Raw genomic sequence first — 50,814 nt, 5'->3', positions numbered from 1 at the left:
TGCGCCCCCCGCCCGCCCGGCGGAACCCACTCTTTCCGCCCTCCGGGAACGATCCCGGAGGGCGGAAAGAGTGTTTTCCGCGCGGGGTCCGGGCGGGGTAGGGCGAGGGGCGGGTGGAGGGCGGGGGGCCGGGTGCGGCACGCTGGTGGGTGTGCCCACGCTCGTCGTCGTCCGCCACGCCAAGGCCGACTCGCCGGTAGGACTGCAGGACATCGCCCGCCCCCTGGCCGACCGCGGCAAGGCCGACGCCGAGGAGGCGGGGCGCTGGCTGTCCGCGCACGTCGGAGGCTGCGACCTCCTGCTGAGCTCACCGGCCCGGCGCACGGAGGAGACGACGGCGCGGCTGCTCGACGGCTGGGGCGCGGCGCCCGTCATCGTCGACGAGGAACGCCTCTACGAGGCCAGCCTGGGTGACCTCCTGCGCATCGTCCGGGGTCTGGACACCGAGACCGCCGACGCCACGGTCACCCTCGTCGCGCACAACCCCGGTGCCAGCGCGCTCGTGGAGGCGCTGACCGGGGAGGTGGTGCAGCTGCGCACGGCCGGCATCGCGGTCCTCGACGTCGAGGGCGACTGGGCCGACGCCGACACGACGAGCTGCTCGCTGCGGCTCCAGCACACGGCCCGGGCGGGGACCGACGGGCGGGAAACCAGCGGCGAGGGCTGAGCCGGGACCGGCAGACTGGCCGCTCACGCGGACAGGGAGCAGGGCAGTGGCTGGAACAACGGGTGGGCACGTCGACGTCGCAGGGCTGAGCCACGAGCTCCCCGACGGGCGACCCCTGCTGGACGAGGTCTCCTTCCGGGTGGCCGACGGGTCGACGACGGCCCTCATCGGGCCGAACGGGACCGGCAAGACGACGCTGCTGCGGCTCATCGCGGGCGACGAGCCCGTGCAGGAGGGCGGCGTCGCGCGCAGTGGCGGCCTCGGCGTCATGCGCCAGTTCGTCGGTTCGGTGCGCGACGGCACGACCGTGGCCGAGCTGCTCGTCTCGGTCGCCCCCGCGCCGCTGCGGGACGCCTTCGCCGCCGTCGAGGCGGCCGAGGCCGCGATGGTCGAGCAGGAGACCGAGAAGTCGCAGCTGCGGTACGCCCAGGCCCTCGCCGACTTCGGCGACGCCGGGGGGTACGAGCAGGAAGTGCTCTGGGACGAGTGCACGCACGCGGCCCTCGGGGTGTCCTTCGACTCCTGCCGCAACCGGCTCGTGCGGACCCTCTCGGGCGGGGAGCAGAAGCGGCTCGTCCTCGAGGCCCTGCTGCGTGGTCCCGAGGGCGTCCTGCTGCTGGACGAACCGGACAACTACCTCGACGTGCCGGGCAAGCGCTGGCTCGAGGAGCAGCTGCGCGCCACACCCAAGTCCGTGCTGCTCGTCAGCCACGACCGCGAACTGCTGGCCGCCGCCGCGGACCGCATCGTCACGCTCGAACCCGGAGCCGTGGGGGCGGTCGCGTGGACCCACGGCGGCTCCTTCGCCGACTACGGGGCCGCGCGCCAGGCTCGGGGGGAGCGGCTGGAGGAGCTGCGCCGCCGCTGGGACGAGGAGCGCGTCAAGCTGCGCACGCTCGTGGTGACCCTGCGCGAGAAGTCGAAGTTCAACGACGGCATGTCCTCGCGGTACGCGGCCGCGCAGACGCGCCTGGCCAAGTTCGAGGAGGCCGGCCCGCCGCAGGCGCCGCCGGTGGCCCAGGACGTCCGGATGCGGCTGCGCGGCGGGCGGACCGGCAAGCGCGCCGTCGTGGTCGAGGGCCTGGAGCTGACCGGCCTCATGAAGCCGTTCGACGCGGAGCTGTGGCTGGGGGACCGGGTGGCGGTGCTCGGCTCCAACGGCTCGGGCAAGTCGCACTTCCTGCGGCTGCTGGCCGCGGGCGGGTCCGACCCCGACGCCGAGCACCGGCCCGTCGACGAGCACGTCCCGGACCCGGTGCAGCACCGGGGCAGCGTCCGGCTCGGTGCGCGCGTGCGGCCGGGCTGGTTCGCGCAGACGCACGAGCAACCCGCCCTCGTCGGCCGCTCGCTGCTCGACGTCCTGCACCGCGGCAACTCCCACCGCGACGGCCTGGACCGCGAGACCGCGTCCCGGGCGCTGGACCGCTACGGCCTCGCCGAGGCCGCCGAGCAGCTCTTCGAGAACCTCTCGGGAGGTCAGCAGGCGCGCCTGCAGATCCTGCTGCTGGAGCTGTCGGGGGCGACGCTGCTGCTGCTGGACGAGCCGACCGACAACCTGGACCTGCACTCGGCGGAGGCGCTGGAGCAGGCGCTGGCGGCCTTCGAGGGCACGGTCGTGGCCGTCACCCACGACCGGTGGTTCGCCCGTGGTTTCGACCGGTTCCTGCTCTTCGGCGACGACGGGCGGGTGAGCGAGACGCCGGAGCCCGTGTGGGACGTCCGGCGCGTCGAACGCGCCCGCTGACCACGGGGCGGCCCCGAGCCGTTTTGACCCGTCCGGTGCACGGCGGGTAACGTCGGTGGTCGTTGTGCCCACGCAGTGCCTGCCGTGGCCCGGGACCCCCCGGTGCCGGAGGACTCGAGCGCGGGCCCAGTCCGCAACAAGTCCGAGGAGATGGGCAACCCCCGTGCGCACGTTCACCCCGAAGCCCGGCGACATCGACCGCCGCTGGCTCGTCATCGACGCGGAGGACGTCGTCCTGGGCCGTCTGGCTGTCCAGGCCGCCACCCTCCTGCGCGGCAAGCACAAGGCGACCTTCGCCCCGCACGTCGACGGCGGTGACTACGTCATCATCGTCAACGCCGCCAAGGTCGCCCTCACGGGTTCCAAGCGCGAGCAGAAGGTCGCCTACCGCCACTCGGGCTACCCGGGCGGCCTCAAGGCCACCAGCTACGTCGACCTGCTCGAGAAGAACCCCGAGAAGGCCGTCGAGAAGGCCATCCGCGGCATGATCCCCCGGAACTCGCTGGGCCGTCAGGTCCTCAGCAAGCTCAAGGTCTACGCGGGCCCCGAGCACCCGCACGCGGCCCAGCAGCCCGAGACCTTCACGATCACCCAGGTCGCGCAGTGAGCCGCGGCACCAACCCGGCCAACTGAGCGAAGCGAGGAGCATCGTGACCGAGATCACCACTGAAGACGTCGTCGAGGACATCACCGAGACCGACGAGTTCGACGGCACCTACACGTCGGAGTCGTCCGCCCCGGCCACCGGCGGCAACAGCATCATCGCTCCCGGCGGGGCCACCGGCCGCCGCAAGGAGGCCGTCGCCCGCGTCCGCATCGTCCCCGGCTCCGGCCAGTGGAAGATCAACGGCCGTGAGCTGGACGACTACTTCCCGAACAAGGTCCACCAGCAGCTCGTCAACGAGCCGTTCCGCGTGACCGCGCTCGAGGGTTCGTTCGACGTCATCGCCCGCATCCACGGCGGCGGCTCGTCCGGCCAGGCCGGCGCCCTGCGCCTCGGCGTGGCCCGCGCCCTGAACGCGATCGACCTCGAGGCGAACCGCCCGGCGCTCAAGAAGGCCGGGTTCCTGACCCGCGACCCGCGCGCCATCGAGCGCAAGAAGGCCGGGCTCAAGAAGGCCCGCAAGGCGCCGCAGTTCAGCAAGCGCTGATCCGGCAGCACGCCGGTCAGCCGCTGCCGCGCAGCGCGTCGAGCAGCGAGTACCGTCACGACGGCCCCGGGATCCTTCCCGGGGCCGTCGTGGTGTCTGGGGCCGGTGACGGCCCGCGAACGCAGGGAGAGGACGACAGGGTGGGGCGGCTCTTCGGGACCGACGGAGTGCGGGGGCTGGCGAACGTCGACCTGACCGCCGGGATGGCGCTCGGGCTGGCGGCGGCCGCGGCCACCGTCCTCGTCGACGAGGGTGGTTCGGCGCACCCCCGTGCGCTCGTCGCCCGCGACCCCCGCGCGTCGGGGGAGTTCCTCTCGGCGGCCGTCGTCGCCGGCCTCGCCAGCTCCGGGGTCGACGTCCTGGACATCGGGGTCGTGCCGACCCCCGCGCTGGCGCACCTCGTCGACACCTCCGGTGCCGACTTCGGCGTCATGCTCTCCGCGTCGCACAACCCCATGCCCGACAACGGGCTGAAGATCTTCGCCCGCGGCGGCACCAAGCTGCCCGACGACGTCGAGGACCGCATCGAGGCGGCGTTCAGCGCGGGGACCGCGCGGCGCCCGACCGGGGGAGGGGTGGGCCGGGCCCACGCCGGCCCCGACGTCGAGCAGGACGCGCAGGACACCTACGTCGCCCACCTGCTGTCCACCCTGCCGCGGGGCCCCGGGTCGCTGGCGGGACTGCACGTCGTCGTGGACTGCGCGAACGGTGCCGCGAGCACGATCGCCCCGCGCGTGCTGCGCGAGGCCGGAGCCCGCGTCACCACCCTCTTCGCCGCCCCCGACGGCCTCAACATCAACGACGGCTGCGGGTCGACCCACCTCGGTCCCGTGACGGCCGCCGTCCTGCAGCACGGCGCCGACCTGGGCCTGGCCCACGACGGTGACGCCGACCGCTGCCTCGCCGTGGACGCCGCCGGGAACACCGTCGACGGCGACCAGATCATGGCCGTCCTCACCCTCGCCCTGCGCGACCGCGGACAGCTCGCGCAGGACACGCTCGTCGCGACCGTCATGAGCAACCTCGGTCTGAAGCTCGCCATGCAGCGCGAGGGCGTCACCGTCGTCGAGACGGGGGTGGGGGACCGCTACGTCCTGGAGGCGCTCGGCGCGGGCCGGTGGAGCATCGGCGGGGAGCAGAGCGGGCACGTCGTGCTGCCCGCCCACGCCACGACGGGCGACGGGGTCCTCACGGGTCTGCAGCTGCTGGCCCGCATGTCCGAGACGGGGCGCAGCCTCGCCGACCTCGCCTCGGTCGTGCAGCGGCTGCCGCAGGTGCTCGTCAACGTCCGCGGCGTCGACAAGTCCCGCGCGGGCGCCGACGCCGAGCTGCTGGCGGCCGTCGCCGAGGCGGAGCGCGAGCTGGGCGAGACCGGCCGGGTGCTGCTGCGCCCCAGCGGCACCGAACCCCTCGTGCGCGTCATGGTCGAGGCCGCGCACACCGAGCACGCGCAGGACGTCGCGGACCGGCTGGCTGCAGTCGTGCGGGCACGCCTCGCCCTGTGATCGTGCGGGCCCGCCTCGCCCTCTGAAACGGGTTGGCGCCGCGGCCGCCCGGTCTGACTGACTGGTGGGCGTGCTGCCCGACGTGACCCTGCGCGCCACCTCCTCGACCGACCCCGGCCGGGGGGTCTGGGCGCGGGACCACTTCGACCGCTGGTACGACGCGCTGGCCGCCGCCGAGGCCGTCGACCGGCCCGACCCCTCGACCTGGCGCCGCGGGGAGCTGCGGGCCCTGCTCGAGCGGGGCACGGCGGACGAGCGCATGGACGTCGTGCTCGCCGAGGTGGGCGGTGACGTCGTGGGGGTGGCCGACGTCCGCTGCGGCCTCACCGACAACCGGCACGTGGCGCTCGTCCACGTCGCCGTCCCGCCCGCGCACCGGGGGCGCGGGGTGGGCACGCGGTTGCTCGCGGCGGCGCTCGAGGTCGCCGCCGCGCAGGGCCGCACCACGGTGCGGGTGCGCGTCGACCGCCCGGCCGACCGGGAGCCGCAGAGCTGGCCGGGGTCCGTCGCCGCGGCTCGCTGGGGGTTCGGTGCCGGTCTGCTCACCGCCCGTCGCCAGCTGCACCTCCCACCGGACGCGGACCTCCTCGCGGCGCTGGCGGCGGGGGCCGCCCCGTACGCCGCGGGCTACGGGGTGCGGGCCTACGCCGGGCCCGTGCCCGAGGCGGACCTGGACGAGATGGCCCGCCTGACGGCCCGGATGAGCACCGACGCCCCGAACGGCGACCTCGCGGTCGAACCGGAGCACTGGGACGCCGAGCGCATCCGCGAGGTGGAGGCGGTCCGGGCGGCGCAGGGCCGGCACCAGTGGGTGGCGGTTGCGCAGGACCCGCAGGGACGCCTCGTCGCGTACACGGTGCTCGTGCGCTCCGACCACGAACCGGAACGGCTCCTCCAGCTCGACACCCTCGTCCTCGCCGAGCACCGCGGCCACCGCCTGGGCACGCTGGTGAAACTGGCGTGCCTGCGTCGGGCGCTCGCCGACAACCCTGCGGCACAACGGGTCTCGACGTGGAACGCGGTGTCGAACGGGCCGATGGTGGCGGTCAACGAGGCCCTGGGGTTCGTCCTGGACGAGTTCCTCGAGGAGCTCGAGGCGCCGCGGGAACGGGTGGTTCAGACCTTGCGCGATCAGACCTTGCGCAACCGCACCTGACGCACCGAGTGGTCGGGTCCCTTCTGCAGCACGCAGGTGGCCCGCCCACGCGTCGGCAGCACGTTCTCGGCGAGGTTCGGGCCGTTGATCTCGTTCCAGATGCCGCGTGCCCGGGCGACGGCCTCGTCGTCGGTGAGCGAGGCGTAGCGGTGGAAGTAGGACTGGGGGTCGGAGAACGCGGTGCGCCGCAGTTCGAGGAACCGGTCGACGTACCAGTTCCGGACGTCCTCGCTGCGGGCGTCGACGTAGAGGGAGAAGTCGAAGTAGTCGCTCACGGCGACGCCCTGCGTCCCGTCGGCGCGCACCCGCGCGGGCTGCAGCACGTTCAGTCCCTCGACGATGAGCACGTCCGGCTGCCGGACGACGATCCCGTCGCCCGGGACGATGTCGTAGACGAGGTGGGAGTACACCGGGGCCCGCACCTCGGGCACCCCGGACTTCACCGCGGCGAGGAACCGCAGCAGCGCCCGTCGGTCGTAGCTCTCCGGGAAACCCTTGCGGTGCAGGATGCCCCGCCGTTCGAGCTCGGCGTTCGGCAGCAGGAACCCGTCCGTCGTGACGAGTTCCACCCGGGGCGTCTCGGGCCAGTGCGAGAGCAGTTCGCGCAGCACGCGGGCCGTCGTCGACTTGCCCACGGCGACCGACCCGGCGATCCCGATGACGAACGGGGTCCGCTGCACGGCCTCGCCGAGGAACGTCGACGTCGCCGCGTGCAGCGAGCCCGCGGACCGGTCGTAGAGCGTCAGCAACCGGGACAGCGGCAGGTAGACCTCCTCGACCTCGCGCAGGTCGACGCGGTCGCCGAGACCGCGCAGCCGGGCCACGTCGTCGGCCGTCAGCGTCATCGGGGTGCTGGCCCGCAGGGCGCTCCAGTGCGCGCGGTCCAGCACCACGTAGGGGGTGGGGGAGCCGGTGTGGTGGGAGGGGGACGTGCCCGGTGGGGTGGTCGTCGGGCCCGTTCTCACCGGCGTGAGGCTACCGGGTGACGGGCCGGGCTCACCTGACCGGGACGGGCCGCCCGGGACCGTACCCTCGTCCCCATGTGCGGAATCGTCGGGTACGTGGGCTCCTCCCAGGGCGCGGCCGGGGCCGGGACGGGTGTCGAGGTGGTCCTCGAGGGGCTGCGCCGGCTGGAGTACCGCGGCTACGACTCGGCGGGCATCGCCGTCGTCACGCCCGACGGGGTGCAGACGCGCAAGAAGGCGGGCAAGCTCGCCAACCTGGTCGAGGAGCTGCAGGCCGACCCGCTGCCCGCCGCGACCGCCGCCATCGGGCACACCCGGTGGGCCACCCACGGCGGCCCCACGGACGCCAACGCGCACCCGCACGTCGGGGTCGGCGGCCGCGTCGCGGTCATCCACAACGGGATCGTCGAGAACTTCGCCACGCTGCGCTCCGAGCTGCTCGAGGCCGGCGTCGAGTTCAGCAGCGAGACCGACACCGAGGTCGTCGCCCACCTGCTCGCCCGCGCGTGCGAGGTGGACCCCGCGGGGGACCTCACGGCGGCCATGCGCGCCGTCTGCGCGCGGCTGGAGGGCGCGTTCACGCTCCTCGCCGTCCACGCCGACGCCCCGGGCACCATCGTCGGCGCCCGCCGGAACTCCCCGCTCGTCGTCGGCCTCGGGGACGGCGCGAACTACCTCGGGTCCGACGTCGCCGCGTTCATCTCCTCCACGCGCGAGGCCCTCGAACTCGGCCAGGACCAGGTCGTCACCATCACCCCGGACAGCGTCGTCGTCACCGGGTTCGACGGGTCGCCCGCGCAGGGCCGCCGGTTCCACGTCGACTGGGACGCCGCGGCCGCGGAGAAGGGCGGGTTCCCGTCGTTCATGGCCAAGGAGATCCACGACCAGCCGCAGGCCATCGCCGACACCCTCCTCGGCCGGGTCGACGCGAACGGCCGCCTGCAGCTGGACGAGATGAAGATCTCCGAGGCGGAACTGCGCACGGTCGACAAGATCGTCGTCATCGCCTGCGGCACCGCGGCGTACGCCGGGCAGGTCGCCAAGTACGCGATCGAGCACTGGTGCCGGATCCCCGTCGAGGTGGAACTCGCCCACGAGTTCCGCTACCGCGACCCCGTCGTCTCCGAGCGGACCCTCGTCGTCGCGATCTCCCAGTCGGGGGAGACGATGGACACGATCATGGCCGTCCGGCACGCCCGCGAGCAGGGCGCCAAGGTCCTGGCGATCTGCAACACCAACGGGTCGACGATCCCGCGCGAGTCCGACGCGGCCCTCTACACCCACGCCGGTCCCGAGATCGCCGTCGCCTCCACCAAGGCGTTCCTCGCCCAGATCACCGCCTGCTACCTGCTCGGGTTGTTCCTGGCCCAGCTGCGCGGCAACAAGTTCGCCGACGAGGTGGCCGAGGTCCTGGCCCAGCTGCACGAGATCCCCGCCCAGGTGCGGCAGGTCCTCGACGGCCTCGAGCAGGTCCGCGAGATCGCCCGGTACATGGCCGACACCCGCTCGGTGCTGTTCCTCGGCCGGCACGTCGGCTACCCCGTCGCGATGGAGGGGGCGCTGAAGCTCAAGGAACTCGCCTACATCCACGCCGAGGGGTTCGCGGCCGGTGAGCTGAAGCACGGGCCCATCGCGCTCGTCGAACCCGGCACGCCGGTGTTCGTCGTCGTGCCGAGCCCGCGGGGCCGGGACTCGTTGCACTCCAAGGTCGTCTCGAACATCCAGGAGGTCCGGGCGCGCGGTGCGCGGACCCTGGTCATCGCCGAGGAGGGCGACACGGCCGTCGAACCGTACGCCGACGTCGTCATCCGCGTCCCCCGCACCTCCACGCTCCTCTCGCCCCTGCTGGCCGTCGTCCCGTTGCAGGTCTTCGCCTGCGAACTGGCGACCGCCAAGGGCCTCGACGTCGACCAGCCCCGCAACCTGGCCAAGTCCGTCACCGTGGAGTGACCCCCGCCGTCCGTCGCCGCGGACCCGCGTGGGAACGTGACGCTCGCGGACGCCGTCGGCGGAGGGACAGCACTGGTGATCATCGGCATCGGGATCGACGTCGTGGACGTCGCCCGCTTCAAACGACAGGTCGAGCGCACACCGCTGCTGCTCGAACGGCTCTTCGGGGACGGTGAGCGCGGGCTGCCGCCGGAGTCGCTCGCGGCGCGGTTCGCGGCCAAGGAGGCCGTCGCCAAGGCCCTCGGCGCCCCCGTCGGGCTCGTGTGGCGCGACGTCGTCGTCGAGCGCGAGGACGGGCACCGGCCCGAGATCGTCGTGCGCGGCAGCGCCAAGAAGATCGCCAAGGAGGCGGGGGTGGCCACCTTCCACCTGTCCCTGTCCCACGACGCGGGCATCGCGACCGCCATGGTGGTCGCCGAGTCGAAGTGAGGGGCGTCCCCGGGGAGCGCCCCGGCGTCCGTCCGGGGAGGGTGGGGCCGTGATCGCCGCGCTCCGCACCGAGGACGTCCGCCGCACCGAGGCCGCCGCGATGGCGGCCCTGCCCCCGAGCACGCTCATGCAGCGCGCCGCCGCCGCCCTCGCCGTCGCCTGCGCCGACGTCCTGCGCGAGAGCGCGGGCGGTGTCGCCGGCCGCAGCGTCGTCGTCCTCGCCGGCGCCGGGGACAACGGGGGCGACGCGCTCTTCGCCGCCGCCCGCCTCGCCCGCCGCGGAGCCGCCGTCACCGCGCTGCTCACCGCCGACCGCGTCCACGAGGAGTCCCTCGCCGACGCCCACCGCGCGGGGGTCCGCAGCCGGTCCTGGCGTCCCGGGGACGAGAGCGTCTGCGCCGCAGCCGACCTGCTGCTCGACGGCATCGCCGGCATCGGGGGTCGCGGCGGCCTGCGGCCGGCCTTCGAAGGACTGTCCGCCCTCGACGGCCCCGTCGTCGTGGCCGTCGACCTGCCCTCGGGCCTGGACGCCGACACCGGCGCCGTGACGGGCGAGGTGCTCGCCGCCGACGTCACCGTCACCTTCGGGACGGCCAAACCCGTGCACCTGCTGGGGCCCGCCGCGGCCTGGTGCGGACGGCTCGTCGTCGCCGACATCGGCCTCACCGACCTGCCCGCGCCGGCGGTCGAGCGCGTCGAACCCGCCGACGTCGCGGCCCGCTGGCGACGGCCTCGCCCCCACGACGACAAGTACTCCCGCGGGGTCGTCGGCGTCGTCGCGGGCGGACCGGACTACACGGGGGCCGCCGTCCTCGCCGTGGAGGCGGCCGTGCGGGCCGGGGCCGGGATGGTCCGCTACCTCGGCCCGGCCCACCCGACCGAACTCGTCCGGCACGCCCGGCCCGAGGTCGTCGCCGGCCCCGGACGCGTGCAGGCCTGGGTCCTCGGCCCCGGGGTCTCCCCGGACGACCCCGAGCAGCAGGCCCGCGTCCGGGAGGCCCTGGCGAGCGGCGAACCCGCCGTCGTCGATGCGGGGGCCCTGGCCGACCTGCCCGCCCTGGGGCCGCAGCACGTCCTGACCCCCCACGCCGGCGAGCTCGCCCGCCTGCTGGGCGTCGAGCGCTCCGCCGTCGGGGCCGACCCGCTCGCCCACGCGCACCGCGTGCACGAGGCGACGGGGGCGACGGTGCTGCTCAAGGGCACGGTGACGACCGTCGTCGGCGCCCGCGTCCTCACCGCGGCGGCCGCCCCGGCGTGGCTCGCGACCGCCGGGGCCGGCGACGTGCTCGCCGGGATCCTCGGCACGGCCCTGGCCGGTCTGCGCGACCCGCACGACCCCGAGGCCGTCGCGTTCGCCGCCGCCGACGCCGCCGTCCTGCACGGCCTGGCCGCCGCGCTCGCCTCCGGGGGCGGACCGCTGGCCGCCCTCGACGTCGCGCAGGCCGTGCCCGCCGCGCTCACGTCCCTGCCCGGCTGGGACGCGCCCTGAGACCGGTGGGACCGGCGGGTACCGTCGGAGGCGTGGACCTGCCCACCGCGCTGCCCGCCGACCTGCCGGCGGTGGCGCTCGTCGACCTCGACGCGGTCGCCCGCAACGTCGGCGTGGTGCGCCGCGCGGTGGGGCCCGCGGCCGTCATGGCCGTCGTCAAGGCCGACGCCTACGGGCACGGCCTCGTCCCCGTCGCCCGGGCCGCCCTCGCCGGCGGTGCCACGTGGCTCGGGGTCGCCCACGTCCACGAGGCCCTCGCCCTGCGCGCGGCGGGGATCGGGGCCGACGTCCTCGCCTGGATCCTCACGCCCGGGACGGACCTCGTCCCCGCCGTGCGCGCCGACGTCGACGTGTCCGTCGCCGCCGGCTGGTCGCTGGAGTCCGTCGTCGCCGCGGCGCGGGCCACGGGGCGCCGCGCGCGTGTGCACCTCGAGGTCGACACCGGGATGTCCCGGGGCGGTGCCTCCCCGGCCGAGTGGCCCGCCCTGCTCGACGCGGTCGCCAAGCACGTCGAGGCGGGCGACGTCGAGGTGCGGGGCACGTGGGCGCACTTCGCCAGCGCCGACGTCCCCGCCGACCCGTCCGTGCCGGCCCAGCTCGAGGCGTTCGAGGCGGCCCTGGCGACGGCCCGCGAGCACGGCGTCGACCCCGGTCTGCGCCACCACGCCAACTCGGCCGCCGCGTTCTTCGTCCCGCAGGCGCGCTACGACCTCGTCCGGGCCGGGCTCGCCGTCTACGGCCTCAGCCCCGCCCCCGAGCTCGCGACCGGGGCCGACCTCGGCCTCGTCCCCGCCATGACGCTCGCCGCCCGGCTCGCCCACGTGCGGCGGGTGCCGGCCGGCGCGGGGGTCTCCTACGGGCTGACCTACACCGTCCCGGCCGCCACGACGCTGGGCCTGGTCCCCCTCGGCTACGGCGACGGCGTGCCCCGGCACGCCTCCTGGGACGGGCGGCGCTCCGGTGAGGTCCTCGTCGGCGGTGAGCGCCGGCGCATCGCCGGGCGCGTCTGCATGGACCAGCTCGTCGTCGACCTCGGCGACGAACCCGCAGCCGCCGGTGACCCGGCGGTCGTCTTCGGCCCCGGCACCGCGGGGGAGGCGACCGCGGACGACTGGGCGCAGGTCGCCGGCACGATCTCCTGGGAGGTCGTCACCCGCATCGGTGCCCGCGTCCCCCGCCGGCACACCGGCACCGCCGGCGTTCCCCACCCCTCGGAGGTCACCGCGTGAGGCCCGCCCTGCCGACCCTCCCCGCGCTGCCGTCCCTGCCCGTGCGCCGCCGGCCCCTGCGACGCCGGCCGACCGACCGCCGTGAGGAGCTGCCGTCCCTGACGGGCACCCCCGTCGAGGTCGTCACCGACGACGGCGCCCGGCTGCACGTCGAGGTCGACGAGGCCGACCGGCCCGCGAGGACCGGCGCCGCGCCGACGGTCGTGCTGTGCCACGGCTACGCCCTGTCCGCCGACTGCTGGCACTTCCAGCGGCTCGCCCTGCGCGGCCGGCACCGGCTGGTGCTGCCCGAGCTGCGCGGTCACGGCCGCTCCTCGCGCGGCCCCGACGGGCCGGTGAGCGTGGCCCGCCTCGCCGACGACCTCGGCCAGGTGCTCGACGCCGTCGTCCCGCAGGGGCCGGTCGTGCTCGTCGGGCACTCCCTGGGCGGGATGACCGTCATGGAGCTCGCCGCCCGCCGTCCCGACCTGCTCCCGCGGATCGCCGCCGTCGCGCTCGTCGCGACGTCGGCCGGGGGGCTGGCCGCCGTCGACCACGGGTTGCCGCTGCTCGGGCACCACCTCGTGCACTGGGCCGAGCTGGCCCTCGAACGCGCCGGCGGGCGCTACGACGTCCTCGAACGCAGCCGCCGCGTCGGCGCCGACCTCGAACAGCGCCTCGTCCGGCACTGGAGCTTCGCGGGGCCGGTGGCCCCCGAGCTCGTCCGGCTCAGCGCGCGGATGATGGCCCAGACCCCCGTCGACGTCATCGCCGACCTGCTGCCCGCCTTCGCCACCCTCGACGAGCGGGCGGCGCTCGCGGGCCTCGCGGGCCGTCCCGTCCTCGTCGTCACCGCCGAACGGGACCTCATGACACCGGCCGCGCACGGCCGCGAGATCGCCGAGGCGCTGCCGGAGGCCGAGCACGTGCTGGTCCGCGGGTCCGGGCACCTCGTGATGCTCGAGCACCCGGGGGTGGTGACGACGCGGCTGGAACGGCTGCTGACCCGCGCCGCGGACGCGTCCGGGCCGCCGGCCGCCGCGCACGAGGTCGTCGTCCCGCTGGCCCGCCGCGGCCGCCGGAGCCGGCGGTGAGCGCGGCCCCCGGCAGCACCGAGCTGCTCCTGGCCACTCCCGAGGACACGGCCGCCTTCGGCGAACGCGTCGGCCGCCTGCTGCGCGCCGGCGACCTCGTCCTGCTGGCGGGTGACCTCGGGGCGGGGAAGACGACGTTCACGCGGGGTCTCGCGGACGGGCTCGGGGTGCGGGGACCCGTCACGTCCCCGACGTTCGTCATCGCCCGCGAGCACCCCTCCCTCGTGGGGGGACCCGTCCTCGTCCACGTCGACGCCTACCGGCTCGGCTCCCTCGCCGAGGTCGACGACCTCGACCTCGACACCGCGGCCGAGGAGGCCGTCACGGTCGTGGAGTGGGGCCGCGGGCTCGTCGAGGAGCTCGCGGGGGACCGCCTCGAGGTGGACCTCGTCCGCCCGCACGGCGCCGCTCCCACGGGAGGAGGCGACGACCCCGAGGGCGACGCGCCCGTCGAACCCCGCCGCGCCGTCGTGCGCGCCGTCGGGCCGCGCTGGGCCGGGGTCGACCTCTCGTGACCGCGCTCGCCGACCGCACCGACGACGGCCGCGTCCACGGCTTCGCCCGCCGCCACGCCGTGCGCCCGCGCACGGGTGTCCTCGTCCTGCACGGCTTCACGGCGACCCCGCTGTCGGTGGCGGACTGGGCCGAGGAGTTCCACGCCGCCGGGTTCGACGTCGAGGTGCCGTTGCTGCCGGGGCACGGGACGACCGTCGCCGACTGCGACCGGACGACGTGGGCCGACTGGCTCGGCGCCGCCGAGGCCGCCCTGGCCCGGCTGGACCACGAGGTCGTCCTCGTCGCGGGCATCTCCATGGGGGGCGGGTTGGCGCTGCGGCTCGCGCAGCTGCACCCGGACCGCGTGCAGGGTCTCGTGCTGGCCAACCCCGCGGTCCTGCTCGAACCCTGGAAGCTCGCCGCCGTGCAGGTCCTGGGACGGGTCCTGCCGAGCTGGCCCGGGGTCGCCGGGGACCTGCAGGACACGAGCGCGCAGGTCCTGGCCTACGACCGGACCCCGCTGCGGGCCCTCGTCTCCCAGGCCGCGGGGTGGCGCGACGTCCGCCGCGACCTCGCCGGTGTCCGGCAGCCCGTGCTGCTGCTGCGCTCGAGCGTGGACCACGTCGTCCCGGCGGCCTCCGCCCGGGCCGTCCTCGCCGGGATCTCCTCGACCGAGGTGTCGGAAGTGGTGTACGCCAACAGCTTCCACGAGCTGACCTCGGACCGGGACGCCCCCGCCGTCTTCGCCGCCTCGGTCCGCTTCGCGCGGCGTCGCGCGCACCCGGACGGGGCCACGCCGGAGCCGTCCTAGACTCCCGGACGTGCTGCTGCTCGCCCTCGACACCGCGACCGACGGGGTGGCGGTCGCCGTCCACGACGGGGACCGGGTCCTCGCGTCCGCCCGCGCCGGGACGGCCCGCAGCCACAACGAGGTCCTCGTCCCCACGGTCGCGCAGGTGCTGCGCGCCGCGGGCCGGGAGCGCCGCGACGTCACCGACGTGGCCGTCGGCGTCGGCCCGGGCCCGTTCACCGGGCTGCGGGTGGGGATCGCCACCGCGCGCACGCTCGCCCTCGCCTGGGGCGCCCGCGTCCACGGGGTCTGCTCCCTCGACGCCCTCGCGGCCCAGGCCGTCTCCCAGGGGTGGACGGGGGAGTTCCTCGTCGCCACCGACGCCCGCCGCCGGGAGGTCCACACCGCCCGCTACGCCGTGCGGGACGGGGTGCTGGCGCGCACCGCCGGCCCCGACGTCGTGCGTCCCGCCGACGTGGTCGGCGGGGGCGGGGCGGACGTCCCCGTCGTGGGGTCCGGGACGCGGCTGTACCCCGACCTCCTCGGTGGGGAGCAGGGCCCCTTCGAGGTCGACGGCGGGGCGCTGGCGCAGCTCGTCGTGGACGCGCTGGCCGGCCGGGCGGGCCTGGAGCTGCTGCCGCCGGAACCCCTCTACCTGCGCCGCCCCGACGCCACGGCACCCGGAGCGCGCAAACGCGTCACGGCGTAGCGTGACCGGGCCAGGGAAGTCTCGACGAGGAGGTCCCGCCCGTGTCCGCAGCGGTCAGCAACCCGGTCCTGGAGTCCGCCGTCCGCCGGGCTTCGCGCCGGCTGATGCCGATGATCGTCGTCCTGTACGTCGTCTCGTTCCTCGACCGCACGAACGTCGGCTTCGCCGAACGCGCCCTGGAGCTCGACCGCGGGATCTCCGCCGCCGCGTACGCCTTCGGGGCCGGGGTGTTCTTCATCGGCTACGCGATCTTCGAGATCCCCAGCAACCTCGCGCTGCGCCGGTTCGGGGCGAAGGCGTGGCTGGCGCGCATCGCCATCACGTGGGGGATCGTCGCGGCCTGCTTCGCGTTCGTCCAGGGCGAGACGTCGTTCATCGTCCTGAGGTTCCTCCTCGGCGTCACCGAGGCGGGGTTGTTCCCCGGCATCATCATGTACCTCGCCGAGTGGTTCCCGAACGCCCACCGCGTCCGGATGTTCGCCGTCTTCTACCTCGCGCAACCCTTCTCGCAGATCGTCGGATCCCCGCTGTCGGGGGGACTCATCAGCCTCGGGGACTCGATCGACGGGATCGCCGGCTGGCAGTTGATGTTCGCCGTCGAGGGTGGTCTCGCGGTGGTGGCGGGTGTCGTCGCGATCTTCGCGCTCGTGAACTCCCCCCAGGACGCGACGTTCCTGTCCGAGCAGGAGAAGGGTGCGCTGCGGACGGCCATGGCCGAGGAGGACGACCTGCGGTCGGCCGACGGCCCGGGCGGGGTGTGGGCGGCGATGCGCAACGGCCGCGTCTGGTACTTCACGGTCGTCTACTTCTGCCTGCAGATCGCCGTCTACGGCGTGACGTTCAACCTGCCGACCCAGGTCGCCGGGCTCACCGGCCGCGACGTCGGCTGGCAGGTCGGGCTCATCACGGCCGTGCCGTGGTTCGTCGGGATGTTCGCCTGCTACTTCGTCGGCCGGCACGCCACGACCGTCGTCCGCCGCCGCGCCTGGGGGACGTGGTTGTTCGTCAGCACCGGGGTGTTCGTCCTGGGGTCGGCGTGGGCGGGTGCGAGCGGCTACGCGCTCGTCGGGATCGTCTGCATCAGCGTCGCCGTGTCGTCGTTCCTGTCGATCGGGCCCATCACGTGGTCCTACCCGACGGCGTTCCTCACCGGGGCCGCCGCGGCCGCGGGCATCGGCCTCATCAACTCCCTCGGGAACCTCGGGGGTTTCGTGGCCCCGATCCTGCGGGAGTCCGTGGCCTCCGCCACGGGGTCGGACGCGCTCGGCGTCGCCGCGCTCGGCGTCCTGCCGTTCCTGGCCGCGGTGATGATGTTCGGCACCAAGCGGTTCCGGCTGCGGGCCGACCGCCTGCTCGTCGACGTGCGGGACGGTGCGGGGGACCGGACGCAGGCCTGAGCGCGGGGGTCAGGCCTCCCACCAGCGCAGCACGCGCAGCGCGAGGAACGTCACCCACCGCGAGGGTTCCCCGGCCGGGGCGTCGACCTCGAACGGCACGGCGCCGGGGAACCGGTCCGACCGCGTCCACCGCCCGTCCGGCAACCGTTGCGAGCGGACGACGTCGACGGCCTCGGCCATCCGGTCGTCGCGCACACCGCCGGCGCGGAAGTGGTCGAGGGCGTTGAGGGCGCTGTACCCCCAGCGGAACGGGTACGTGTGGTCGCCGACCCACGGCGCGACGAGCTCACCGGTGCTGAGCCGGCGCAGCAACCGACGTTCCAGCAGGTACTCCTCACCCGCAGCGGCGGCCGTCGTCGCCCCCGTCCGGCGTTCGTGCTCGCGCAGGGCACGGACGGCGGCGAGGGTGGAGTGGAACGACGACCGGGTCGAGCCCTCGACCCACGCGCAGTTCCAGCCGCCGTCGGCCATCCGGTGCTCCTCGAACCAGGTGACGAGCCCGCTGACGTCGACGTCGAGCCAGGCGCCGTTGAGCAGGGTCAGGGCGTTGATGCAGCAGTCGACCTCCCCACCCCAGTAGGGCAGCCCCTGGTACTCCCAGCGCGCGTCCACGAGCCTGGCCGCCGTGTCGCCCAACCGGTCGGCCTCGACGCCCCACTCCCGCAACGAGGTCAGGGCCCACGTCGTCGCGGTGAACGGTTGCGGACCCGTCGGGTCGGCGTCGGGCGGGAAGTACGCGCCGCCCGCCCACTGGCCGTCGGGGTCCTGCAGCGCCAGCAGGCGGGCACCGAAACCCTCGTGCGGGACGCGCGCGCGGGTCGCCTCCCAGACCGCCGCGGGTGCGTCGGCGAGGTCGCGTTCGACCTGCCACCGCAGCGCGGGGTCCGACTCCAGCAACCAGTCCAGAACCTGCTCCGGTTCGTCCACCGCACCAGCGAACCACCGTGCGGCGCTCAGCGGAAGGGCGGCAGACTGCGCGCGTGGAGGAACCGCCCGTCGTCCTGCGACCCGCCGAACCGGCCGACCTGCCCCGCCTGCAGGACGTGGAACGCGCCGCGGGGGAGCGGTTCCGCGCTCTCGGGATGGCGGCGGTCGCCGACGACGACCCCCCGTCGCCGGAACTGCTGGCCGTGCACCAGCGGGCCGGCTGCGCGTGGGTGGCGGTCGAGGACGGACGGGTCGTGGGGTACCTGCTCCTGCACCCGGACGGTGTCGACGGGAACGCCCACGTCGAGCAGGTCAGCGTCCACCCCGACCACGGTGGGCGCGGGACCGGCCGGCGGTTGCTCGACCTCGCCGCGGAGGTCGCCCGGGCGCAGGGACGACCCGCGCTGACGCTGACGACGTTCGCCCAGGTCCCGTGGAACGCGTCGTGGTACCGGCGGCTCGGGTTCCGCGACGTGCCCGACCCGGGTCCGCAGCTGCGGGCCCTGCGGGCGCGGGAGGCCGACCTCGGCCTCGACGCCTGGCCGCGCGTGTGCCTCGCGCTCGACCTGCGCGCGCCTGCGTCCTCGATGCAGGAGGTCTCGCTGCAGCAGATGCGGTGGTGGCACGTGGCCGACGTCCACGCCCTCGAGACCGACCTCTTCGGCCGCGGCGCGTGGAGCGTGGAGGCGTTCTGGGGGGAACTGGCCCAGCCGAACCGGCGGTTCCTCGTCGCGGTGGGGGGCGGGCGCGTCGTGGGGTACGGCGGGATCGTCGTCGCGGGCGCCGACGCGGACGTGCAGACCATCGGCGTCGCCCGCGACCAGCAGGGCCGCGGGACGGGGCGTGCCCTGCTGCGGGCCCTGCGCGCCGAGGCCGTGTCCGCGGGGGCCACCCACCTGCTGCTGGAGGTGCGCGCCGACAACGACCCCGCGCAGCACCTCTACCGCAGCGAGGGGTTCGAGCAGATCGCCCGGCGGGCGCGGTACTACCAACCCGACGACGTCGACGCCCTCGTCCTGCGGGCCAGGCTCGACGGACGGGTCAGCTGACGGGGTCGACGACCAGCACGCTCTGCTTGCCCGCGACCCGGGTCAGCACGATCGTCGCGGGGCGGGACCCCTTGAGCGCCAGCTGCTTGCGGAGGTGGTCGGGGTCGACGGCGGTCCCGCGCTTCTTCACCGTCAGCGCGCCGACGTCGAGGGAGCGCAGGTGCGCCCGCAGGCTCTTCAGCCCGAACGGCAGGACGTCCAGCACGCGGAAGGACCGCACGAACTCCGAGGTCGCCGGTGCGTCCGTCGTGACGTAGGCGATGGTCTCGTCGACGAGCCGGCCCCCGAGGTCGGCCGCCACCCGGGCGACGAGCCCCGCGCGGATGACGGCTCCGTCGGGTTCGTGCAGGAACCCGCCCACCGCCCCGACCTCGGCCACGGGCAGGTCGGTGTCGTCGAGCGCGAACGCCGCACCGCCGCGCACGACGCGGGCGCTGCGGCCGGTGCCGGGGACGGCCAGCGGGCCGCACCACAGCGCGCACTCGACGACCTCCCCGTCGACGGAGGTCCACTGCGCCTCCGTCCCCGCCGGGACGAGGTCGTGCGGCAGGCCCGGCGCGAGCTTGGCCCCGGTGGCCGGGACCCGGGCGGCCGTGGCCAGCACGAACGACAGCGGGGGTGAGGTGGCCTCGGGGTCGAAGACCCGCCGTCCGCCCGCCGTGCGCCGGGCCGGGTCGAACCAGGCGCCGTCCCCGGCCCCGAGCTCGGCCACGACCCCCGCCGTGAGGTCCTCGCACCGCACCGGGACGCCGAGGTTGTGCTCGGCGACCGCGGCCGTGACGGGGTCGGCGTCCACGGGCAGCACGGCCAGGCCCGCGTCGAGGAAGGCCAGGGAGTCGGCTCCGACACCGCAGCCGAGGTCGGCCACCCGGGACACCCCGGCGGCGGCGAACCGCCGGGCGTGCTCGCGGGCGACGACGGCGCGGGTCGCCTGCTCGGCGCCGGCCGCGGTGAAGAGCAGGCCCGCGGCCCGGTCGCCGAACTTGGCGGCCGCCTTCGCCCTCAGTCGGGACTGGGTCGTGGCCAGGGCCGCGAGCGCGGGGTCGTGCCCCTCGCGGCGCAGCCGGGCGGCGAGGGCGACGGGGTCCTGTGCGGTCGTCCCGGCCAGCGCGTCGAGCAGGGCACGGCCCGCGGGGGACCGGAGGGCGGCGACGTCCGCGGTGTTCACCCGGAGGATGCTCGCAGAGGCCCCCCGTGCCTGGCACTCGCCGGGGCTGAGTGCTAACGTCTCGCTCAGCGTCGGTGGCACTCCCCCTCGGGGAGTGCCAACGGGGCAGCGGCCGCCCGGCACCCGCGACGACGGTCGTCCGCTCCCCACGTTCCGACCGTCCCGTACGCCAGTTCGCTGAAGCAGAAGGGGAGGGCCGCACCAGTGTCGGTCTCCATCACTCCGCTCGAGGACCGCATCGTCGTCAAGCCGCTCGACGCGGAGCAGACGACCGCTTCCGGTCTCGTCATCCCGGACACCGCCAAGGAGAAGCCCCAGGAGGGCGAAGTCCTTGCCGTGGGCCCGGGCCGCGTGGACGACAACGGCAACCGCGTGCCGGTCGACGTCGCCGTCGGCGACAAGGTCATCTACTCCAAGTACGGCGGCACCGAGGTGAAGTACGGCGGCGACGAGCTGCTGATCCTCTCGGCGCGCGACGTGCTCGCCAAGGTCGCGAAGTAAGCGGTCTCAGGTCCTGACGCCCCGGGCGCCCGCACGCCGGGTGCCCGGGGCGTCGCCTGTTCCCGCCCCGATGCTCGCCCACTGAACGGAAAGGTCCGCAACATGGCCAAGCAGCTGCTGTTCGACGACACCGCCCGCAAGGCGCTGGAGCGTGGCGTCGACGCGCTCGCCAACGCCGTCAAGGTCACCTTGGGGCCCAAGGGCCGCAACGTCGTCATCGACAAGAAGTGGGGTGCGCCGACGATCACGAACGACGGCGTCACCATCGCGCGCGAGGTCGAGCTCGACGACCCGTACGAGAACCTCGGCGCCCAGCTCGCCAAGGAGGTCGCCACCAAGACGAACGACGTCGCCGGTGACGGCACCACCACCGCGACCGTCCTGGCCCAGGCGCTGGTCCACGAGGGCCTGCGCAACGTGGCGGCCGGCGCGGCCCCCTCCGGTCTCAAGCGCGGCATCGACGCGGCCGTCGACGCGGTGAGCGACAAGCTCCTCGCGATGGCCCGCGACGTGGACGGCAAGGGCGACATCGCCCACGTCGCCACCATCTCGGCCCAGGACCCGGCCGTTGGCGACCTGCTCGCCGAGGCGTTCGACAAGGTCGGCAAGGACGGCGTCATCACGGTCGAGGAGTCCTCCACGACCGCCCTCGAGCTGGACTTCACCGAGGGGATGCAGTTCGACAAGGGCTACATCTCGCCGTACTTCGTCACCGACGCCGAGCGACAGGAGGCCGTCCTCGAGGACGCCTACGTGCTCGTGCACCAGGGCAAGATCTCCACGGTCCAGGACCTGCTGCCGCTGCTGGAGAAGGTCCTCAAGGCCTCCAAGCCGCTGCTGATCATCGCCGAGGACGTCGACGGCGAGGCGCTGTCGACGCTGGTCGTCAACAAGATCCGCGGCACCTTCAACGCCGTCGCGGTGAAGGCCCCCGGCTTCGGCGACCGCCGCAAGGCGATCCTGCAGGACATCGCCACCCTCACCGGCGCGCAGGTCGTCGCCGAGGAGGTCGGCCTCAAGCTCGACCAGGTCGACCTCGACGCGCTGGGCACCGCCCGCCGCATCACCGTCACCAAGGACGACACGACGATCGTCGACGGCGCCGGCTCGGCCGACGACATCGCCGGTCGCGTCGCCCAGATCAAGGCCGAGGTCGAGCGCACCGACTCCGACTGGGACCGCGAGAAGCTCCAGGAGCGCCTCGCGAAGCTGTCCGGTGGCGTCGTCGTCATCAAGGTCGGCGCGCACACCGAGGTCGAGCTCAAGGAGAAGAAGCACCGGATCGAGGACGCCGTCTCCGCGACACGCGCCGCGATCGAGGAGGGCATCGTCGCCGGCGGCGGCTCGGCCCTGGTGCACGCCGTCTCCGTGCTCGAGGACAACCTCGGCAAGACCGGCGACGAGGCGACCGGTGTCGCGCTCGTCCGCAAGGCGGCTTCCGAGCCGCTGCGCTGGATCGCCGAGAACGCGGGCCTCGAGGGCTACGTCGTCGTCGAGAAGGTCCGTGCGCTCGAGCCGGGCCACGGCCTGAACGCCGCCACCGGCGAGTACGTCGACCTGCTGGCCGGCGGGGTCCTGGACCCGGTGAAGGTGACGCGCTCCGCGCTGCGCAACGCCGCCTCGATCGCGTCGATGGTCCTCACCACCGACACGCTCGTCGTGGACAAGAAGGAGGAGGACCTCGCCGTCAACGGCGGCGGTCACGGTCACGGCCACGGCCACTGACCTCTCCACCAGCACGGCGAAGGGCCCGGCTCCCCTGGGGGAGCCGGGCCCTTCGTGCCTGTCGTCCGCGCGCCGCACCACACCGCGCACGGGGTGGGGCGGGGCGTCAGCCGGCGATGCGCATCCCGCGACGACGCTCGGTCGCGTAGACGGCTTCGCGGTCGTCCTCGGTCATGCCGCCCCACACGCCGTAGGGCTCACGGACCTTCAGGGCGTGCTTGCGGCACATCTCCAGGACGGGGCAGCCGGCGCAGATCGCCTGGGCGGCCGCGTCGCGGTTGCGCCGGGCGGGGCCGCGCTCGCCCTCGGGGTGGAAGAAGAGGTTCGGGTCGGCTTCGCGGCAGGAGCCGTCGAGCTGCCACTCCCAGACGTCGGCGACGGGCCCGGGGAGACGAGAGATCTCGGCCATGGTGGTGCGCTCCTCAGTGGAGGGGACGTGCTGACTGGATTGAACGTACAACCGAGTCAGAAGTTGTTCAAGCCCCTGGGGCGAACTTCTCCCGGATCGGGTCAACCCCGGGTCGCGCGAGGGGGCCTCCCACGACGCCGACCCGCTGCACAGGGTCTGAACAACGTGCTGAACCAGACGTGAACAAGGTGCAGAGATCGCGGGTCGCCGCCAGCCGAACAACCCCGACCGTCCGCTGAACAACCCTGAACAGGGTTGGCGCGCTCAGGTGAGTGGCGCGTTCGAGGTGTCCGCGTCAGACTCGGAGCATGCCGTCCGCCGTTGACCCCGCCGGGCGGGGAGCGTCCGCGCCACCCGCACCGCGCATGACCCTCACCGTCGCCGCCGTGGCGCGCCGGCTCGGGGTCGCGCCGGCGACGTTGCGGACGTGGGACCGGCGGTACGGCCTGGGGCCGTCGGAGCACACCGCGGGGGCACACCGGCGCTACTCGGCCTCCGACCTCGCCCGGCTCGTCGTCATGCGGCGCCTGACCCTCGAGGGCGTCGCCCCGGCCGAGGCCGCCCAGCTCGCGGCGACCACCGCGGTCGCCGACGGCGGGTTCGCCCTGGCGAGCGTCTCGACCATCCCCGCGGCCGTCATCGAGGCGGCTGTGACCGACGCCGCCGCCATCGCCGGCCCCACGTCGGGGCTGGCCGGCGTGCCGAACCACGAGGCCCCCGTGCTGCACGGCCCTGCGGGCGACGGCCACACCGACTCCGCCGACCACGCGCGGGCCGACGAGTCCGAGGACGCCGAGAACCACACCACCTCGACCCCGCGCGGCCCGGTCGGGACGGTCCTCGACGAGGACGACTGGGCCGTCGCGAGCCTGTCCGACCGCTTCGCCGACGAGGTGCGCACCCGTGGGGTGGCGCGCGCGTGGGACGAGGTCCTCGGCCCGGCCTCGGCCGCCCGGGACGCGGCGATGCACGCGGCCGTGGCCCGCGCCCTGTCGGCGCTGCCGACGGCCGACGGCGAGCGGGCCGTGCTCCTGGCGGGGGCCGGGACCGTGGACGACCGCGACCGGACCCCGGTGCTGCTCGCCGCCGCCGCGGCCCTCGCGGAGTCCGGCACGGGCGCGCGCAGCGTCGGTGACGGCGTCCCCGGCCGCCTGCTCGCCGCAGCGGTGCGCCGGGTCCGTCCGCCCGCCCTGCTGCTCGTCGCCCCCGGAGCCACCTCGCGCGAGGACGTCCTGCCGGGCCTGGCGGACCTCCTGCGGGTCCGGCCGGCCCCCCTCGTCGTCGTCCTCGGCGGCCCCGACCTCGTGGCCGACCTGGAGCGCGTGCGGCGCGAGGCCACGGGGCCCGAGCGGGACCTGGTGCCGGTCGCAGGGCTCGCCGAGGCCGTCGCGGCCTGCGCCGAGGCCGTCTCCGCCTGACGCGGGGGGCCACCACGCGGTGCGGCGGCTCCTGAGCCGCGCGCGTCTAGCACGTCGTCGGGCGCCCAGTCCAGCGTTCGTCGTGTCGCAGCGCTCAGGTCGGTCCTGCGGCGTGCCGACAACTCTTCTCGTGGCGTGCAGGACGCGCGCCACGGCGGGGCCACGGACGGCCGCGCTCCACCCACACAGGGAAGAGGTTCAGTGGTGGCAACGGTACTGGTCTGCGATGACCTTCCGCTGGCCCGCGAGGCCATGCGACGCATGGTGGCGGCCGTCCCGGGCGTGACCCGCGTCGTGGGCGCGAGCTCGGGCGAAGAAGCCCTGCAGCGCTGGCCCGTGGAGCGGCCCTCGCTCGTGATCATGGACGTGCGCATGCCCGGCATCGGTGGCGTCGAGGCCGCCCGCCGGCTGCTTGCGCGTCACCCGGAGGCGAACGTCCTCATGGCGACGATGGCCGAGGACGGTGACGGCGTCGCCCGCGCGGTCGCCGCCGGCGCCCGCGGCTACCTCGTGAAGGACGTGTCCCGCGAGGAGCTCGCCACGGCCGTCCTGCAGGCGCTGCAGGACGTCAGTCGCCGCCGCGGCGGCGGTCGCACCCGTGCGGTGCTCACCGGCCGCGCACCGGTGCTGACCGAGCGCGAGCAGCAGGTGCTCGTCGGCATGAGCCGCGGGCGCAGCAACGCCGAGATCGGCCGGGAGCTGTTCCTCTCCGAGGACACGGTGAAGACCCACGCCCGCCGGCTGTTCCGCAAGCTCGAGGCGGCGGACCGTGCGCAGGCGGTGGCTGTGGGATTCCGCTGGGGTCTCGTACGGTAGGCAGGTGAGCCCGGGGGGCGACGAGTCCGTCGATGCGCGCGGCGGCCGGTCCGACGCAGACGCTCGACGCGCCGACGTCGGACGTGACGTCGGCGCCGTCGTCGCGCCCGACACCCCTCGGGTCGAACGTTCTCCGCGGGACCTCGAGGTCGACGGCGACCTCGCGGCCGGTGCGGTGGGCGACCTTCGCATCGACCGCACCGACCCCGGACCGGACGGTCAGCTCGACGGTCGGCTCGACGGGGAGCTCGACGGTCAGCTCGACGGACCCGCCGCCGATGGGGAGGTCGACCACGAGGACGAGCCCGACGACCAGGACGAGGGGGCAGCGGGGACCCGGCACCCGGCGGGAGGAACGCGGGGTGTAACGCCAGGTCGCCCCACAGCGATGGACAGTTCGGAAGCCGGGGGGCTCCAGGCACTGGCGTCACGTGCCCTGTCAGGGGAACAGGGCGCCGTCGCCGACCTCCTGGCAGCGGTTCGCCGCCTCGTCCACCGTTACTGCCGGGCCAAGCTCGGGCGCCTGCCCGGAGCTGATCACGCCGCAGAAGATGCGGCACAGGAGGTCTGCATCGCCGTGTTGACGGCCCTGCCCCGCTACAAGGACACGGGACGCCCGTTCGAGGCGTTCGTGTACCGGATCGCGGCCAACAAGGTCGCCGACGCCCAGCGAGCCTCCTACCGCGCCCCCGTCCCGACGGACGACGTCCCCGACGCCGCCACCGCCGAGCCGGGCCCCGAACAGCTCGCCCTCGACGCCTTCGACGCCGAGACCGTCGGCCGGCTGCTCGACACGCTGCCGCCCAAGCTGCGCGAGATCATCACCCTGCGAGTGGGAGCGGGCATGTCGGCAGAGGAGACGGGCCGCGCCCTGGACATGACGGCCGGCGCCGTGCGCGTCGCCCAGCACCGCGCCATGCAGAAGGTGCGCAAGACCGCCCTCGAGGACGTCACCCTGCAGGTGGCGCCGTGAGCGGGAACGACACGACCGGCGGGCCCACGGGCCGCCGCCGGGGCCACCTGCGCGGAGTGCGCGGGGAGGCCGGCACGACGACCGGTCCGCAGGGACCGCTGGACGGCACGGGACGCACGACCGACGAGCACGACGACTTCGGCTGGGGAGGTGGGACGGTGGACGACAACTCCTTCTCCGTGCCCGACCTCCTGGCCACCGACGCCCTGCTGGACCGGCTCGGCCGGCACGAGGCCACGGGCGGCGACCTCGCGGACGCGGTCGCCCGGCTCCTGGACTCCTACGCCCTGCACGCCGACCCGGAGACGGCGGGCGTGCGCCCGGTCGAACTGCCCGACCTCGACACCGACACCAGGGGCGAGCACGTCCACGTGCCCGCCCCGCGCGTCCTGCTCGCGCGTCGTCGCACGCTGCAGCGCCTCGGGCGCGGCACCGTCGCGGCGGCGGCCGTCCTGACCCTGCTGGGCGGGACCGCGGCCGCGGCCGCCACGAGCGTCAACCCGCTCGGCGCGGGCGGCGGGTCGGTGTCGGCCTCGATCGCCTCCCAGCTGCCCGGCTGGTTCCCCGACACCGTCTTCAGCGTCTTCGCCGGCTCGCCCGCCGAACGTGCCCAGCGCGAGATCGTGCAGGCCCAGGCCGACGCGCTGGCCGGGGACGACGAGGCGGCCACCGCACGCCTGAAGTACCTGCAGCGCCAGCTCGACGGCACCTCCGCCGACCCCCAGGTCGTCGCGCAGGTCCAGGCGGCGCTCGCCGACCTCCAGGACGGCACCGTGGACAGCGTGGCCGGAACGGTGCCCTCCGGGTCGCCGACGGCCTCCCCGTCGCCGTCCGGGACGGGGACGTCGCTGGCCGACGTCGCGACCGTGACCCCCACCGCCTCGCCCACCGCCACCTGGCGGGTCCCGCTCCAGCCGGGTCGCACGACGGGGACCGCCACGACGGCGCCCGCGACGACCGACCCCGGCACGGCGCCGACGACGGGCACCACCCCGACGCGTCCGTCCACGCCCGGCACGCCGGTCCCCGTGGTGACCCCGCCGTCGCCGACGGGCGGGGGGTCGTCGGCGACGCCGAACCCCGGCACGCCGACCGACCAGCCGACCCCGTCGGGCACGCCCACGGACACGGGCACCCCGACGGACACGGGGACGCCCACGGGCACCCCGACGGACACGGGAACGCCGACGGACACCGGCACGCCCACGGACACGGGCACGCCCACGGACACCTCCAGCCCGACGGGGGACACCGGCGCCTCCGCGACGCCGACCTCCGGCGCCACGGACGGGTCCACCGGCGGTTCGACGGGCACCGGCCCCGCCCCGACGACGGACCCGACGGACCCGGGTGCCGGCGGCACCACCGGACCGGTCGCCGGGACCGCGCCCGTCGTGACGCCCACGCTGCCCGTCGTCGAGCCCTCGCCGAGCACCGGACTGCTCCCGGTCCCCGGCTCCTCGACCGACGCCTCGACCGACACCACGGACGGTTCCACGGGCTCGGCGGACTCCACGGGCTCGGCGGACTCCGCGGTCACCTCCGGCTCGTAGACTCGTGGGGGTGAGCGCGCAGATCCCCGACGGACAGACGTCCGCACACGACCCCTTCGGCTTCGTGGGCCTGACCTACGACGACGTCCTGCTGCTGCCCGGTGAGTCCGACGTCATCCCGTCCGAGGTCGACACCTCGACGCGGGTCTCCAAGCGCGTCAGCCTGCGGATCCCGCTGCTGAGCTCGGCGATGGACACGGTCACCGAGTCGCGGATGGCCATCGCGATGGCCCGCCAGGGCGGGCTCGGTGTGCTGCACCGCAACCTGTCCGCCGAGGAGCAGGCCGCCCAGGTCGACCTCGTGAAGCGGTCCGAGTCGGGCATGGTCACCCAGCCCGTGACGACGACGCCCGACGCGACGCTGGCCGACGTCGACGCCCTCTGCGGTCGCTACCGCATCTCCGGCGTCCCGGTCGTCGACCCGGACGGCACGCTCGTCGGCATCGTCACCAACCGCGACCTGCGGTTCGAGTCCGACTTCACCCGGCCCGTGCGCGACGTCATGACGAAGGCGCCCCTGGTGACCGCGCCCGTCGGGGTCTCCACCGACGACGCGATGCAGCTGCTGCGGCAGCACAAGATCGAGAAGCTGCCGATCGTCGACGCCCGCGGCCGCCTCACCGGGCTCATCACGGTCAAGGACTACGTGAAGTCCGAGCAGTACCCGCACGCCACCAAGGACGCCGACGGCCGGCTGCGCGTGGCCGCCGCCATCGGGATCTTCGAGGACGCGTGGAAGCGCGCGATGGGCCTGGTCGACGCGGGGGTCGACGTGCTCGTCGTCGACATGGCCCACGGCCACTCCCGTGCGGTGCTGGAGATGATCTCCCGCCTGAAGACTGACTCCGCCGCCGCGCACGTCGACGTCGTCGGCGGCAACGTCGCGACGCGTGCCGCCGCGCAGGCGCTCGTGGACGCGGGGGTCGACGGCATCAAGGTCGGCGTGGGGCCGGGGTCCATCTGCACGACGCGCGTCGTCGCCGGCGTGGGCGTCCCGCAGGTCACCGCGATCCACGAGGCCGCCAAGGCCGCCAAGCCCGCGGGCGTCCCGGTCATCGGCGACGGCGGGCTGCAGTACTCCGGCGACATCGCCAAGGCCCTCGTGGCCGGCGCCGACACCGTCATGCTCGGGTCGCTGCTCGCGGGCTGCGACGAGAGCCCGGGCGAGCTGGTCTTCATCAACGGCAAGCAGTTCAAGAGCTACCGCGGCATGGGGTCCCTCGGGGCGCAGCAGACCCGTCAGGGCGGCCGGTCGTTCTCCAAGGACCGCTACTTCCAGAACGACGTCGCCTCCGACGACCGCTTCGTGCCCGAGGGCATCGAGGGCCAGGTGCCCTACCGCGGCCCGCTGGGCGCGGTCGCGCACCAGCTGGTCGGCGGGCTGCGGCAGTCGATGTTCTACTCCGGCGCCCGCACGGTCCCCGAGCTGCAGGCGAACGGGACGTTCGTGCGCATCACGCCCGCGGGTCTGAAGGAGTCGCACCCGCACGACATCCAGATGACGGTCGAGGCGCCGAACTACAGCGGCCGCTGACCCCGGACCCCTGGGGGCCGCGCGCGGACGGGCGCGCGGCCCGCAGCGGGTAGCCTGCTGCCGTGTCTGAGATCGAGATCGGCCGCGGCAAGCGGGGGCGACGCGCCTACAGCTTCGACGACATCGCCGTCGTCCCGAGCCGTCGCACGCGTGACCCCGAGGACGTCTCCACGACGTGGCAGATCGACGCCTACCACTTCGACATCCCCGTGATGAGCGCGCCGATGGACTCCGTCGCCTCGCCCGCGACGGCCGTCGCGCTGGGGCAGCTCGGCGGGCTCGGCGTCCTCGACCTCGAGGGTCTGTGGACGCGGTACGCCGACCCCGAACCCCTCCTCGCCGAGATCGCGGGCCTCGACCCGGCCGTGGCGATCCCGCGCATGCAGGAGATGTACGCCGAACCGGTGAAGGCCGAGCTCATCACGAGCCGCCTCGCCGAGATCCGCGCCGCGGGCGTCACCGTCGCCGGTGCGCTGTCGCCGCAGCGGACGCAGGAGTTCTGGAAGGTCGTCGTCGACGCGGGCGTGGACCTGTTCGTCATCCGCGGCACGACGGTCTCGGCCGAGCACGTCTCCGGCACGACCGAACCCCTGAACCTCAAGCGGTTCATCTACGAGCTCGACGTGCCCGTCGTCGTGGGTGGCGCCGCGGGCTACACCGCTGCGCTGCACCTCATGCGCACGGGCGCGGCCGGCGTCCTCGTCGGCTTCGGCGGGGGAGCGGCCCACACCACGCGCACCGCGCTGGGCATCCACGCGCCCATGGCCTCGGCCGTCGCCGACGTCGCGGCCGCCCGCCGCGACTACATGGACGAGTCCGGTGGCCGCTACGTCCACGTCATCGCCGACGGCGGTGTCGGCACGTCCGGTGACATCGTCAAGGCCATCGCCTGCGGTGCGGACGCGGTCATGCTCGGCGCGGCCCTGGCCCGCGCCACCGAGGCCCCCGGCCACGGCTGGCACTGGGGCCCGGAGGCCCACCACGCCGTCCTGCCGCGCGGTGAGCGGGTCCGCGTCGGCACGACGGCCCCCCTGGCGGAGATCCTCAACGGGCCCGGCCGGGCGGCGGACGGAACCACGAACCTCATGGGCGCGTTGCGCCGGTCGATGGCCACGACGGGGTACTCCGACCTCAAGGAGTTCCAGCGCATCGAGGTCGTCGTCTCGCCGTACCAGCCCGCCTGACCGCCCTCCGAGGAGACCCGTGACCCAGCACGACAGCACCCCCTGGACGCCGGACGCGATGGGCCGGCAGGAGGGGCGCACCGTCCTGGTGACGGGGGCGAACTCCGGGCTGGGGTTCCACGTCGCGACGGAGTTCGCCCGCCGCGGCGCCGACGTCCTGCTCGCCTGCCGCAACGCCGAACGCGGCCGGGCCGCGGTCGCGCAGCTGCAGGCCGAGGTCCGCAACTCCGGCGTGGACCCGCAGGTCGAACTCGTCTCCCTGGACGTGGCCGACCTGGCCAGCGTCCGGCGGGCCGCCTCGGACGTCCTGCACCGCCGCTCCAGCATCGACGTCCTCGTCAACAACGCGGGCGTCATGGTGCCGCCGTTCGGTCGCACCGTGGACGGCTTCGAGACGCAGGTCGGCACGAACCACCTCGGGCACTTCGCCCTCACGGGTCTGCTGCTGCCGGCGCTGCTGGCCGGGGGCGGCGGTCGCGTCGTCAGCGTGGCGAGCGTGGCCCACAAGTTCGGCCGGCTGAACCGGGACAACTACCAGAGCGAGCGCAGCTACCAGAAGTGGGTGGCCTACGGGCAGTCCAAGCTGTCGAACCTGCTCTTCGCCTTCGAGCTGCAGCGCCGTGCCACCGCGGTCGGTGCGCCGCTGGTCTCCGTGGCCGCGCACCCGGGGCTGTCCGAGACGAACCTGTGGAAGATGACGCCGCTGGGCGGGAACCGCGTCGGCGAGGCCCTCGCCGGGGTGCTGGGCCGCGCCGTCGGGCAGTCCGCCGCCCTCGGCGCCTGGCCGCTGCTGCGCGCCGCGACCGACCCCGAGGTCGTGGGCGGGGAGTACTTCGGGCCGGGCGGGCGCCAGGAGTGGCGGGGTTTCCCCGTCCTGGTCCCTGCCAGCCCGCACGCCTACGACACCTCCGACGCCGCGTGGCTGTGGGCCCGCTCGGTCGAGTGGACGGGTGTCGACCCGACGCAGCTCAGCGCCTGACGACCAGCGCCGGACTCACCGCTTGAGCGGGGCCGCCAGCGCGGTCACCGCGAGCAGCACACCGGCCACCGCGACCACGCTGAAACCGGCCGCGGGGCCGGCGTGCTCGGCCAGGGCCCCGCCCAGGGAGGCGCCGGTCGCGACGCCGAGGACGACGCCGGAGTTCAGCAGCGCCATGAGGAACGCGCCGCGCTCGGCCGGCACGAGCCGCGCCGCGACGGTGTTGACCGTGACGAGGGCGGGACCGACGAACAGGCCCATGACGAGGACGGCGCCCGTGAGTGCGCCGAGGTGGGTGGCCGTGACGGCCATGAGCCCGGCCCCGACGAGGAGGCCGAGGCCGCAGGCGAACCAGCGCGACCGCAGCCCGAACCGCTCGGGCAGCAGGACCAGGCAGATCGTCGTCGCGGTGGAGCCGATCGCGGAGACGGCGTAGACGAGCGACCCCAGCGAGGGGGAGCCGATCCGTTCGGCCGCAGCGGTGACACCGGTCTGCGTCGCGCCGAACGTCGCCCCCATGCAGACCATCGCCAGCACGGGGACGGCGACGACCCACGGCACCCGCACGCGAGCGACGGTGGTGTCCCGCGGCGCCGGCGCGGTGACCCGGTGGCTGCGGTGGCAGGCGAACGACGTCACGAAGACGACCGTCAGCGCGGCCGACGTCAGCAGCGCGGCGGCCGGGGTGCCCAGCACGCCGACGACGCCGACGAGGGCGGGACCGAGGATGAACGCGGCCTCGTCGATCGTGCCCTCGGCCGCGAAGGCCGTCGACAGGTCGTCGCGGTCGGCGGTCATCCGCAACCAGCGGGCCCGGGAGAACCCGCTGACCGACGGCAGCGTGAGACCCACGCCCGCGGCGGCCGCGAGGACGACGGGGGTGCCCGCCGCACCGAGCGCGGTGAACAACCCGGCGAGGGCCAGCAGGTGCAGGACGACGACGGTCAGCAGGACGGTGCGCTGCCCGCTCCGGTCGGCGAACCAGCCGACGACGGGGACGCCGAGCGCCTCACCGACGGCGGCGGCCGCGCTCGCCAGACCGCCGACGGCGACCGACCCGCTCGAGGCCGTGACGAGGCCGAGCACGGCGAGGGGGACCATCGTGATGGGCAGCCGCCCGAGCGCCGTGACCGGCAGGTAGGCGGGACCGGCGATCTGCGGCAGTCGCGCGTAGCGCGAGCGCAGACCGGTGGAGGGGGATGTGGTGGTGCTCACGGACAGGCTCCAGCCTCGTGGGTGCGCCTCCCCACCACAAGCGCACCAGGGCCCTGAGCTCGAACCCCGCCAGATTACCCCTCGCCGTGCCAGCTCCGCCACAGCCGACCGTACGAACCCCCCGCGTCGACGAGTTCGTGGTGGGTCCCGAGCTCGGTGATCCGCCCGCCCTCGACGACGGCGATGCGGTCGGCGTCGTGCGCGGTGTGCAGGCGGTGCGCGATGGCCACGGTCGTCCTGCCCTCGAGCACGGCGGCCAGCGACCGTTCGAGGTGCCGGGCCGCGTTCGGGTCCAGCAGCGAGGTCGCCTCGTCGAGCACGAGGGTGTGCGGGTCCGCCAGCACGAGGCGCGCCAACGCCACCTGCTGGGCCTGGGCCGCCGACAGGGTCAGCCCGTTCTCCCCGACCGCGGTGTCCAACCCCTCGGGGAGGGCCAGCACCCACTCGCGCGCGTCGACGGCGGCGAGCGCGTCGAGCACCTCCTCCGGCGAGGAACCGGGGGCCGCGAGCGCGACGTTGTCCCGCAGGGACGCGGCGAACACGTGCCGCTCCTGCGTCACCAGGGCGATGCGCGAACGGAGTTCGTCCAGCGGCAGCCCCGTCACCTCGGCGCCCCCGACCTGCACGGTGCCGTCGGTGGGGGCGTTGATGCCGGCGATCAACCGTCCCAGCGTCGACTTGCCCGCCCCCGTCGGTCCGACCACGGCCAGCCGTTCACCGGGTGCCAGTTCGAGTGAGACCCCGTGCAGCACAGGCCGTCCCGGGGTGTAGGAGAAACCCACGCGGTCGGCGTGCACGACGTCGGACGCGGGCTGGTCCGGCGACGTCGTGCGGTCGGGTTCCACCGCCGACAACCCGACGACGCGCGCGAAGCTGGCCTGCCCGACCTGCAGCTCGTCCCACCAGGCGAGGAGTTCGTTGACCGGCCCGACGAGCTGGCGCAGGTACAGCACGACGGTCGTCACCTGCCCGATCGTCTGCAGGCCGTGCCGCACGAGGAAACCGCCCCACAGCAGCGCGACGACGACGGGCACGAGGTAGGACATCTCGATGCTCGGGAACCACACGGTGCGCAACGACAACGTGTACCGCTCGCGTCGCACGGTGGCCCCGATGACGTCGTCGACGAGCCGGACCCGGTGGTCGGCCAGGCCGAGCGCCTCGACGGTCCGGACGTTCTCGACGTTCTCGCCCAGGGTCGTGGAGATCCGCCCCCACTCGGCGCGTTCGGCGGCGTACCCCTGCGGGGCCCGGCGCAGGTACCAGCGCGTCGCGAAGAACAACCCCGGGAAACCCGCCAGCACCGCCAGGGCCACGAGCGGCCCCGAGAACACGGCCGCCACGACGGTCAGCACGGACGTGACGAAGGCGACGAGGATCGCGGGCGCCCCGTACCGGACGGTGTAGCTCAGGGCGTCGACGTCGTTCGTCGTGCGCGAGACGAGGTCACCGGTGCCGGCCTGCTCCACGACCGACAGCGGCAGGGCCGTCGCCCGGGTGAGGAACTCCTCGCGCAGCTGCGCGAAGACGCTCTCGGCCAGGACGAGGGACCGTTTGCGCGCCAGCCGCGCCAGCACGGCCTGCGCGACGACGGCCACCACGAGCACGGCGACGGCGACGTCGATCCGGTGGGCGACGACCTCGAAGGTGGTGCCCGTCCGGACCGCGCCGACGACGTCGTCCACGAGCCGGCCGAGGAGGAACGGGCCGGTCAGCCCGGCGACGGCGGCCAGCGCGTGCAGCGCGAGCATCCGCAGCCCGGGGTCGCGGTGCTGGCGCAGCAGCCGCCGCACGTCGCGCAGGACGTGCTCGCGGTCGGCGACGGGAAGGGTGGTCCTCACGGGTGCTCCTCGAGCGGGAGGTGGGGGCGACCGGGGGTGCGGGGGCCCGGGACGGCGGCCCCGACGGTGTCGCGGGTGACGAAGGCCCGGTAGCCCGGGTCGGTGGCGAGGAGGTCGGCGTGCCGGCCGGTGGCGACGACGTGCCCGTCGCGCACCCAGCAGACGTGGTCGACCTGCGGCAGGACGAGCGGGCTGGCCGTCGCGACGACGGTCGTCCGCCCGGCCCGGGCGGCGCGCAGCCGGCCGGCGATGCGGGCCTCGGTGTGGGCGTCGACCGCGCTCGTCGGCTCCACGAGCACGAGCGCCTCGGGGTCGCGGGCCAGCACGCGGGCCAGGGCCAGGCGCTGGCGCTGCCCGCCGGACAGCGACCGGCCTCGTTCGGTGACGGTTCCGGCCAGGCCGCCGTCGACGAGGTCGAGGACGTCGCGGGCGTCGGCGACCTCGAGGGCGGCGAGGACCTCGGCGTCGTCGTGCGCGTGCTCGGGGTCGACCTGCTCGCGGATCGTCCCGCTGAACAGCTGGGCGTCGTCCTCGGCCAGCAGCACGCGCGTCCGCACCTCCGCCACGGGCAGGTCCCGCAGCGGCACCCCGCCGAAGGTGGCGCGGGTGTCGTCGTCGAAGCGGGCCAGCCGGCGGGCCAGCACGGCGGCGTCCTCGGGCGGGTCGCACACGACGGCGGTCAGCTCGCCGGCGGCGGCCGCGACCCCGGAGTCGGGGTCGGTCAGGGCGCCGCCCCGGGTGCCGGCGGCGGGCCCGGGCCGGTCCACGACCGCGGCCGGGACCTCCAGCAGCGTGATGAGCCGGCGGGCCGCCACCAGCGCGCGCACGTACTTGTCCGCCGCCTCCACGAGCATCCGCAGCGGGGAGGTCAGGAACGCGGCGTAGCCGTAGAGGGCCACGAGCTCACCGGCGGTGACGTCGCCGCGGGCGGTGGCCCGGGCGCCGGCCCAGACGAGGGAGGCGACGAGCAGGCCGGGGACGAGGATCTGCAGCGCCTCCAGCGCCGACTCCCACGTCGCGACGCGCACCCCGGCGGCCCGCACCTGCTGGCTCTTGGCCCGGTAGCGGTCGAGGAAGACCTCCTCGCCCCCGATGCCGCGCAGGATCCGCAGACCGCGGACGGTGTCGGTGCCGATCGAGGTGAGCTCACCGGACAGCTTGCGGTGCAGGCGTTGGCGTTCCTGCAGGGGGCGGAGGACGAGCAGCAGCAACGCCATCACGACGGGGACCCCGACGAGGATGACGAGTCCGATGGGCACCGAGGTGCGCAGCACGAGGACCGCGACGACGACCACCGCGGCGACGGAGGCGACGGCGCGCTGGGTGACGTCGAAGGCGTCGGCCAGGCGGGGGCCGTCGGAGGCGATCGAGGCGAGGACCTCGCCCTGCGGCAGCTTCGCGGTCACCGCCGTGCCGGCGCGGGCCGTGTGCCGGCCGACCTGCTGCAGCGTCCGGAAGCACGCGGTCAGCCAGTTCGTCACGCCGTACCGGTGGCGCAGGACGGCCGCGCAGGCGGTGACGACCGCGAGGGCGAGCACGAGCAGCGACCAGCGGGTCAGGGCTGCGGCGTCCCCGCGTCCGTCCGGCCCGACGAGGCCGGCGTCGACCGCCCGCCCGATGGCGGCGGGCAGGACGGCCTGGGACAGCAACCACACGGTCCCGATGACGGATCCGGCCACCATGGGCCGCCACTGCTGCGCCGCCGTGCGCAGCAGGAAGCGGACGGGGGAGGAGACGTCGGGAGTTCCGGGGTCGCTCAAGGGGAGGGAGCGCACGTGCACCGACGGTAATCGCCTTCCGGCCCCGCTTCCACGCGGTTTTCGGGGGGCCGGGCCCCGGCGGCTACCCTTGGGCCGTGACGCCGGACGCGCCCGAAGGCCAGCCCACCCCTCCCGCCGACCCTCCCGCCGAGGTGGACGCCGAACGCGCCCACCGCCCGGTCCTCGTCGTCGACTACGGCGCCCAGTACGCGCAGCTCATCGCGCGCCGGGTCCGTGAGGCCGACGTCTTCTCCGAGATCGTGCCGAGCTCGACGAGCGTGGCCGAGATGCTCGCGAAGGACCCCGCCGCGGTGATCCTCTCCGGCGGCCCCTCGAGCGTCTACGCCGACGGTGCCCCGCAGGTCGACCCGGCCCTGTTCGCGGCCGGGGTCCCCGTCCTCGGCATCTGCTACGGGTTCCAGGCCATGGCCAAGGCGCTCGGCGGCGAGGTCGCCCAGACCGGCCGGCGCGAGTACGGCGGCACGGCCGCGGCGCTGCCGGACCCGGCCGCCTCGACGCTCCTGCGCGACCAGCCCACCGAGCAGTCGGTGTGGATGTCCCACGGGGACAGCGTGTCCCAGGCCCCCGCCGGTTTCCGCGTCACGGCCTCCACACCCGACACCCCGGTCGCCGCCTTCGAGGACGACGAGCGCCGCCTCTACGGCGTGCAGTGGCACCCGGAGGTCAAGCACTCCACGCACGGCCAGGACGTCCTCGTGAACTTCCTGCGCGAGGGGGCTCGCATCACCCCCGACTGGACGACGGGCAACGTCATCGAGGAGCAGGTCGCGCGGATCCGCGCCCAGGTCGGGGACGGCAAGGTCATCTGCGCCCTGTCCGGCGGCGTCGACTCCGCCGTCGCCGGGGCGCTCGTGCAGCGCGCGGTGGGGGACCAGCTCACGTGCGTCTTCGTCGACCACGGTCTGCTGCGCGCCGGTGAGGCCGAGCAGGTCGAGAAGGACTTCGTCGCCGCGACAGGTGTGAAGCTGCACGTCGTCGACGCCGTGCGGCGCTTCGCCGACGCGCTCGACGGCGTGAGCGACCCGGAGCAGAAGCGGAAGATCATCGGCCGCGAGTTCATCCGCGTCTTCGAGCAGGCCGCGCGCGACGTCGTGGCGAAGGAGGGTTCCGAGGGCGGGGAGGTGAAGTTCCTCGTCCAGGGCACCCTCTACCCCGACGTCGTGGAGTCCGGCGGCGGTACGGGCGCGGCGACGATCAAGAGCCACCACAACGTGGGGGGCCTGCCCGACGACCTGGCCTTCGAACTCGTCGAGCCGCTGCGCGCCCTGTTCAAGGACGAGGTCCGCGCCGTGGGCGTGCAGCTCGGCCTGCCCGAGGCGATGGTCTACCGCCAGCCCTTCCCCGGGCCGGGCCTGGCCATCCGCATCGTCGGCGCGGTGACGCCGGAGCGCCTGGAGGTGCTGCGCGCGGCGGACGCCATCGCGCGCGCCGAGCTGACGGCCGCGGGTCTGGACCGCGACATCTGGCAGTGCCCCGTGGTGCTCCTCGCCGACGTCCGCAGTGTCGGCGTGCAGGGGGACGGCCGCACCTACGGCCACCCGGTCGTCCTGCGGCCGGTGTCCTCGGAGGACGCCATGACGGCGGACTGGACGCGCCTGCCGTACGACGTCCTGGCCCGCATCTCCACGCGCATCACGAACGAGGTGCCCGAGGTCAACCGCGTCGTGCTCGACGTCACGAGCAAGCCGCCGGGGACGATCGAGTGGGAGTGACCTCCCGACGCTGAACCCTCCGGCCGGCCGCGCTGCACCCTCACGCCGGCCGGAGGTGCCGGCCCCGCAACGGGCTGGAGTACACGACGCTCGTGGTGACCGCACCGAGCGTCGCGAGCCGTCCCGTCACGCGCTCCAGGTCGCGCATCGACCGCGCGAGCACCTTGAGGACGAAGCAGTCGTCGCCCGTGACGTGGTGGGCCTCCACGACCTCCGGCGTGGTGTCGAGCAGGTCGTGGAACGGCTTGTAGTTCCCCGTGGGGTAGGCCAGGCGCACGAACGCCGTCACGGTGTACCCCAGCGCCTCCGGGTCGACGACGGCCGTGAAGCCCGTGACGACGCCCGTGTCGGTGAGCCGGCGCAGCCGGTCCGCCGTGGCGCTCGCGGACAGGTTCACGGCGCGGCCGAGGTCGGCCACGCTCGTCCGGCCGTCGCGCTGCAGGTGCTCGAGGAGGGCGCGGTCGGTGGCGTCGAGGGTCGGCCGGGGATTCGTCGTCACGACCGCGAAGGTACCGCTGGATCCCCGGGGGCAGGGAGCTTCTGCCGTCGACCGCCCCTGGCCCGGCGGTCGCGCGGCCGGTTCCCTGGAGGGGTGTCGAACCCCTTGTCCGCCGTCGACTTCTTCGCGGCCCACCTCGCCTTCCAGACCGACCCCGCCGACCTCGCGGCCGACCGCGCCGCCGGCCGGTCCCCGCTCGTCCTCGACGTCCGCTCGGACGCAGCGTGGGCGCAGGGCCACCTGCCGGGGGCGGTGCACCTGCCGGGGCCGCTCGTGCGCGACCGCGTCGCCGACGTGGTGCCGGACCGGGACGCGGCCGTCGTCGTGCACTGCTGGGGACCGGGGTGCAACGGGGCGACCCGGGCCGCCCTCGTGCTCGCGACCCTGGGGTACACGGGCGTGCGGGAACTCCTCGGCGGCTACGAGTACTGGGTCCGCGAGGGGTTCGCCGTGGTGACGGCGACGGGTCGCGTGCGGCGGGCGCCGGACCCCTTGACCGCTCCGGGACCCGCGTGCTGAACCCCTTGCCGAACCTCCGGTACTCAGCGATGCTATCTACCGGTAGTCAGCGACAGTGAGTACCGACGCTGTGGGGTGACGACGAGGTGGGAGTTCCGTGGCCAGGCAGATCACCGAGATGCTCAAGGGAACCCTCGAGGGCGTCGTCCTCGCGGTCCTGGCGGGCCGGGACGCCTACGGGTACGAGATCACCGCCTCGTTGCGCGACAAGGGTTTCGAGGACATCGCCGAAGGCACCGTCTACGCCCTCCTGGTGCGCCTGGAACAGCGCGACCTCGTCGACGTGCAGAAGGTCGCCTCGACCAAGGGGCCGCCGCGGAAGGTCTACTCGCTCAACGCGTCCGGGCGCACAGCGCTCGACGAGTTCTGGACGACGTGGGACTTCCTCGCCGGACGGCTGACCGAACTCCGGACCGAAGGGAACCCGTCGTGACGAAGAACCCGCTCGAGGTGCTCACCGGCGCGCTCGAGGACAAGAAGCGTTACCGCGCCTACAAGGAGCGCGCCAAGAACCTTCCCGAGGAGCACCGCGCCGTCCTCGCCGCCGTGGAGCGGTACGTGCTGCACTGCCCGAGCACACCGACCGACGGCGGCCGCGCGGCCAGCCTGTTCGAGGACCTCGCCGACCTCTTCGAGCAGGCAGCGGCCGACGGGACCCCCGTGCGCTCGGTCGTGGGGGAGGACCCCGTGGAGTTCGTCGAGACGTTCGTGGCGACGTACTCCGACGGCGGGTGGATCACCGCCGAACGCCGCCGGTTGCGCGAGTCCGTGGACCGCGTCGTCGCAGGCGACGGGCGCTGACGCCGGCACACCGCGGCGCGGGGGCCGTCAGCGCGGCGGGAAGGCCTCGACGTCGCGGTCCCACTCCTGCGCGGCGGTGCGCAGGGCGTCGTGGTGGAGCCGGAACGGCACGGTGTACGCGTACAGCTCGGGGGCCGTCTCCCTCGTCCACCCCGGCCGGCCGGAGACGGCCTCGGCCGACAGGTGCACCCGCAGGAGGGTCTCGTGCCCGACGACGGCGGCGATGCTGAACGCGAGGTTCGGCTCGGTGAAGGCCAGCCGGCCGGTCCCGTCCGCCTGCGCGTCGTCCACGGGGTCGACGTGCCCCTCGGCGGCGGCGTGCAGCCAGCGCTGCAGCTCCTGCGCGTCCCACGTCGTCAGGGACGGGTCGTCGAACGACCACGACTCCCCGTCGCTCGTGCGCACCTCCCCGTGCACCACGAGCCAGTTGGCGTCCCAGCCGCCGGGGTCGTCGCGGCCGGGGTACTGGTAGCCGGTCAGACCCAGCACGAAGACGGCACCGTCCGTCGAGGTCAGCTGCACGTCCCGAGGTTCCCGCGCGGGGACGTCCAGCGCCACACCGCCGCGCGTCGACGAGGCGGGATCCTCAGGAGGGCGCGGTGTCGACGGCGTCGAGGTGCTCCTCGACGGCGTCCGCCAGGGGCGCGAGGACGGCGGCGGGCAGGGCGTGCCCCATGCCCGGCACCCGCACGAGCCGGGCCCCGGGGACCGCGGCCGCGAGGTGCTGCGCCGTCGGCGGCGGGTAGGCGGGGTCCTCCGGCGCCTCGACGACGAGGGTGGGGACGCGGACGTCGGCGAGTTCGGCGCCGCGGTCGAGCCCGGAGGTGCCGGCGCGGGCGTGGGCGGTGGCCGAACTCGCGTCCGCGGGTCCGCCGTGGGCGATGGCGCGTCGTTCCAGCGCGAGGACCTCCTCGCGCGGGAACGGGATCGCCGTGCCGGCGAGCGCCTGCCAGTGCTCGACCCGGAACTCCAGTTCCGCGTCCTCGTCGCGGGTCTCCCCGAGCCGGCCCCACAGGGCGAGCAGGTCGGGGTGCGGACCCGGGAGGTCCTCGCGACCCGGCGCCCCGGACAGCGCACCGGTGCAGAAGAGGGTGGCCGACAGCACCCGCTGCGGGTGGTCGAGCATCAGCAGCTGCGTCAGCAGGCCGCCCATCGACATGCCGACGACGTGGGCGCGCTCGATCCCGAGGTGGTCGAGGACCCGCACGGCGTCCGTGGCGAGGTCGCGCAGTTCGTAGGGGGCGCGGTCCACCGCGCGCGTCGAGCGCCCGGTGTCGCGGTGGTCGAAGACGACGACGCGGTGCCGCCGACCCAGGCGGGCGACGAGCGCGTCGGGCCACAGGACGCCGCTGGAGGCCGCCCCCATGACGAGCAGCACGGGGGAGCCCGCCGGGTCGCCGCTCTCCCGCGCCCACAGGTCGACCCCGTCGGCGACGGGGACGGTGTGCTCGCGCGGGGCTGCGGTGCCGGTCGCTGTCATGGCGACGAGGATGCCGGGGGTGGCCCGGACGACGCCAGGGCGTTTCCTGTGCGGGGTCTCGCCGGGGTCAGCCGGGGGCGGCCAGCCGCCGCGCCGCCTCGACGACGAACGCCCGTCGGCGGGCCCGCTCCGCGGCGTCGTGGGGTCCGGCGCCCGTGACCATCTCGGCCAGCTGGGGCACGGTCTGCCACCACGCGGCGAGGGCGATGAGGGCGAAGACGAGGTGCGCCGGGTCCAGGCCGGCGTCGAGGACGCCGTCGTGCTGGGCGGCCGCGACGCGGGACACCTTCTCCCGGTAGTGCTCCGTGCGGACGGCGGCGAGCGCCGGCGGAGCCTCCTGCAGGCCCTCCCACTGCAGGAGGCGGCCCAGTTCCGGGTGGCGGGCGTGGTGGTCGAAGGTGGCGCCGGCGAACTCCCCGACGTCGTCGAGCCCGGCGCCCGTCAGCTGGACGGCGGCGGCCAGGCGTTCGAGTTCCGTCGAGAGCACGAGGTCCCAGAGGGCCCGCTTGCCCCCGAAGTAGCTGTAGAGGCGTTCCTTGTTCACCTGCGCCCGGGCGGCGATGGCGGCGACCGTCGTGCCCTCGTAGCCGTGGGCGGCGAACTCGACCAGCGCCGCGTCCCGCAGCCGGCGGCGCGTCCCCTCGGTGTCCCAGGCCACGGCGGCAGGCTAGCAACCCCGTCGTTGCGGTTGGAGATGAGACGACCTAACCTCCAACCACATCGTTGGAGTTGGAAGGGGTGACCGTGAACCGGATCGAACGACTCCCGGCGGGTCGGGTGCCGGCGGACGGCCTCGTGGCCCTCGTGTCGGGGGCGACGAACGGCATCGGGCGGGAGATCGCCCGGCAGTTGCTCGCGGCGGGCGCGACCGTGTGGATCGGGGCCCGCGACGAGGGGCGGGGCAGCCGTGCGGTCGCCGAGCTCGGCGAGCGGGCCCGCGTCGTCCCGCTCGACGTCACCGACGAGGCGTCGGTGGTGGCGGCCGCCGCCCACGTCGGGGAGCTCGACGTGCTCGTCAACAACGCCGGGGTGAACCCGGGGGGCGAGGACGTCACGTCGACCGGGTGGGACCAGATGCGGGCGGCGTAAGAGACCAACGTGTTCGGCGTCGTCGCCCTCACGCAGGCCGTCGTCCCTGCGCTGCAGCGGTCCGACCACCCATGGGTCGTCAACGTCTCCAGCGGGACGGGGCCGCTCGCGTGGGCGGAGGGACCGAACCCGCAGTTCGACGCGGTGCGCGTCCGGGGCGGGGGGCTGGCCTACCGCACGTCCAAGACCGCGGTGAACGCCGTGACGCTGCTGACCGCCCAGGCGCTCGGACCGCGCGTGAAGGTCAACGCCCTCGCGCCGGGCCTGCGCCGCACGAACCTCGTGCCCGGGACGAGTGCCGGGGGGGACCCGGCCGAGGCGGCGGCGGGGGCCGTCCGGTTGGCGCTGCTGCCCGACGACGGGCCGACGGGCGCGCTGTGGTCGTGGGACGGGACGCGCGTGCCGTGGTGAGCCCTCACAGCGACGCGGCGAGCACCTTCACCGCGGCCGGGATCTGCTGCTCGGTGATCGCGGCGTAGCAGAGCCGCAGGTGCGCTGCGTCCTCCTCGGCGACGACGTAGTGCCGCCCCGGCCCGACGGCCAGCCCGCGTTCCCGGGTCCGGGCCGCGACCTCGAGGTCGTCGACGCCGCGGGGCAGGCGCAGCCACAACGAGAAACCCCCGCGCGGGCGCGGCCAGCTGCACTCGGGCAGTTCCCGGGCCAGCGCGGTCGAGAGCGCCTCGAGCCGGGACCCCAGGGCGGCCGAGAGTCCGCGCAGGTGGGCGTTCCAGCCGGCGCCGGTGACGAGTTCCACGGCGGCCTCCTGCAGGGGTCGGGCGACGATGAGGTGGTCGACGAAGCTCAACCCCGCGATGCGTTGCGCCACCGGGCCTCGCGCGACGACGCAGCCGACGCGCAGGCTGGGGCCGGACACCTTGCTGAGGGAGTTCACGGTGATGACGCGGCCGTCGGTGTCGTCGCGCAGCAGCGAGGGGGAGGCCGTCGGCCCGTGCCCCAGCCAGCGCGCGAAGTCGTCCTCCACGACGAAGGCCCCCGCCCGGGCGGCGATCTCCAGCACGGGACGTCGTCGGTCGGGTGCCAGCACGGAACCGTCGGGGTTGGCGTAGGTGGGCTGCAGGTACAGCAGGCGGGCCCCGGACTGCTCGAAGGCGCGTTCGAGGAGTTCGGGGCGGACCCCGTCGGCGTCCGTGGGCACCGGGACGGGGACGAGTCCTGCGCTGCGCAGCAACGAGATGACGCCCGGGTAGCCGGGGACGGCGACGAGCACCGGGCTGCCCGCGGGCACGATCGAGCGCAGCACCGTCGACAGCGCGCCCTGGCCGCCGGGGGTGATGAACACGTCGTCGCGGTCGGCGCCGAGCTGCTGGGCGAACCACGTCCGCAGCTCGGGGACACCCGCGGGTGGGGGGACGGTCCACGCCTCCGGGCGGCGGGCCGCGCGGGCCATGGCCGAGGCCAGCCGCGAGGACGGTTGCAGCGAGAGGTCGAGGTAGCCGCGCGCCATGTCGAGGACGTCGTGCGAGGGGACCGTCAGCGCCGCGAGCACGCCCTCGGTCTGGACGGGGGAGGCGCCGAGGGCGACGCGCTGCCAGTCGGTGTCCACCGTGGCGGTCCGGGTGGCGCGGGCCACGAAGGTGCCGGCCCCGGGGCGCGTGACGACGGTGCCGTCGGCCACGAGCACGTCGATGGCCCGCTGGACGGTGACGGGACCCACGCCCAGGTCGGCGACGAGGCGGCGGCTGCTGGGCAGCTTGGCCCCCGCCGACAGCCCGGCGGCGATCTCGCGCAGGCTGGCGGTGACACGCTGCACACTGCTACCGTTGTCCATGAGAACAGACAATAGCGCTACTCAGCAGCGGACCGGTAGCGGTCGCAGTCGCCGCCTCGACGGGGGGAGCGACCTGTGAGCGGCCTCGTCGTCCTGTGCGTGCTCCTCGCGCTCGCCCTCACCGCCCCCTTCGTCGGCGCCGACACGCGGTGGCCCGGGGCCGGAACCCGTCCCGACCGCCCCTCTCGGGGAAAGCGCTACCGCACCCAGTGGGATTCCGCTATCAGCGAGGCGCGCCGCGACCAGTTCGACCGGACGAGCTGAGGCGAACTCCCAGTCTCGGCACGTAGCCTGACGCGGTGGACTCCGACCGCCCGGGCGTGCCGAAGGGCCGCGTCGCCGTCCTGACCGCCGTGGCCCTCGCCGTCGTGCTCGTCTGCAGCGCCCTGGGCGTCTGGCAGTGGCAGCGCGGCAACGTCGTCATCACCGAACCGCCTGCGCGGCAACCGGTCGCACCGATCAGCGAGATCGTCGACGCCGGTGCCACCGGGGCCGCGTCCGTCCTGTCCTCCGACGAGGTCGGACACCGCGTGGAGGTGGCCGGGACCTTCGACCCGGCCGTCGACCTCCTCGTGCCCGGCCGCGCCCTCGACGGGGTCGTCGGCTCCTGGGCCCTCGGGGTCGTCGTCCTGGCCGACGGGTCCGGTGTCCCGGTCGTGCGGGGGTGGGTGCCCCCGGGGACCGCGGCTCCCGCGCTGCCCACCGGTCCGGTCGACGTCGCCGGCGTCGTCCAGCCACCCGAGGCCTCCGACGTCGCGCCGTCCACGGCCGCGCTGCCCGCCGGTCAGACGTGGATCGTCAGCGCCGCCGACCTCGTCAACCGCGTGGACTACCCGGTCGCCAACGCCTACGTGACCGACACCGCTCCCGCGGCCGGTCTGCGGGCCGTCCCGCCCGCCGACCCGGGGCAGGCGACGCGCCGCCTCGACTGGCGCAACCTGGCCTACGCGGCGCAGTGGTGGGTCTTCGCCCTCTTCGCCGTGGTGATCTGGTTCCGGGCCGTGCGCGATGAGCGCAGGGAGTCGGGGGAGGATGACCCCGCAGCACCGGCCGACGGTGCGGACGACGGCGCAGGAGGACGAGACATGAGTGGTGCCCGGTGAGCGCGGGAACGGCCGGCGGACTGCGGTCCGAGCCGAAGATCAGGGCCGCGTTGACGCGCTACCGGGTCATGGCGTGGCTGACGGGCATCGGGCTCGTCGTCCTCGTCTGCGTCGGTCTGCCGCAGAAGTACCTGGGCGCCTTCGGCGGCGGTGAGCGGGTCGTCGAGGTCGTCGGCGTCGCCCACGGCTGGCTCTACGTCATCCTGCTCATCACCACCTTCGACCTCGGCAACCGCGTCCGCTGGTCGTGGAACCGCATGGTCCTGACGGCGCTCGCGGGCACCATCCCGTTCCTCTCCTTCTACGCCGAGCGCAAGAACACGCACGCGGTCCAGGCCCAGCTCGGCGTCCGCGCCGCGTGAGCGCGCTGCAACGGGTCGCGGTCCACGTCGCCGTCGTCGACGACGGGCGCCTGCTCGTCCTCGACGGCGCCCTGCCGTGGGCCCTGCTGGCCCACGGCGAGACCCCGTCGGCGGCGGCCCGCCGGGTGCTCGGGCCCGACGTCGAGCTCGGCGACCTGCTCGCGGTCCACGACGGACGGCGCACGCACGACGGCCTCGACCTGCACACCGTCCACCTCGTCCTGGCGGCGCAGCTGACCGGGACGGCACCCGCTGCGGCGCAGTGGGTCCCGACCCCCGACGACTGGCCGTTGGCGGCCGACGACCTCGTCGCGCTCCAGGACGCCGAACGCGCCCGGGTCGGCCCGGTCGCCGACGACGGCCGGCCCGTCGTGCGCCAGCGCCTGGCCTGCTACGCCGTCGTCGTCGCCGACGGGGCCCTCCTGCTGACCCGCCTCAGCACGAAGACCCCGAGCCCCGGTCGCTGGACCCTGCCCGGGGGCGGGGTGGACCACGGCGAGCACCCGCTCGCGGCCGTCGTCCGCGAGGTGCACGAGGAGACGGGCATGGCCGTGCGCGTCACCGGGCTCGCGGAGATCGGGGCGGAGCACTTCACGGGCCGGTCCCCGCGCGGGGTCCTGGAGGACTTCCACGCCGTGCGCATCCTCGTGCGGGCCGAACCGCTGGAGGTCCTCGACCCCGTCGTCCTCGACGTCGGGGGCAGCACCGACCTCGCCCGCTGGGTCCCGCTCGCCGAGGCCGAGGAGGTCGGGCTCGTGGGGGTCGCCCAGCGCGGCGTGCAGATCGCCCTGGCCGGCTGACGCGTTCGCCCGGTGAACCCGAGGGGTTCCCTTGAGGCGGCTGTGGATGGCAGGATCCGCCACGCCCCCGCCCCCCTCGGAAGCGAGCCCATGCGTCCTGGCCGTCCCCTCGTCCGGTTCCTCTGCTCCGGTGCCGCCACCGCGGCGCTCGCGGCACCCCTGCTGGCGGTTCCCGCGTCCGCGGCCACCACACCGGGTCAGGTCCCCGACGTCCTCCCGGCTCCGGCCGCCGGCGTCACCCGGATCCAGATCGGGGCGTTCAACGACTTCCACGGCCGCCTCGAGGCGCCCGAGGAGACCGACGACGGGAACCCGGTCGGCGGGGCGGCGCAGCTCGCCGGGGTGTTCGACGCGATGCGCGCGAAGAACCCGAACACCGTCGTCGTGTCGGCCGGCGACAACGTCGGCGCCTCGACGTTCACGTCGTTCATCCAGCAGGACGCCCCGACGATCGCCGCGCTGAACGCGATGGGGGTGGCGGTCTCGGCCGCCGGGAACCACGAGTTCGACCGCGGGTACGCCGACCTGACCGACCGGATCGGCGTGCAGGGCAAGCCCGGTGCGAACGGTGCGAACCCCCTGGCCGCGTTCCCCTACCTCGCCGCGAACGTCCTGGAGGCCGACGGGTCGCACGCCCTGCCGTCGTTCGCGACGACCGAGGTCGGCGGGATCCGGGTGGGTTTCGTCGGCGTCGTGACGCAGCAGACGGTCAGTCTCGTGGCCCCGGCCGGGATCCAGGGCCTGCAGTTCACCGACCCCGTCGCGGCCGCGAACGCGGTGGCGGCGCAGTTGTCCGACGGGAACCCCGCCAACGACGAGGCGGACGTCGTCGTCCTGCTCGCGCACGAGGGGTCGTCGGGGACCGACTGCGCCACCGTCGGGACGCAGGGCGCGTTCGGGAAGATCGTCCAGGGGGCGAGCCCGCAGATCGACGCGATCGTCTCGGGGCACACCCACCTGCGCTACGACTGCGCGTTCCCCGTCGCGGGGCGTTCCGTCCAGCGGCCCGTGGTCTCCGCGGAGAGCTACTCCACCGCCGTCGACAACCTCGTCCTCGACGTCGACACCACGTCCCGCCAGGTCGTCGCCGCCGGCCACCAGGTGCTGCCGGTCGAGGGGTTCGCCCCGAACGCGCAGGTCCAGAGGATCGTCGACGACGCCGTCGCGTACGCCGACGAGGTCGGCCGCAAACCCGTGGGGTCCATCACCGCCGACATCACGCGCGCGTTCTCCGGTGGCGACGACGACCGCGGCAAGCAGTCCCCGCTGGGAAACCTCATCGCCGACGCGCAGCTGCAGCAGACGGAGGCCGCGGGCGCGCAGATCGCCCTGGAGAACCCCGGCGGGATCCGGGAGGACCTCCTCTACGCGCAGTCCGGGACCGAGGGCGACGGCGTCGTGACGTACGCGGAGGCCGCTGCCGTGCAGCCGTTCGCGAACTCCGTCGTGACGATGACGTTGACGGGCGACCAGGTCCGGCAGGTCCTGGAGGAGCAGTGGCAGCCGGCCGGTTCCTCCCGCCCGTTCCTGGCCCTGGGGCTGTCGAAGGGGTTGTTCTTCACCTACGACGAGGCCGCCCCGGCCGGGCAGCGGATCCGGTCCGTCACCCTCGACGGCGCCGAGGTCGACCCCGCCGCGCAGTACCGGGTCACCGTCAACAGCTTCCTGGCCTCGGGTGGGGACAACTTCACCACGCTCGCCGACGGCACCGACCGGGTGGAACTCGGCAGGACGGACCTCGAGGCGTTCACCGCCTACCTCGGCCTGCCCGAGAACCAGCGCCTCGCGCCGGACACCGAGCTGCGGTACGCACCCGCCGCCGCCGTCACCCCCGTGCCGACCGCGCCGCCCACGTCGACGGCTCCCGTCGCCCCGGCGCCCGCCCCGGTCCCGACCCAGCGGCCGTCGCGCACGGCGGTCGCCGCGGCGCCGTCCGGTCCGCTCGCGAGCACGGGCACGGACGTCGCCCCCTGGCTCGCGGGAGGGGCGGCGCTGGTCCTCGCGGGGGGGCTCCTGCTCACCGCGGCGCGTCGCCGCCGCGCCGTCTGAGGCCGACGGGCGGGGGAGAGGAAGAGGCTGGTCGCCCCGAGCGTCGCCTCTCGGCGAGCGGCCGCTCGTAGCGGCTGGAGTTGAGGCCCGGGGACACGTACCGGGGCGACCAGTCCTCCCAACCATCGGCACCGCGTCGGCATTCCTTCAGCCCGGCAGCCCTCCGGTCGCGTGGCCGGCCCGCGCCAGCAGGTCCCGCTGCGCGGTGGCGGCCCGCCGGGACAGCTCGCGGGCGGGCGTGCCGAGCAGCTCGCCGTCGACCTTGCGCAGGACGCCGTCCACCACGACGAGGTCCACGTCGGACGGGTGGGCGCCCTGGACGAGCAGGTTCACGGGGTCGACCCCGGCCGCCACGGGCAGCATCCCGAGCCCGTCGGTCCGCACCACCACGACGTCCGCGCGCTTGCCGGGGGTCAGGGACCCGGTCTGCGCCTGCAGACCGAGGACGTCGGCCCCGTTGGTCCCGGCCATGCGCAGGACGTCGCGCGGCGTCATGAGCGGTGTCGGCGGCCCGTCCCCGAAGAGGTCCTGGGCCAGGACGCCGCTGAAACCGGTGCCGGGGCGCTGCGCGATCCGGGCGCTGTAGAGGGTCATCCGCAGGGCCGCGAACGGGTCGACCGCCGTCTGGCTCGTCGTGTCGACCGACAGGGAGATCCGGTCGGCGGGGACGCCGGCCGCGAGCAGCTCCACGACGGGGCTCAGACCCGCGCCCGTCAGCGGGTCGGTCCACGGGCACAGCGACACGGCCAGCCCGGCCGCGGCGACGGCCCGCAGGACCGGCGCCGGTTCCCCGGCCCCGTGGGTGTAGAGGAAGTCGGGCCCGAGCAGGTCCGCCACCTCCGAGAGGTCGGTGTGCGTCCCGATCGTGGGCAGCCCCAGCCCGCGGGCGGCCGCCACGGCGGCGCGCAGGACCTGCGGGTCCTGGACGACCAGTCCGAGCGTGATGCGGTTCCCCGCTTGGTCCCCCGCCTGGTCCCTCGACCGGTCCGCCAGCCAGGCCAGCGCCGTGCGCAGGTCGTCGCCGAGGTCCCGGGCGGGGGCACCCGGCGGCGGTCCGCCGTACCCGTACCGCGCGCGGATCCCGCTCTCGCGCAGCGCCTCCAGCTCCGCCTGCGCGTCCTCGGGGTCCCGCACCGCGTTGGCCCAGGCGTGGCAGGTGGTGACGCCGGCGTTGAGCGCCTCGGCCGCGGCGAACCGGACGGCCGTGAAGTGGTCCTCCACGGTGTACGCGCCCGCCAGCGGTTGCAGGGCGAAGTACCCCACCGCGTCGTGGGAGAGCCCGCGCAGGAGCGAGTTCCACATGTGCCAGTGCGTGTCGACGAAGCCCGGCAGGACGATCCCGCCGGTGGCGTCCAGGACGGTCGCCCCGGGCGCGTCGACGTCGCGGCCGACGGCGACGATGCGCCCGTCCCGCACGTGGACCCGGCCGGCCGGCACGTCCCCGGTCCGCGGGTCCATGGTCAGGACGTGACCGCCCGCCACGCCGTACTCGCCCGCGCTCACCCCGCCACCTCCCCGGCGGCCGGGGCCCGGCCGGCCCAGGCGTCCTCCAGCAGTCGGAGCACGCCCTCGCGGGTGACGGGCCGCGGGTTGGCGTAGGGGGAGGTCGAGGCCAGCTCCGCCAGCCGGGGCAGGTCGGAGCGGGCGACGCCCAGGTCGGCCAGCGAGCGCGGTGCGCCGCAGCGGCCGGCCAGGTCCCACAGCGCCCGCGCGGGGTCGTCCGACCCCAGGGCCTCGGCGAGGGCGTGGGCCGCCTGCGGTGCGGCCGGCAGGTTGTGCGCGAGCGTGTGCGGCAGCAGGACGGTGTGGGTCGGTGCGTGCGGCAGGTCCAGCGTGCCCCCGAGCGTGTGGCACAGCTTGTGGTGCAACGACATCGTCGTGGCCCCGAGGGCCGTCCCGCACCACCACGCCGCCCGCAGCAGGTCGCCCCGGGCGGCGACGTCCCCGCCGTCGGCCAGCACGCTCGGGAGGGCGTCGGCGACGGTCCGGACCGCCGCCTGGGCCAGCAGCGCGACGACCGGGGTGACGTCGGGCGCGTACAGGCTCTCGGCGGCGTGCGCCAGGGCGTTGAAGAGGCTGGTGACCGTGAGGTCCGCGGGCATCGACAGCGTGAGGTCGACGTCGTACACGACGCTGCGGGGCAGCACCCGCACGTCACGGCCGGTGCGCTTGAGCCCGTCCTCGGTGATCCCCCACACCGGGGTCATCTCGGACCCGGCGTAGGTGGTGGGGACCGCGACGAGGGGCAGCCCCCGCCGCAGGGCCACGGCCTTGCCGAGGCCGATCGCCGACCCGCCGCCGACGGCCACGCAGCCGTCCGCGCCGGCCGCGTCCGCCGCCTGCACCGCGGCGTCCGCGACCGGTGCGGGGACGTGCACCCGGGCGCCGTCGAAGACCCCGGCGGACCGTCGGCCGAGCGTCCGGGCCAGGTCCCGGGCGGTCCCGACGTGCCCGGGGGAGGACACGACGAGGACCGCGCCGAGCCCCAGCCGGTCGACCTCCTCGGGCACCCGCGCCAGCGTTCCCGCGCCGAAGACCACGCGCGTGGGCAGCGGCTCGTACGTGAAGGACGCCCACGCCCCGGCCCCGCCGGTCACGACGGTCACGACGGTCCACCCGCCGTCGCCGGCGTCGGGGAACCCGGCTCCTCGTCCTCGCGCGCCAGGGTGAGGTCGAAGGTGAGCGTGCGGAACGGGTTCGGGAGGCCGACGGCCTCGGCCCGGGCGGGGTCGTCGACCTCCGCGACGTCGCGCACCAGGCTCTCCTTGACCCCGAACACCGCGTCGGAG

General features: G+C 75.0%; 49 protein-coding genes and 1 pseudogene (1 of these 50 cut by a window edge). 35 read left to right on the top strand and 15 right to left on the bottom strand.

All coding sequences use genetic code 11. The features are described from left to right. Positions 1 to 151 precede the first annotated feature (151 nt). The 6 genes from AB0637_RS06515 (at position 152) to AB0637_RS06490 (ending at position 6,223) form a co-directional block, all read left to right on the top strand. Entirely contained in the window at positions 152 to 667 is a 516-nt protein-coding gene (locus AB0637_RS06515; protein ID WP_366170506.1) for a histidine phosphatase family protein, read from the top strand. Positions 668 to 713: 46 nt separating this feature from the next. Then, complete coding sequence (locus AB0637_RS06510; RefSeq protein WP_366170504.1) at positions 714 to 2,411, top strand: ATP-binding cassette domain-containing protein; 1,698 nt, start codon at positions 714 to 716, stop codon at positions 2,409 to 2,411. 163 nt (positions 2,412 to 2,574) lie between these two features. Further along, positions 2,575 to 3,018, top strand: a complete 444-nt coding sequence (gene rplM, locus AB0637_RS06505; protein WP_366170502.1) for a 50S ribosomal protein L13 — start codon at positions 2,575 to 2,577, stop codon at positions 3,016 to 3,018. 52 nt (positions 3,019 to 3,070) lie between these two features. Continuing rightward, positions 3,071 to 3,562, top strand: coding sequence for a 30S ribosomal protein S9 (gene rpsI, locus AB0637_RS06500; protein ID WP_366170530.1), 492 nt, complete (start codon positions 3,071 to 3,073; stop codon positions 3,560 to 3,562). A gap of 140 nt (positions 3,563 to 3,702) precedes the next feature. Then, on the top strand, positions 3,703 to 5,067 hold the full coding sequence (glmM, locus tag AB0637_RS06495) for a phosphoglucosamine mutase (RefSeq protein WP_366170500.1): 1,365 nt from the start codon (positions 3,703 to 3,705) through the stop codon (positions 5,065 to 5,067). A gap of 70 nt (positions 5,068 to 5,137) precedes the next feature. Then, complete coding sequence (locus tag AB0637_RS06490; RefSeq protein WP_366170498.1) at positions 5,138 to 6,223, top strand: GNAT family N-acetyltransferase; 1,086 nt, start codon at positions 5,138 to 5,140, stop codon at positions 6,221 to 6,223. On the opposite strand, the gene coaA is transcribed toward AB0637_RS06490, so the two are convergent. Next, positions 6,199 to 7,188, bottom strand: a complete 990-nt coding sequence (coaA, locus tag AB0637_RS06485; protein ID WP_366170496.1) for a type I pantothenate kinase — start codon at positions 7,186 to 7,188, stop codon at positions 6,199 to 6,201. The genes AB0637_RS06490 and coaA overlap by 25 nt on opposite strands. A 75-nt stretch (positions 7,189 to 7,263) precedes the next feature. Here coaA and glmS point away from each other — a divergent pair, with 75 nt between their 5' ends. From glmS to AB0637_RS06440, 9 genes are all read left to right on the top strand, one after another. After that, a complete protein-coding gene (gene glmS / locus AB0637_RS06480) occupies positions 7,264 to 9,138 on the top strand; it encodes a glutamine--fructose-6-phosphate transaminase (isomerizing) (protein ID WP_366170494.1) in 1,875 nt (624 codons plus the stop codon). A 75-nt stretch (positions 9,139 to 9,213) separates the two neighbouring features. Next, a complete protein-coding gene (locus AB0637_RS06475) occupies positions 9,214 to 9,567 on the top strand; it encodes a holo-ACP synthase (RefSeq protein WP_366170528.1) in 354 nt (117 codons plus the stop codon). A gap of 49 nt (positions 9,568 to 9,616) precedes the next feature. Next, positions 9,617 to 11,056 (top strand): NAD(P)H-hydrate epimerase, encoded by a 1,440-nt coding sequence (locus AB0637_RS06470; RefSeq protein WP_366170492.1) that lies wholly within the window; start codon positions 9,617 to 9,619, stop codon positions 11,054 to 11,056. A 32-nt stretch (positions 11,057 to 11,088) separates the two neighbouring features. Further along, positions 11,089 to 12,285, top strand: coding sequence for an alanine racemase (gene alr, locus AB0637_RS06465; protein WP_366170490.1), 1,197 nt, complete (start codon positions 11,089 to 11,091; stop codon positions 12,283 to 12,285). Further along, complete coding sequence (locus AB0637_RS06460) at positions 12,282 to 13,358, top strand: alpha/beta hydrolase (protein ID WP_366170488.1); 1,077 nt, start codon at positions 12,282 to 12,284, stop codon at positions 13,356 to 13,358. The genes alr and AB0637_RS06460 overlap by 4 nt, the downstream gene beginning before the upstream one ends. Beyond that, positions 13,355 to 13,873, top strand: a complete 519-nt coding sequence (gene tsaE / locus AB0637_RS06455) for a tRNA (adenosine(37)-N6)-threonylcarbamoyltransferase complex ATPase subunit type 1 TsaE (protein ID WP_366170486.1) — start codon at positions 13,355 to 13,357, stop codon at positions 13,871 to 13,873. Before AB0637_RS06460 ends, tsaE begins: the two co-directional genes overlap by 4 nt. After that, complete coding sequence (locus AB0637_RS06450; RefSeq protein WP_366170484.1) at positions 13,870 to 14,664, top strand: alpha/beta fold hydrolase; 795 nt, start codon at positions 13,870 to 13,872, stop codon at positions 14,662 to 14,664. Before tsaE ends, AB0637_RS06450 begins: the two co-directional genes overlap by 4 nt. Before the next feature lie 10 nt (positions 14,665 to 14,674). Continuing rightward, the gene (gene tsaB / locus AB0637_RS06445) at positions 14,675 to 15,352 is read left to right on the top strand and encodes a tRNA (adenosine(37)-N6)-threonylcarbamoyltransferase complex dimerization subunit type 1 TsaB (RefSeq protein WP_366170482.1); all 678 of its coding nucleotides are present in this window, start codon (positions 14,675 to 14,677) and stop codon (positions 15,350 to 15,352) included. Positions 15,353 to 15,393: 41 nt separating this feature from the next. Beyond that, positions 15,394 to 16,749, top strand: coding sequence for an MFS transporter (locus AB0637_RS06440; RefSeq protein WP_366170480.1), 1,356 nt, complete (start codon positions 15,394 to 15,396; stop codon positions 16,747 to 16,749). Between the two features lie 9 nt (positions 16,750 to 16,758). On the opposite strand, the gene AB0637_RS06435 is transcribed toward AB0637_RS06440, so the two are convergent. After that, entirely contained in the window at positions 16,759 to 17,676 is a 918-nt protein-coding gene (locus AB0637_RS06435) for a squalene cyclase (RefSeq protein ID WP_366170478.1), read from the bottom strand. 53 nt (positions 17,677 to 17,729) lie between these two features. Between AB0637_RS06435 and rimI the strand changes: the two genes are divergently transcribed. Beyond that, entirely contained in the window at positions 17,730 to 18,725 is a 996-nt protein-coding gene (gene rimI / locus AB0637_RS06430) for a ribosomal protein S18-alanine N-acetyltransferase (RefSeq protein ID WP_366170476.1), read from the top strand. On the opposite strand, the gene AB0637_RS06425 is transcribed toward rimI, so the two are convergent. Next, entirely contained in the window at positions 18,718 to 19,893 is a 1,176-nt protein-coding gene (locus AB0637_RS06425; RefSeq protein WP_366170474.1) for a class I SAM-dependent methyltransferase, read from the bottom strand. The genes rimI and AB0637_RS06425 overlap by 8 nt on opposite strands. Before the next feature lie 204 nt (positions 19,894 to 20,097). On the opposite strand from AB0637_RS06425, the gene groES reads away from it, so the two are divergent. Both groES and groL read left to right on the top strand, forming a co-directional pair. Then, entirely contained in the window at positions 20,098 to 20,394 is a 297-nt protein-coding gene (groES, locus tag AB0637_RS06420) for a co-chaperone GroES (RefSeq protein WP_012084928.1), read from the top strand. 102 nt (positions 20,395 to 20,496) lie between these two features. Next, positions 20,497 to 22,119 (top strand): chaperonin GroEL, encoded by a 1,623-nt coding sequence (groL, locus tag AB0637_RS06415; protein ID WP_366170472.1) that lies wholly within the window; start codon positions 20,497 to 20,499, stop codon positions 22,117 to 22,119. 106 nt (positions 22,120 to 22,225) lie between these two features. On the opposite strand, the gene AB0637_RS06410 is transcribed toward groL, so the two are convergent. Further along, on the bottom strand, positions 22,226 to 22,528 hold the full coding sequence (locus AB0637_RS06410; protein ID WP_366170470.1) for a WhiB family transcriptional regulator: 303 nt from the start codon (positions 22,526 to 22,528) through the stop codon (positions 22,226 to 22,228). A 308-nt stretch (positions 22,529 to 22,836) separates the two neighbouring features. Here AB0637_RS06410 and AB0637_RS06405 point away from each other — a divergent pair, with 308 nt between their 5' ends. The 7 genes from AB0637_RS06405 to AB0637_RS06375 all read left to right on the top strand — a co-directional run bounded on the left by AB0637_RS06405 (position 22,837) and on the right by AB0637_RS06375 (position 30,985). Further along, positions 22,837 to 23,946, top strand: coding sequence for a MerR family transcriptional regulator (locus AB0637_RS06405; RefSeq protein WP_366170468.1), 1,110 nt, complete (start codon positions 22,837 to 22,839; stop codon positions 23,944 to 23,946). Between the two features lie 204 nt (positions 23,947 to 24,150). Next, on the top strand, positions 24,151 to 24,762 hold the full coding sequence (locus AB0637_RS06400; RefSeq protein WP_366170466.1) for a response regulator transcription factor: 612 nt from the start codon (positions 24,151 to 24,153) through the stop codon (positions 24,760 to 24,762). A 4-nt stretch (positions 24,763 to 24,766) separates the two neighbouring features. Next, positions 24,767 to 25,735 (top strand): RNA polymerase sigma factor ShbA, encoded by a 969-nt coding sequence (gene shbA / locus AB0637_RS06395; protein ID WP_366170464.1) that lies wholly within the window; start codon positions 24,767 to 24,769, stop codon positions 25,733 to 25,735. Next, the gene (locus AB0637_RS06390) at positions 25,732 to 27,288 is read left to right on the top strand and encodes a hypothetical protein (protein ID WP_366170462.1); all 1,557 of its coding nucleotides are present in this window, start codon (positions 25,732 to 25,734) and stop codon (positions 27,286 to 27,288) included. The genes shbA and AB0637_RS06390 overlap by 4 nt, the downstream gene beginning before the upstream one ends. 10 nt (positions 27,289 to 27,298) lie before the next feature. Next, positions 27,299 to 28,822 (top strand): IMP dehydrogenase, encoded by a 1,524-nt coding sequence (gene guaB, locus AB0637_RS06385; RefSeq protein WP_366170460.1) that lies wholly within the window; start codon positions 27,299 to 27,301, stop codon positions 28,820 to 28,822. Between the two features lie 62 nt (positions 28,823 to 28,884). Further along, entirely contained in the window at positions 28,885 to 30,006 is a 1,122-nt protein-coding gene (locus AB0637_RS06380; RefSeq protein WP_366170458.1) for a GuaB3 family IMP dehydrogenase-related protein, read from the top strand. A gap of 19 nt (positions 30,007 to 30,025) precedes the next feature. Next, the gene (locus tag AB0637_RS06375; RefSeq protein ID WP_366170456.1) at positions 30,026 to 30,985 is read left to right on the top strand and encodes an oxidoreductase; all 960 of its coding nucleotides are present in this window, start codon (positions 30,026 to 30,028) and stop codon (positions 30,983 to 30,985) included. 15 nt (positions 30,986 to 31,000) lie between these two features. Here AB0637_RS06375 and AB0637_RS06370 read toward each other — a convergent pair whose 3' ends face one another. The 3 genes from AB0637_RS06370 to AB0637_RS06360 all read right to left on the bottom strand — a co-directional run bounded on the left by AB0637_RS06370 (position 31,001) and on the right by AB0637_RS06360 (position 35,816). After that, positions 31,001 to 32,200 carry an MFS transporter gene (locus tag AB0637_RS06370; protein ID WP_366170454.1) on the bottom strand — a complete coding sequence of 400 codons (1,200 nt, stop codon included), beginning with the start codon at positions 32,198 to 32,200 and terminating at the stop codon, positions 31,001 to 31,003. A gap of 74 nt (positions 32,201 to 32,274) precedes the next feature. After that, entirely contained in the window at positions 32,275 to 34,041 is a 1,767-nt protein-coding gene (locus tag AB0637_RS06365; protein ID WP_366170452.1) for an ABC transporter ATP-binding protein, read from the bottom strand. Further along, positions 34,038 to 35,816, bottom strand: coding sequence for an ABC transporter ATP-binding protein (locus AB0637_RS06360; protein ID WP_366170450.1), 1,779 nt, complete (start codon positions 35,814 to 35,816; stop codon positions 34,038 to 34,040). The genes AB0637_RS06365 and AB0637_RS06360 overlap by 4 nt, the downstream gene beginning before the upstream one ends. A 137-nt stretch (positions 35,817 to 35,953) precedes the next feature. Here AB0637_RS06360 and guaA point away from each other — a divergent pair, with 137 nt between their 5' ends. Beyond that, complete coding sequence (gene guaA / locus AB0637_RS06355) at positions 35,954 to 37,534, top strand: glutamine-hydrolyzing GMP synthase (RefSeq protein ID WP_366170526.1); 1,581 nt, start codon at positions 35,954 to 35,956, stop codon at positions 37,532 to 37,534. Between the two features lie 40 nt (positions 37,535 to 37,574). On the opposite strand, the gene AB0637_RS06350 is transcribed toward guaA, so the two are convergent. Continuing rightward, the gene (locus tag AB0637_RS06350) at positions 37,575 to 38,033 is read right to left on the bottom strand and encodes an Lrp/AsnC family transcriptional regulator (RefSeq protein ID WP_366170448.1); all 459 of its coding nucleotides are present in this window, start codon (positions 38,031 to 38,033) and stop codon (positions 37,575 to 37,577) included. A 93-nt stretch (positions 38,034 to 38,126) separates the two neighbouring features. Between AB0637_RS06350 and AB0637_RS06345 the strand changes: the two genes are divergently transcribed. The 3 genes from AB0637_RS06345 to AB0637_RS06335 all read left to right on the top strand — a co-directional run bounded on the left by AB0637_RS06345 (position 38,127) and on the right by AB0637_RS06335 (position 39,353). Then, positions 38,127 to 38,552: a rhodanese-like domain-containing protein gene (locus AB0637_RS06345; protein WP_366170446.1), complete on the top strand. Its 426-nt coding sequence runs from the start codon at positions 38,127 to 38,129 to the stop codon at positions 38,550 to 38,552. Between the two features lie 97 nt (positions 38,553 to 38,649). Further along, positions 38,650 to 38,985, top strand: a complete 336-nt coding sequence (locus AB0637_RS06340) for a PadR family transcriptional regulator (protein WP_366170444.1) — start codon at positions 38,650 to 38,652, stop codon at positions 38,983 to 38,985. Then, positions 38,982 to 39,353, top strand: a complete 372-nt coding sequence (locus tag AB0637_RS06335) for a DUF1048 domain-containing protein (protein ID WP_366170442.1) — start codon at positions 38,982 to 38,984, stop codon at positions 39,351 to 39,353. Before AB0637_RS06340 ends, AB0637_RS06335 begins: the two co-directional genes overlap by 4 nt. A gap of 27 nt (positions 39,354 to 39,380) precedes the next feature. Here the strand turns inward: AB0637_RS06335 and AB0637_RS06330 are convergent, their stop codons facing one another. The 3 genes from AB0637_RS06330 to AB0637_RS06320 form a co-directional block, all read right to left on the bottom strand. Continuing rightward, positions 39,381 to 39,875, bottom strand: a complete 495-nt coding sequence (locus AB0637_RS06330; protein ID WP_366170440.1) for a hypothetical protein — start codon at positions 39,873 to 39,875, stop codon at positions 39,381 to 39,383. Positions 39,876 to 39,939: 64 nt separating this feature from the next. Continuing rightward, positions 39,940 to 40,833: an alpha/beta fold hydrolase gene (locus AB0637_RS06325; protein WP_366170438.1), complete on the bottom strand. Its 894-nt coding sequence runs from the start codon at positions 40,831 to 40,833 to the stop codon at positions 39,940 to 39,942. Positions 40,834 to 40,900: 67 nt separating this feature from the next. Then, the gene (locus AB0637_RS06320) at positions 40,901 to 41,491 is read right to left on the bottom strand and encodes a TetR family transcriptional regulator (protein ID WP_366170436.1); all 591 of its coding nucleotides are present in this window, start codon (positions 41,489 to 41,491) and stop codon (positions 40,901 to 40,903) included. 137 nt (positions 41,492 to 41,628) lie between these two features. On the opposite strand from AB0637_RS06320, the pseudogene AB0637_RS06315 reads away from it, so the two are divergent. After that, positions 41,629 to 42,333, top strand: a pseudogene (locus AB0637_RS06315) (SDR family NAD(P)-dependent oxidoreductase). Positions 42,334 to 42,337: 4 nt separating this feature from the next. Here the strand turns inward: AB0637_RS06315 and AB0637_RS06310 are convergent. Continuing rightward, positions 42,338 to 43,693 carry a PLP-dependent aminotransferase family protein gene (locus AB0637_RS06310; RefSeq protein ID WP_366170434.1) on the bottom strand — a complete coding sequence of 452 codons (1,356 nt, stop codon included), beginning with the start codon at positions 43,691 to 43,693 and terminating at the stop codon, positions 42,338 to 42,340. A 93-nt stretch (positions 43,694 to 43,786) separates the two neighbouring features. Here AB0637_RS06310 and AB0637_RS06305 point away from each other — a divergent pair, with 93 nt between their 5' ends. The 5 genes from AB0637_RS06305 to AB0637_RS06285 all read left to right on the top strand — a co-directional run bounded on the left by AB0637_RS06305 (position 43,787) and on the right by AB0637_RS06285 (position 48,025). Next, positions 43,787 to 43,975, top strand: a complete 189-nt coding sequence (locus tag AB0637_RS06305) for a hypothetical protein (RefSeq protein WP_366170432.1) — start codon at positions 43,787 to 43,789, stop codon at positions 43,973 to 43,975. 35 nt (positions 43,976 to 44,010) lie between these two features. Continuing rightward, on the top strand, positions 44,011 to 44,814 hold the full coding sequence (locus tag AB0637_RS06300; protein ID WP_366170430.1) for an SURF1 family protein: 804 nt from the start codon (positions 44,011 to 44,013) through the stop codon (positions 44,812 to 44,814). Then, positions 44,811 to 45,176: a DUF3817 domain-containing protein gene (locus tag AB0637_RS06295; protein WP_366170428.1), complete on the top strand. Its 366-nt coding sequence runs from the start codon at positions 44,811 to 44,813 to the stop codon at positions 45,174 to 45,176. Before AB0637_RS06300 ends, AB0637_RS06295 begins: the two co-directional genes overlap by 4 nt. Beyond that, on the top strand, positions 45,173 to 45,976 hold the full coding sequence (locus AB0637_RS06290) for an NUDIX domain-containing protein (protein WP_366170426.1): 804 nt from the start codon (positions 45,173 to 45,175) through the stop codon (positions 45,974 to 45,976). The genes AB0637_RS06295 and AB0637_RS06290 overlap by 4 nt, the downstream gene beginning before the upstream one ends. 90 nt (positions 45,977 to 46,066) lie before the next feature. Continuing rightward, positions 46,067 to 48,025, top strand: a complete 1,959-nt coding sequence (locus tag AB0637_RS06285) for a bifunctional UDP-sugar hydrolase/5'-nucleotidase (protein ID WP_366170424.1) — start codon at positions 46,067 to 46,069, stop codon at positions 48,023 to 48,025. 147 nt (positions 48,026 to 48,172) lie between these two features. Here AB0637_RS06285 and AB0637_RS06280 read toward each other — a convergent pair whose 3' ends face one another. The 3 genes in view from AB0637_RS06280 to AB0637_RS06270 are tightly spaced (each overlapping or abutting the next) and all read right to left on the bottom strand, a layout consistent with a single transcriptional unit that may run on beyond the window. Continuing rightward, complete coding sequence (locus AB0637_RS06280; protein ID WP_366170422.1) at positions 48,173 to 49,528, bottom strand: amidohydrolase family protein; 1,356 nt, start codon at positions 49,526 to 49,528, stop codon at positions 48,173 to 48,175. Next, positions 49,525 to 50,631 (bottom strand): maleylacetate reductase, encoded by a 1,107-nt coding sequence (locus AB0637_RS06275; RefSeq protein WP_366170420.1) that lies wholly within the window; start codon positions 50,629 to 50,631, stop codon positions 49,525 to 49,527. The genes AB0637_RS06280 and AB0637_RS06275 overlap by 4 nt, the downstream gene beginning before the upstream one ends. Beyond that, positions 50,628 to 50,814: the 3' portion of an intradiol ring-cleavage dioxygenase gene (locus AB0637_RS06270; protein ID WP_366170418.1), read on the bottom strand. 734 nt of this gene lie beyond the right edge of the window; 187 of the gene's 921 nt are visible here — the last part of the coding sequence; its start codon lies beyond the right edge, outside the window; it ends in the stop codon at positions 50,628 to 50,630. Before AB0637_RS06270 ends, AB0637_RS06275 begins: the two co-directional genes overlap by 4 nt.

This window comes from Kineococcus sp. NPDC059986 (assembly GCF_040702905.1).
In the GTDB taxonomy this organism is placed as follows: domain Bacteria; phylum Actinomycetota; class Actinomycetes; order Actinomycetales; family Kineococcaceae; genus Kineococcus.
Note: the sequence above shows the minus strand (reverse complement) of the source record. Positions and strands in the feature narration are given on the sequence as shown.

Coding starts and splice junctions, on each gene's coding strand:
- glmS (WP_366170494.1), top strand. CDS start 7,264: ATGTGCGGAATCGTCGGGTACGTGGGCTCCTCCCAGGGCGCGGCCGGG.
- groL (WP_366170472.1), top strand. CDS start 20,497: ATGGCCAAGCAGCTGCTGTTCGACGACACCGCCCGCAAGGCGCTGGAG.
- AB0637_RS06410 (WP_366170470.1), bottom strand. CDS start 22,528: ATGGCCGAGATCTCTCGTCTCCCCGGGCCCGTCGCCGACGTCTGGGAG.
- AB0637_RS06405 (WP_366170468.1), top strand. CDS start 22,837: ATGCCGTCCGCCGTTGACCCCGCCGGGCGGGGAGCGTCCGCGCCACCC.
- AB0637_RS06325 (WP_366170438.1), bottom strand. CDS start 40,833: ATGACAGCGACCGGCACCGCAGCCCCGCGCGAGCACACCGTCCCCGTC.
- AB0637_RS06285 (WP_366170424.1), top strand. CDS start 46,067: ATGCGTCCTGGCCGTCCCCTCGTCCGGTTCCTCTGCTCCGGTGCCGCC.